This window comes from Alteribacillus sp. JSM 102045, from assembly GCF_041949975.1.
Lineage (GTDB): Bacteria > Bacillota > Bacilli > Bacillales > Marinococcaceae > Alteribacillus.
In genome coordinates, this window is sequence record NZ_JBHFQG010000010.1 from 56,320 (window position 1) to 110,467 (window position 54,148).

The 54,148-nt window shown below is 38.7% G+C and carries 50 protein-coding genes and 1 pseudogene (1 of these 51 cut by a window edge); 39 read left to right on the forward strand and 12 right to left on the reverse strand.

The features are described 5' to 3' along the window. From ACE1TI_RS09140 to ACE1TI_RS09170, 7 genes are all read left to right on the forward strand, one after another. Positions 1-215, forward strand: the end of a protein-coding gene (locus ACE1TI_RS09140; protein WP_375007272.1) for a GT-D fold domain-containing glycosyltransferase. It extends 481 nt beyond the left edge of the window; 215 of the gene's 696 nt are visible here — the last part of the coding sequence; its start codon lies off the left edge, out of view; it ends in the stop codon at positions 213-215. Positions 216-244: 29 nt separating this feature from the next. Next, positions 245-928: a glycosyltransferase family 2 protein gene (locus ACE1TI_RS09145; RefSeq protein WP_375007273.1), complete on the forward strand. Its 684-nt coding sequence runs from the start codon at positions 245-247 to the stop codon at positions 926-928. 65 nt (positions 929-993) lie between these two features. Continuing rightward, positions 994-1,710: an N-acetyltransferase gene (locus ACE1TI_RS09150; RefSeq protein ID WP_375007274.1), complete on the forward strand. Its 717-nt coding sequence runs from the start codon at positions 994-996 to the stop codon at positions 1,708-1,710. Further along, positions 1,694-2,806, forward strand: a complete 1,113-nt coding sequence (locus tag ACE1TI_RS09155) for a DegT/DnrJ/EryC1/StrS family aminotransferase (protein WP_375007275.1) — start codon at positions 1,694-1,696, stop codon at positions 2,804-2,806. The genes ACE1TI_RS09150 and ACE1TI_RS09155 overlap by 17 nt, the downstream gene beginning before the upstream one ends. After that, positions 2,793-3,746, forward strand: a complete 954-nt coding sequence (locus ACE1TI_RS09160; protein ID WP_375007276.1) for a Gfo/Idh/MocA family oxidoreductase — start codon at positions 2,793-2,795, stop codon at positions 3,744-3,746. The genes ACE1TI_RS09155 and ACE1TI_RS09160 overlap by 14 nt, the downstream gene beginning before the upstream one ends. Positions 3,747-3,931: 185 nt before the next feature. Next, a complete protein-coding gene (locus ACE1TI_RS09165) occupies positions 3,932-4,645 on the forward strand; it encodes a hypothetical protein (RefSeq protein ID WP_375007277.1) in 714 nt (237 codons plus the stop codon). Between the two features lie 20 nt (positions 4,646-4,665). Further along, positions 4,666-5,640, forward strand: a complete 975-nt coding sequence (locus ACE1TI_RS09170; RefSeq protein WP_375007278.1) for a glycosyltransferase — start codon at positions 4,666-4,668, stop codon at positions 5,638-5,640. Positions 5,641-5,717: 77 nt separating this feature from the next. Here the strand turns inward: ACE1TI_RS09170 and ACE1TI_RS09175 are convergent, their stop codons facing one another. Next, positions 5,718-6,794 carry a glycosyltransferase family protein gene (locus ACE1TI_RS09175; RefSeq protein ID WP_375007279.1) on the reverse strand — a complete coding sequence of 359 codons (1,077 nt, stop codon included), beginning with the start codon at positions 6,792-6,794 and terminating at the stop codon, positions 5,718-5,720. A 271-nt stretch (positions 6,795-7,065) separates the two neighbouring features. Between ACE1TI_RS09175 and ACE1TI_RS09180 the strand changes: the two genes are divergently transcribed. The 3 genes from ACE1TI_RS09180 to ACE1TI_RS09190 are packed head-to-tail and all read left to right on the forward strand — an operon-like array spanning position 7,066 to position 9,870. Further along, positions 7,066-8,040 (forward strand): NAD-dependent epimerase/dehydratase family protein, encoded by a 975-nt coding sequence (locus ACE1TI_RS09180; protein ID WP_375007280.1) that lies wholly within the window; start codon positions 7,066-7,068, stop codon positions 8,038-8,040. Then, a complete protein-coding gene (locus tag ACE1TI_RS09185; RefSeq protein ID WP_375007281.1) occupies positions 8,037-9,155 on the forward strand; it encodes a DegT/DnrJ/EryC1/StrS family aminotransferase in 1,119 nt (372 codons plus the stop codon). Before ACE1TI_RS09180 ends, ACE1TI_RS09185 begins: the two co-directional genes overlap by 4 nt. Before the next feature lie 49 nt (positions 9,156-9,204). After that, positions 9,205-9,870, forward strand: a complete 666-nt coding sequence (locus ACE1TI_RS09190; RefSeq protein WP_375007282.1) for an acetyltransferase — start codon at positions 9,205-9,207, stop codon at positions 9,868-9,870. 29 nt (positions 9,871-9,899) lie between these two features. Here ACE1TI_RS09190 and ACE1TI_RS09195 read toward each other — a convergent pair whose 3' ends face one another. Both ACE1TI_RS09195 and ACE1TI_RS09200 read right to left on the reverse strand, forming a co-directional pair. Further along, positions 9,900-10,781, reverse strand: a complete 882-nt coding sequence (locus tag ACE1TI_RS09195) for a glycosyltransferase family 2 protein (RefSeq protein WP_375007283.1) — start codon at positions 10,779-10,781, stop codon at positions 9,900-9,902. 282 nt (positions 10,782-11,063) lie between these two features. After that, a complete protein-coding gene (locus tag ACE1TI_RS09200) occupies positions 11,064-11,585 on the reverse strand; it encodes a hypothetical protein (RefSeq protein ID WP_375007284.1) in 522 nt (173 codons plus the stop codon). A gap of 356 nt (positions 11,586-11,941) precedes the next feature. On the opposite strand from ACE1TI_RS09200, the gene ACE1TI_RS09205 reads away from it, so the two are divergent. The 3 genes from ACE1TI_RS09205 to ACE1TI_RS09215 all read left to right on the forward strand — a co-directional run bounded on the left by ACE1TI_RS09205 (position 11,942) and on the right by ACE1TI_RS09215 (position 13,339). Next, on the forward strand, positions 11,942-12,544 hold the full coding sequence (locus tag ACE1TI_RS09205; protein WP_375007285.1) for an SIMPL domain-containing protein: 603 nt from the start codon (positions 11,942-11,944) through the stop codon (positions 12,542-12,544). An 8-nt stretch (positions 12,545-12,552) separates the two neighbouring features. Continuing rightward, entirely contained in the window at positions 12,553-12,675 is a 123-nt protein-coding gene (locus ACE1TI_RS09210) for a hypothetical protein (RefSeq protein WP_375007286.1), read from the forward strand. A gap of 169 nt (positions 12,676-12,844) precedes the next feature. Beyond that, positions 12,845-13,339 (forward strand): LysM peptidoglycan-binding domain-containing protein, encoded by a 495-nt coding sequence (locus ACE1TI_RS09215; protein ID WP_375007287.1) that lies wholly within the window; start codon positions 12,845-12,847, stop codon positions 13,337-13,339. 83 nt (positions 13,340-13,422) lie between these two features. Here ACE1TI_RS09215 and ACE1TI_RS09220 read toward each other — a convergent pair whose 3' ends face one another. The 7 genes from ACE1TI_RS09220 to trhO all read right to left on the reverse strand — a co-directional run bounded on the left by ACE1TI_RS09220 (position 13,423) and on the right by trhO (position 22,087). Then, on the reverse strand, positions 13,423-14,250 hold the full coding sequence (locus tag ACE1TI_RS09220) for a carbohydrate ABC transporter permease (RefSeq protein WP_375007288.1): 828 nt from the start codon (positions 14,248-14,250) through the stop codon (positions 13,423-13,425). A 17-nt stretch (positions 14,251-14,267) separates the two neighbouring features. Continuing rightward, on the reverse strand, positions 14,268-15,170 hold the full coding sequence (locus tag ACE1TI_RS09225; protein ID WP_375007289.1) for a carbohydrate ABC transporter permease: 903 nt from the start codon (positions 15,168-15,170) through the stop codon (positions 14,268-14,270). Between the two features lie 303 nt (positions 15,171-15,473). Further along, complete coding sequence (locus tag ACE1TI_RS09230) at positions 15,474-16,739, reverse strand: ABC transporter substrate-binding protein (RefSeq protein WP_375007290.1); 1,266 nt, start codon at positions 16,737-16,739, stop codon at positions 15,474-15,476. A 44-nt stretch (positions 16,740-16,783) separates the two neighbouring features. Next, positions 16,784-18,877: an amylo-alpha-1,6-glucosidase gene (locus ACE1TI_RS09235; RefSeq protein ID WP_375007291.1), complete on the reverse strand. Its 2,094-nt coding sequence runs from the start codon at positions 18,875-18,877 to the stop codon at positions 16,784-16,786. Between the two features lie 116 nt (positions 18,878-18,993). Continuing rightward, positions 18,994-20,025: a LacI family DNA-binding transcriptional regulator gene (locus ACE1TI_RS09240; protein ID WP_375007292.1), complete on the reverse strand. Its 1,032-nt coding sequence runs from the start codon at positions 20,023-20,025 to the stop codon at positions 18,994-18,996. A gap of 167 nt (positions 20,026-20,192) precedes the next feature. Beyond that, entirely contained in the window at positions 20,193-20,816 is a 624-nt protein-coding gene (locus tag ACE1TI_RS09245; protein WP_375007293.1) for a LysE family translocator, read from the reverse strand. 305 nt (positions 20,817-21,121) lie between these two features. Next, positions 21,122-22,087 carry an oxygen-dependent tRNA uridine(34) hydroxylase TrhO gene (trhO, locus tag ACE1TI_RS09250; RefSeq protein WP_375007294.1) on the reverse strand — a complete coding sequence of 322 codons (966 nt, stop codon included), beginning with the start codon at positions 22,085-22,087 and terminating at the stop codon, positions 21,122-21,124. Positions 22,088-22,446: 359 nt separating this feature from the next. Between trhO and ACE1TI_RS09255 the strand changes: the two genes are divergently transcribed. The 24 genes from ACE1TI_RS09255 (at position 22,447) to ACE1TI_RS09370 (ending at position 49,300) form a co-directional block, all read left to right on the forward strand. Then, the gene (locus ACE1TI_RS09255; protein WP_375007295.1) at positions 22,447-24,276 is read left to right on the forward strand and encodes a nitrilase-related carbon-nitrogen hydrolase; all 1,830 of its coding nucleotides are present in this window, start codon (positions 22,447-22,449) and stop codon (positions 24,274-24,276) included. A gap of 133 nt (positions 24,277-24,409) precedes the next feature. Next, positions 24,410-25,768 carry a sodium/glutamate symporter gene (locus ACE1TI_RS09260; RefSeq protein WP_375007296.1) on the forward strand — a complete coding sequence of 453 codons (1,359 nt, stop codon included), beginning with the start codon at positions 24,410-24,412 and terminating at the stop codon, positions 25,766-25,768. 24 nt (positions 25,769-25,792) lie between these two features. Then, entirely contained in the window at positions 25,793-26,500 is a 708-nt protein-coding gene (locus ACE1TI_RS09265; protein ID WP_375007297.1) for a FadR/GntR family transcriptional regulator, read from the forward strand. 16 nt (positions 26,501-26,516) lie between these two features. Beyond that, positions 26,517-27,425: an alpha/beta hydrolase gene (locus tag ACE1TI_RS09270; protein WP_375007298.1), complete on the forward strand. Its 909-nt coding sequence runs from the start codon at positions 26,517-26,519 to the stop codon at positions 27,423-27,425. A 20-nt stretch (positions 27,426-27,445) separates the two neighbouring features. After that, on the forward strand, positions 27,446-28,333 hold the full coding sequence (locus tag ACE1TI_RS09275; protein ID WP_375007299.1) for a DUF6282 family protein: 888 nt from the start codon (positions 27,446-27,448) through the stop codon (positions 28,331-28,333). A 25-nt stretch (positions 28,334-28,358) separates the two neighbouring features. Continuing rightward, positions 28,359-29,762 carry an FAD-binding oxidoreductase gene (locus ACE1TI_RS09280; protein ID WP_375007300.1) on the forward strand — a complete coding sequence of 468 codons (1,404 nt, stop codon included), beginning with the start codon at positions 28,359-28,361 and terminating at the stop codon, positions 29,760-29,762. Further along, the gene (locus tag ACE1TI_RS09285) at positions 29,755-31,059 is read left to right on the forward strand and encodes a (Fe-S)-binding protein (RefSeq protein WP_375007301.1); all 1,305 of its coding nucleotides are present in this window, start codon (positions 29,755-29,757) and stop codon (positions 31,057-31,059) included. Before ACE1TI_RS09280 ends, ACE1TI_RS09285 begins: the two co-directional genes overlap by 8 nt. Positions 31,060-31,304: 245 nt before the next feature. Next, on the forward strand, positions 31,305-32,147 hold the full coding sequence (locus tag ACE1TI_RS09290; RefSeq protein ID WP_375007302.1) for an MIP/aquaporin family protein: 843 nt from the start codon (positions 31,305-31,307) through the stop codon (positions 32,145-32,147). A gap of 38 nt (positions 32,148-32,185) precedes the next feature. Further along, entirely contained in the window at positions 32,186-33,676 is a 1,491-nt protein-coding gene (glpK, locus tag ACE1TI_RS09295) for a glycerol kinase GlpK (protein ID WP_375007303.1), read from the forward strand. 168 nt (positions 33,677-33,844) lie between these two features. Then, positions 33,845-35,530: a glycerol-3-phosphate dehydrogenase/oxidase gene (locus tag ACE1TI_RS09300; RefSeq protein WP_375007304.1), complete on the forward strand. Its 1,686-nt coding sequence runs from the start codon at positions 33,845-33,847 to the stop codon at positions 35,528-35,530. Positions 35,531-35,558: 28 nt separating this feature from the next. Next, on the forward strand, positions 35,559-36,119 hold the full coding sequence (locus tag ACE1TI_RS09305) for a glycerol-3-phosphate responsive antiterminator (RefSeq protein WP_375007305.1): 561 nt from the start codon (positions 35,559-35,561) through the stop codon (positions 36,117-36,119). A 395-nt stretch (positions 36,120-36,514) separates the two neighbouring features. After that, entirely contained in the window at positions 36,515-36,679 is a 165-nt protein-coding gene (locus ACE1TI_RS09310) for an alcohol dehydrogenase catalytic domain-containing protein (RefSeq protein WP_375007325.1), read from the forward strand. A 108-nt stretch (positions 36,680-36,787) separates the two neighbouring features. Then, positions 36,788-37,120, forward strand: a complete 333-nt coding sequence (locus ACE1TI_RS09315; RefSeq protein ID WP_375007306.1) for a hypothetical protein — start codon at positions 36,788-36,790, stop codon at positions 37,118-37,120. A 273-nt stretch (positions 37,121-37,393) separates the two neighbouring features. Beyond that, a complete protein-coding gene (locus ACE1TI_RS09320; RefSeq protein ID WP_375007307.1) occupies positions 37,394-38,515 on the forward strand; it encodes an oxidoreductase in 1,122 nt (373 codons plus the stop codon). 112 nt (positions 38,516-38,627) lie between these two features. Further along, entirely contained in the window at positions 38,628-39,401 is a 774-nt protein-coding gene (locus ACE1TI_RS09325; protein WP_375007308.1) for an IclR family transcriptional regulator, read from the forward strand. 138 nt (positions 39,402-39,539) lie between these two features. Beyond that, positions 39,540-41,720 carry a malate synthase G gene (locus ACE1TI_RS09330; RefSeq protein ID WP_375007309.1) on the forward strand — a complete coding sequence of 727 codons (2,181 nt, stop codon included), beginning with the start codon at positions 39,540-39,542 and terminating at the stop codon, positions 41,718-41,720. Between the two features lie 225 nt (positions 41,721-41,945). Next, complete coding sequence (locus tag ACE1TI_RS09335) at positions 41,946-42,383, forward strand: DinB family protein (protein ID WP_375007310.1); 438 nt, start codon at positions 41,946-41,948, stop codon at positions 42,381-42,383. A gap of 449 nt (positions 42,384-42,832) precedes the next feature. Then, positions 42,833-44,620 carry an L-lactate permease gene (locus ACE1TI_RS09340; protein ID WP_375007311.1) on the forward strand — a complete coding sequence of 596 codons (1,788 nt, stop codon included), beginning with the start codon at positions 42,833-42,835 and terminating at the stop codon, positions 44,618-44,620. A gap of 16 nt (positions 44,621-44,636) precedes the next feature. Further along, positions 44,637-45,359 carry a (Fe-S)-binding protein gene (locus ACE1TI_RS09345; protein ID WP_375007312.1) on the forward strand — a complete coding sequence of 241 codons (723 nt, stop codon included), beginning with the start codon at positions 44,637-44,639 and terminating at the stop codon, positions 45,357-45,359. Between the two features lie 15 nt (positions 45,360-45,374). Beyond that, complete coding sequence (locus ACE1TI_RS09350; RefSeq protein ID WP_375007313.1) at positions 45,375-46,799, forward strand: LutB/LldF family L-lactate oxidation iron-sulfur protein; 1,425 nt, start codon at positions 45,375-45,377, stop codon at positions 46,797-46,799. Further along, positions 46,799-47,506, forward strand: a complete 708-nt coding sequence (locus ACE1TI_RS09355) for a LutC/YkgG family protein (RefSeq protein WP_375007314.1) — start codon at positions 46,799-46,801, stop codon at positions 47,504-47,506. The genes ACE1TI_RS09350 and ACE1TI_RS09355 overlap by 1 nt, the downstream gene beginning before the upstream one ends. A 64-nt stretch (positions 47,507-47,570) precedes the next feature. Continuing rightward, the gene (locus ACE1TI_RS09360; RefSeq protein ID WP_375007315.1) at positions 47,571-48,284 is read left to right on the forward strand and encodes a FadR/GntR family transcriptional regulator; all 714 of its coding nucleotides are present in this window, start codon (positions 47,571-47,573) and stop codon (positions 48,282-48,284) included. A 99-nt stretch (positions 48,285-48,383) separates the two neighbouring features. Beyond that, on the forward strand, positions 48,384-48,821 hold the full coding sequence (locus tag ACE1TI_RS09365) for a GNAT family N-acetyltransferase (protein ID WP_375007316.1): 438 nt from the start codon (positions 48,384-48,386) through the stop codon (positions 48,819-48,821). A gap of 278 nt (positions 48,822-49,099) precedes the next feature. Beyond that, entirely contained in the window at positions 49,100-49,300 is a 201-nt protein-coding gene (locus tag ACE1TI_RS09370; protein WP_375007317.1) for a GNAT family N-acetyltransferase, read from the forward strand. A gap of 44 nt (positions 49,301-49,344) precedes the next feature. Here ACE1TI_RS09370 and ACE1TI_RS09375 read toward each other — a convergent pair whose 3' ends face one another. Then, entirely contained in the window at positions 49,345-50,268 is a 924-nt protein-coding gene (locus ACE1TI_RS09375; protein ID WP_375007318.1) for an LCP family glycopolymer transferase, read from the reverse strand. Positions 50,269-50,324: 56 nt separating this feature from the next. After that, positions 50,325-51,683 (reverse strand): glycosyltransferase family 2 protein, encoded by a 1,359-nt coding sequence (locus ACE1TI_RS09380; RefSeq protein ID WP_375007319.1) that lies wholly within the window; start codon positions 51,681-51,683, stop codon positions 50,325-50,327. A gap of 420 nt (positions 51,684-52,103) precedes the next feature. Here ACE1TI_RS09380 and ACE1TI_RS09385 point away from each other — a divergent pair, with 420 nt between their 5' ends. Together ACE1TI_RS09385 and ACE1TI_RS09390 are read left to right on the forward strand one after the other, a co-directional pair. Then, positions 52,104-53,729, forward strand: a complete 1,626-nt coding sequence (locus ACE1TI_RS09385; protein WP_375007320.1) for a gamma-glutamyltransferase family protein — start codon at positions 52,104-52,106, stop codon at positions 53,727-53,729. A 202-nt stretch (positions 53,730-53,931) separates the two neighbouring features. Then, positions 53,932-54,148 (forward strand): annotated as a pseudogene (locus tag ACE1TI_RS09390) (poly-gamma-glutamate synthase PgsB); the annotation flags it as partial.

The window sequence follows — 54,148 nt, forward strand, 5'->3', positions numbered from 1 at the left end:
ACGGAGTAAATGTCACCATGGCAATACCTTTTACTCATTATAAACAGATGAGCTCCTGTCTTGACATTATTCAAAAGTCTGCACACAAATTCGATGTAGTTTTATTAGCTTGTGGAGTGAATTCGGTTGTCTTAGCACATGAAATTGTAAAACGCACTGGCAAAATAGCGATTGATTTTGGAAAGCCTGCAAAATTTATGTCGTCGGTTAATTGATATTAATCGCCGCTTTAGAAGGTGAGGAAATGGTAACCATAATAACATGTACAATTAGGGATTCCTCTCTACAAAATATCTTTCGAAATTTTTTACAGCAAGTCATCCCAAATAAAGAACTTATTATTATTTTAAATAAAGATGAGATGGACATCAGGATATGGAAACGAGAAGCTAAAAAATATAAAAATATCCGTGTATATCAAATCCCTCAAGATGTTACGTTAGGAAACTGCCTCAATTTCGGAGTTAAAAAAAGTCGTTATAGTTATATTGCGAAGTTTGATGATGATGACTATTATGCTCCGAATTATTTAAATACAATGTTACCGGCACTTAAACACAACAAAGCCTTGGTTGTAGGAAAAACAAGTATTTTTGTATATTATGAGCACCTAAATGTTCTGAGTATCCATCTTCCCCGCCAAGAAAAGCGTTATTGCAAGCATGTAGCAGGAGCAACTTTAGTTTTTAACAAGAAAGTTTTACAGAAGGTTAAATTTCCAGATCTGAATAAAGGATCAGATCAAAAATTCTTAAATCAATGTGTTGAAAAAGGTATTAAGATTTATTCTACTGACAGGTTTAATTTTACTTGTATTAGAAAAGCCGATAAAAATAATCACACATGGAAATTAAGTGACAAGGAGTTACTTCGTTATGGAAAAAAAGTGAATTATACGAAAAATTATAAATATTATGTAAATAAATAATTTTTGTAATTCATAAAAATAAAAAACTCTGACTGCGAAGATACAATCTAGAAAGAGGAGATAATATGGATTCTACTACTCATATTCCTGATAGCACCATTATCGGTAAATTTGTAGTAATTGAAGACGGAGTTCAATTGGGAGAAAATGTTTCAATCGGCCACCACTCTGTTATATTGAAGAACACAAAAATCGGAGATAACGTCAAAATTGGCTCGCATTGTGTTCTTGGTATCAAACCTGGTGGGAACAAGAATATGCGTAAATATAAAAATCGTGACAAGAATTTAGTTATCGATGAAAATGCACAAATAGGAACGCATGTTTCTGTTTATGCTAGCACAAATATAGCTAAAGATGTGTTCATAGCTGATCATGCCAGTATTAGAGAAAATGTAATGGTTGGGGAAGGTTCCATTATTGGGAGAGGTTCTATGGTGGAGGTAAATACAAAAATTGGTAGTAATTGTACTATTCAAACATTAGGATATATAACAGCAGAAACCGTCTTAGAAAATGATGTTTTTATTGGGCCTTGTGTTTCTATGTCTAACGATAAATATATGGGAACACAAAACGAAAGTTTAAAGGGACCTTATATTCAACAGGGTGCAAAAATTGGTAATAATACATCTATGTTACCCGGAGTTATTATCGGAAACAGTTCTGTAGTAGGAGCTGGTTCAGTGGTTACACATGATGTTCCTTCGAAAAAAACTGTGGTAGGGGTACCAGCAAGAATAATGAAAAAAAAGGAGAGCAACGATGATACCTCTAGTTGATTTAAAATCTGAATATGAAAAGTTAAGATCAAATATTCAAAAAGAAATAAATAAAGTCATTGAAGATTCTTCTTTTATTTTAGGTAGTAATGGTAAAGAAATAGAGTCCAAGATTTCTAGATACACTAATACTAAATATGGTATTGGCGTAGGAAGTGGAACTGATGCACTTCTGATTGCATTAGAGTCACTCAAAATAGGTAAAAACGATGAAGTCATTACTACACCCTTTACTTTTTTTGCCACAGCAGAAGTTATTACCAGAGTCGGAGCAACCCCGGTCTTCGTGGATATTGATCCGAAGACATATAATATAAACCCAGAATTGATAGAAAAAGCAATAACCAAAAAGACAAAAGCAATTATTGTTGTACACTTATTTGGTCAACCAGCGGATATGGATCCAATTATGAAAATTGCCGAAAAGCATAATTTGAAAGTGATTGAAGATGCATGCCAATCTATTGGAGCTGTATATAAAGGACGTAAAACTGGCTCTATCGGCGATGCAGGCTGCTATTCCTTTTTTCCTTCCAAAAATCTAGGTGCGTATGGAGATGGCGGAATAATTGTTACCGACAATGAAGAAATATGTCAGAATGCAAAGCTGCTTCGAAATCATGGAAGTACGAAAAAATATGAACACAAAATGATAGGTATCAATAGTCGATTAGATGAACTTCAAGCTGCTATTTTAAAAGTAAAATTTAATATGTTAGAAGAATGGAATATTAAGAGACGAGAAATAGCAAAAAAATATACGGAAGAACTTAACGGAATCGTAAATACTCCTTTTGTCGAAAAGGAAAGTTTACATGTCTTTCATCAATACTGTATACAAACAAAGTGCCGTGACCAATTATCATCATTCCTGAAAAAGAAGAATATTGCAACAGCAGTATATTATCCTATTCCTCTCCATTTACAACCAGTGTACAAATATTTGCAATACAAACAAAATCAATTTCCTTTTGCAGAAAAAGTGTCAAAGAATATTTTAGCTCTTCCTATTTTTCCTATGATGACTGAAGAACAACAAAAATACATTGTTTCTTCAATTAAAGAGTTTTTAGGTGATAATTATGAAGGCGATTAAAATAGGAGTGGCTGGAGTTGGAACAATGGGGATGAACCATTGTAAAACTCTACAAACAATGGGAAACGGTATTGATTTTGTTGGTGTATATGATAAACACCTTCGACTTAGTAAGAAAGTGGGGAGTAGGTTTAATGTGAAATCTTTTTCTTCTTATGAAGAATTATTAAAAAATGTAGATGCAGTTATTATAGCCACCTCTACTACTCACCATTTCCCACTAATAAAACAGGCAATCAAGAAAAATAAGCATATATTGGTAGAAAAACCCTTCGTAATCTCTCTAGAAGAATCAAAAGCTATTAAATCCTTATTAAAAAATAAAGAATTAATTTTTCAAGTTGGACATATTGAAAGGTTTAATCCGGCTGTTCAACATCTTTTTAAAGTAGCTGAAAAAAATAAAATGGTATCAATTGAAGCAAGGCGGTCGGGGCAAGTACAAAGAAACGTTGATATTGACGTTATTCTTAATTTAATGATTCATGACATCGATGTTATTTTGGCTTTAGCTGCTAGTCCAATCAAAACAATTACAGCAGAAGGAGTTTCATTAGTAAATAAAGGACAATTGGATGTGGTGTATGCTGTTTTATCGTTTGAAAATGGAATAATTGCTAATATAACTGCAAACAGATTCTCTAAAGAAAAGAAACGTTTGTTGACAATTACTGAAAAAGAAAGAGTGTTAAAAACGAATTGTTTAACAAGAAATTTGTATATATATAAAGATGTGAAATCTGGTGTAGAAGAAGTGCCGTATAACAAAGAGAGTGTGATTGAAAAAGTGTGGGTGCCGCGGAACGAACCGCTTCATTCTGAGATAAATCATTTTGTTGAGTCGATACAACAACACTGCCCACCGATTATAGGGTTGAAAGAGGCTGCTCTTGCTTTAGAGGTTGCTTTGAAAATTAGAGAATCAGCCTTAAATGACTAAACCTTAACTCTAATTATTGGGTCCGTATACTGTCGAGTTAAAAGTAATGGAATACACTAAAAATGATAAGTAATAGAAGAATATAAGTTAAATTTCTAAGGTAATTTGAGACTTCCAAAGTTACGATAACGGTGCAAGTCGACTAATGCATTGTTAAAAACGATTAAAGGAGAAATTAATGTAATATGAAAAATAAAATTATTATCTTTAATATTTTGTTTAATAATTTAAGAAAGAAACATGTTCCTCCAAGACCACATCCAAAAATTGTGCTCACAAAAGAATGGATCCATAATAGAATGAAGATTTTTATGAACAACACTAGAAAAAGTTTGGAAAATCAAACGAATCAAGAATTTATTGCTTTAGTAAGATATGAAGATTCCACGGAAGATATTATTCAAACAGCATTAGACGAATATGAAAAACTTCCCAAAAATATTATTTTCATAAAAGAAAGTAAAGTAGATTCTTATATACATTCTATTATAAAAAATTATTATTATTTGTATTTAGTCAGGCTAGATTCAGATGATATGTACCATAAGGCTATTGTTAATCGATTGCACAAGTATTCTCCTAAATCAGATACTAAAGTATTAATTAATCAAAACGGTTTTATTTATAATACAACGAATAATATTATGGCGGCTTATAGAAAAGAGTCTCCTCCTTTTTTTACTTTAGTATACAACACTTCAGAATATTTAGAGGGGGTTAGGCATCCTATAACGAAGCATAAGGAAGCAATTAAATTACCACACGAGGTATTAAAGGGAAGAAATTTTATTGTTACTGTTCATTCAAGCAATACCTCGAGCAGATTTAAAACGAGTAATGATCTCAAATTGAGTTCAAAGGATACTAAAAGAATATTAAGAGATTTTAAGGTTGAGTAATTTGGAGGAGGTGATCATTGATGCCTAGAAAATTAAAAATATTATTTTTAGTTAAACAGTTTGGTGAAAGGCTGGCTAAACACAAAGCTAAGTTTGACTTTATAAAAGCAATAGAAAAGCAAGCAGAAGTGTATTACTGGGATAAAGATGGGAATATCCTAGATATCCTACAACAAATTAACTTTAATCCAGATTTCATTTATCATTATGATATCGCCTGGAATTATGCATTTGCCCCTAAAATTGCCGGGTTAGGATCTGTGAATATACCAAAGGGGTGTTTTATTTATGACGCTCACTATAACAAGAGTATCAGAACAGATTATATTAATCAAAATAAAATAGACTTAATATTTTCTGCAACAAAGTACGCTTTTCTAAGAACATTTCCAGAATATAAACGCAAGTTTAGATGGCTGCCATGGTCAATTAATCCTGACATTATTAAAGATTGGAATGTAAAAAAAGATATTGATTATCTGCTTATGGGAAAAGTATATCATGATACTTTAAATAGAACGGGTACTCCTAAAGGGCGTTACCCATTTAGAGATGCAGTTTTAAGTAAAATGGCTGCTGAAAAGGGGTTTATATACCACCCCCATCCGGGTAATAAAGTAGCACCATCAAAGAATTTATTAGTTGATAAAAATTATGCTAAAGAGCTTAATCGTTCTAAAATGTTCTTTACTTGTGGATCCGTAAGAAATTACGGCGTTTTAAAATTTTTTGAAGCCCCTGGTTGTAGAACCTTACTTTTAGCAGAGCCAAATAAAGATATATTAGAATTAGGCTTTAAGCATGGAGTTAACTTTATAGCATGTAATAATTCAGATTTCTATAAGAAAGCTAAATATTATTTAAAAAATGAAAAAGAAAGAAATCGCATTACTAATAATGGATACATGTTCATCCAAAGATATCATACAAATGAAGTTAGAGCGAAAGAATTTATCAATCATATCACAAAGTTTATAAAAACAAATAAACAATAAATAAAGTACAGGTATATATTAAAAATATGCCTGTATTTTATAGTGTGAAAGTTCTGATTAAATTTATAATTGGTTTATTATAAGTTATTATAGACTGAAACTAATTGTCTAGCTATTCTTTCAGGTAAGTGATATTTTTCAGCGTATTTACGACTTTTTATACCAGTCTCATAACGGAGTTTGGGATTTATCAAAAGTTTAGATAAAACTGACTCAATTGTATGAGGATTAGCAGAAATAATTGGCAAGTCTGTTGGATATTTAGATTTGAGGTCATCTCTTATATAAGTGATGACTGGTTTTCCAAAAAGCATATTTTCGATGGAAACAGTTCCATAGGAGCCCAATCGGAGCTGATCTACTATAATATCGGCTTTTTTGTAATTATTTAATGCTTCTTCATTCGTCATTCCTTCAATTAGGACAAAATCAAACTTTATTGACTTTTTAAGATTTTCGACGGCTTGTAAAATGAACTCTGTTCCTTTTACACCACGATGGGTTGGGGCATGTACGACGATTGGTCTTTTGTTATGAATATTAGGATAAGCAGGGCTGATTAAATTTTGGTTAACAGAAGCTTTCACCAAGTAAATTTTTCTGAAGTATCCATTAATGTATTCCAATAATTCATGATCTGCTACAATGGCTGAATCCACAAACTTTGAAACCGTATGAAGTCTTGACAAGATTAATTTTTCATTTGTTTGTTTCACTATCGCAAACGGATTATTTTTTTTTGCTACAGATAAACGCCTTATTTGTGTTCCCCAATAGTTCATCACCATTTTTTTTCCCATGGAGCGTAGTAAAGGCAAATCAGAATAAGAATATCCTGTAAAAGTTTGACCAAAATGGAAATGAAAAATATCATATTTAGATGCACAATTTTGGGCAAACTTTAACATTACTTTTTCTCTGTTGGCTTTTGGAATATTTCTTATTGGTGAAGGGATATCGGTTGGATATTTATATGCTGATTCATAATAATCACAAAAAGAAGCGTTTGCCCCAATTAGTTTAAGAGCATTTGCTTGTGTACTCATTTGTCCAGCTGCATTATATGGAAGGTGTAATATTTTACCAATCTTATTAGGGTTTATTCGCCCCATGGCAGGTTTAGGTTCCACCACAACACTTCTTATTTTAGCCATAAAAAAACCTCGCTTTTCAAAAAATCTATTCTCCTCCGCAACATATGCTAACACATATGTTTATATACGCTTTTTTTTGAAAGAAAGTTAATATGTGGTGTTTTTGCGAGAATTAACAGGCTAAACCCTTACCTACACAATTATTCCTTTTAAAACGTAGTATAAAAGAGTATTGATGAAAAAACGCATAGCAAATGTACCAAGTGCTCACAATGTATTTATATTATATTTATTAGCTAATGAAAACAAGATAAATTAAAGGGTGGTAGGGTTGGAAGAAATATTAAAACAATTAAAAAATGAAACAATTTTTATTACTGGTGGAGCCGGTTTTATTGGATCGACGTTAGCTGGACGGTTATTACCAAATAACAAAGTGATTATCTATGATAATTTAAAAAGAAATTCAATTAAAGATAAATCATTTGCCAAACATAAAAATTTGAAATTAATAAACGGAGATATTTTAGATTTAAAATATTTAAAAGAAAGTATAAAAGGATCGACTAATATAATACATTGTGCTGGAATAACAGGGGTTGACACGGTAATTAAGAGTCCAGTTTCAACAATGCAAGTCAATATTGTTGGCTCTTCAAATGTATTAGAAGCTGCCTCAAGCCTGAACCATTGTAAGCGAGTTATTTGTTTCAGTACTAGTGAAGTGTTTGGAAAGGTTGCATTTCAATCTGAAGAATCCAGCTCAGCAGTTTTAGGAGCTGTAGGTGAAGCGCGTTGGACATATGCAGTTAGTAAGTTATCTGTTGAGCACCTGGCATATGCTTACTTTAAAGAAAAAGGTTTGCCAACTGTTACAGTAAGGCCATTCAATGTATACGGTCCCGGACAGATTGGTGAAGGAGCATTACGTACTTTTATCATAAGGGCGTTAAATAATCAGGATCTTCTTATTCATGGAGATGGTACTCAAATAAGAGCATGGTGTTACGTTGATGATATGATTGAAGCTGTAATTCGTTGTATGGTGTCATCTAAAGCAATTGGAGAATCATTTAATATAGGCAATGCGAGAACTATTACAACTATATATGGGATGGCAAATATAGTAACAAGGGTCTTAAATTCAAACTCAAAAATAGTGCATATTCCAAAAACATCAGCTGATATAGAGCTTAGAATTCCAAAAATTGAAAAAGCTGATAAGCTTATTGGTTTTAAAGCAAAAATTGATTTAGAGGAAGGCATTAAGAGAACTGCTGAGTTCTTCCGGGGGGAAAACTTATGATTCAATTGTCCAAACCCATTGTTACCGATGAAGAAATAGAGATGGTTAATAAGGTATTACGGAGCGGAATGTTTGTTCAAAGTGAACACGTTCAACTTTTTGAAAAATCACTAGGAGAATTTATGGGTGTTAATAAAGTGCTTGCAGTATCAAGCGGTACAGCTGCATTACATTTAAGTTTGCAGGCATTAGGTATTAAGGAAGGAAATGCAGTTTTTCTCCCAGCTTTTACGTTTCCTGCAACAGCTAATGTTGTTGAATTACAAAGAGCAAGACCAATCCTAGTTGATGTGGAGGAGGAAACCTATAATATAGACCCAAAAAAGCTGGAAAAATCTATATTAGATTGGAAAGGGCCTGAAACGCCCAAGGCAATTATAATTGTACATCAATTTGGTGCACCATGTAATATGACAAAAATATCTTCTATAGCTAAAAAATATGGATTATTTCTGATTGAAGATGCTGCCTGCGCTTTAGGGACGAAATGGCAAGGAAAACACGCCGGAACTTTTGGTGATGTTGGTTGTTTTTCGTGGCATCCTAGAAAGTCTATTACCACGGGTGAAGGCGGAGCAGTGGTAGTAAAAGATGATAATCTAAATAAACAATTATTATTATTAAAAAACCATGGCTTGGATAAATCATCTGAAGGAAATGTAAATTTAATATTACCCGGGTTCAATTATAGATTAACAGAATTTCAAGCTGCCTTAGGAAATGAGCAATTAAAAAAATTTAATTATTGGATAGAAAAAAGAAAAACCTTAGTTGAATATTATAACGAGTTTTTTAAAAATGTTTCTAATATACAATTGCCCAAAAAAATTTCTGGGCACGCCTGGCAGACATTCATGATTGTAATAAAACGTCAAACGTCCCAAAGTAAACTTATTGCTGAAATGAGAAAGAAGAATGTAGAAATTAATATTGGGTCTCATGCTTTACACATGTTAGATTTTTATGAAAAAAAATATAAATATAATATAAATGATTTTCCAGTATCAAAACAGTTATACCGGCAAGGAATTGCTTTACCATTATATCCTGGTTTAGAAAAAAAAGATATTCATTATATTTGCTCCTCATTTAAAGAAATCTTAAATCGATCCTGAAGTTAAAGTAATATCTTCATTTATTTTTTTTGCGGGGAGAGATGAGTGTATGAAAAAGATAATTATCTTCGGTACTGGTGGAAATTGTATAGATATCTTAGATTCTATACAAGATATTAATAAAGAAAAACTAACCTATGAATGCGTAGGATTTTTAGATGATAATAAAGCTGTTTGGGGTAAGAGCCTTTATGGAGTAGAAGTCTTGGGTCCGCTATGCAAAGCTGAAGAATTTAAAAACACTTGTTATTTTGTCAACGGAATCGGAAGCGTAAGCAATTATTTTAAAAAAGAAAAGATTATTGCTAAATCAAAAGTTCCGTTAAGTCGTTTTGAAACTATTATTCATCCATCAGCTAATGTTTCTAACATGGCTTCTATTGGAAAAGGGACTGTAATATTACAGTCAGCCACCATAGCAGCAAATGCTTCTATAAGTAACCATGTCATAATTTTACCTAATTCAGTCGTTAGTCATGATAGTATTATTAATGACTTTTCTTGTATAACTGGAGGCGTTTGCATTTCTGGTGGGGTTGTAATAGGGGAATCTTGTTATTTGGGGACTAATAGTTCAATAATGAACAACGTAAAAATAGGTAGAAATTCATTAATTGGCATGGGTAGTGTAGTACTTGAGAATGTGAAAGAAAACAGCATTATGGTAGGTGATCCAGCAAGAATTTTAAGAAAATTAAATAATAAAAATGAATAATTACAGATACTAAATTAAGACTTAGGAAATTAAAAAGAGATATTGAATTTATTAAAATACCAAGAGTCATCGTGCTTTCTTTTTCTGAAATAAGCATTTCTTTGATTTAATATACCTGTTTTTATCACCATTTTTTCAATTTGTAATGAGTCACTATTTTTAATGAGTTTTTTACACTTTTTTATGCGGAATTGATTAAAGTGAGAATAAGCCATTCTCATTAAATTATAGTATATATGTTCATTGCTTAATTGATAGGGGTGGGATTTTCTAAATACATGTAACACTTTCACATTGGAAAGTACGCTGCATTTATAACCAAACAACCAAAGCTTTATAGACAGCTCTATATCTTCATATCCCCAAGTTTTAAATCCAGTTTCAAAACCTCCTACCTCATTAAAGGTAGAGGTTGAAATAATAAAGCATCCGCCTGGTATTACAGCCGTTTCTGTTAAATTTAAATGCTTTTTATTCCATTTTATTACAAGGTTTGATTTAAGGGTCTGTCCGTATCCGATAGATGATGGATTGTGTACATCTGCAATACCGGGACATATCACATCGGTTTTACCGGATTTTAAGGGTTCCAGTAACTTGTCGATCCATAAATTAGTAAAAAACAAATGAGCATCACAAAATGCCAGGTATTTTCCTCGTGCGTGTTTTGCTCCCAAATTTCGGGCGTTTGCCGCGCCGATTCCCTCTGTTCTTATAAGTTTAATTTTTTTACGTTTTGAATAGACCTTAATAAAATCACAGCATCCATCAATGGAGCCATCATCCACTACTATAACTTCATAATTGTAATTTGAATGGACAGAAAAGAGTGAATCAAGAGTATTTTTGACATTTTTTCCTTCATTTTTTACTGGAAAAATAATAGAGATTTCAGGTGAGAGTGTGCTCATTAAAGTACGCTCCTTTTTAGATATTCCTACACATCATATGTAAGCGAAACAGGATTGTGATATTAGGAAGACTTTAAGACAATAATGAATTTCAGCCAAATATAAAAAGAACGGATAAAAAATCCGTTCTTGAAAAAGTAACTTAACTATGAAATTCTCTTTTCAATAAAACCTCTTTTGGGAGCTCTGTTCCTGATGTTCCCCGCTCATCCGTTTTACCAGCCTCGGTTGGATAATAAATAATGAAGCTCTCCGGGTTGATATTAGCAAGCTTTCCAGGTATTATCTCCAGCTCTGGGTGCCAGGCAATGGTGCCTTTTCTGCACTTAATACAACGACCAGGTCATCATCTTTAAGGAAGTACAAGTAATCGGAATAAATAGTTCCCCAATCCGGAATATCTACGATCGTCATTGGGGGATTGGTTTTTACACCATTTAAATATTTTTCATATTTATCTCCAGTTTCATCAATGACAAGGCAGACAAGGTGAGCGCCAAGGTCATTGGCCATCATTTTAATGCGGCTCAGTGCTTCTTTGAAACCAACGGAATAATCAATACCTTTTGGAAGGATTAAGATTATTCGTTTGGTCGTATTCAAAGGGTGGCCGAGCTTTGATACTAATATTTGTTCGTTCGTTTGTTCTATAAAGTTATCAAGAACACTGCCAAAGGTTCGGTCCGGGTGAACTTCTTCCACATCCCAGCCGGCAATGACCATGGTGATCCTTTCTTCTGCCATGGCACGAATGATTCCGTTTGAGATATTGTGGTCAACCCTTGTTAATAATTTAATAGGCACTTCTGCTCCTGAGGCGTACATGACGGCATGCCCAAGCATTTTTTCTGCATTAGCAATCTCGCTTTCCGCAGTAGATATTTCTTTCTTGACGACGGTAAGCAGATATAATGGCTGCTCGGCAGAAGTATTTTTACGCAGAACAAACCCCAGATCTAAAGTTTTCTAAACAAAAAGTGACGGCAGATTTTGTAAAAAAAAGTCTTTTAAAAAGCTGTATTATGATTGATTTTGAAATAAGCTTGTAACATTATGTGAATATTTCACGACACCAATAATAGAAGAAACTTCATGAATTACCACTTCCTATCAAAGCAAAATAGGAGGCGTTTTTTATTATTAAAAAGAAAATAATTCAAGTGTGGAGTGTATTAATTGTATTGGCTGGCGCGGTTTTTCTTTATTTATCAGGCGCTGGTGGTGCAGCGGGTGAAACAGATTCAGTAAATGAAGAGGAAAAGATGGAGGAAGGAACAATAGTTGTCAGAGGAGAAGGCAGGGTGAGTGCAACCCCCGATCGAGCTCATATACGTTTGGGAGCGGAAGCTGTTGATGCTTCTGCTGATGAAGCTCAAAGTAAAGTGAGCGAGCAAATGAATGCAGTTCGGGATCAGCTTGATGCCTTTGTGGTGAAAGAAGACCATATCCAGACGGCCAATGTTGGTGTTTATCCTTATCATGAACCTGGACAGGACGGAGACGAACAATTCCGTGCCCAGCATATTTTGGAGATAGAATACAGTGACATTGATAACGTAGGGGAGTTGCTGGATGCTGCAGCTGAGGCAGGAGCTAATCGGATTGAACAAACCCGTTTTGCCTTGCAGGACGAAACAGAAGCTGAGCAAAAAGCGTTACAAAAAGCTGTTGAAAAAACAAAAGGGAAGGCTGCTGCCATAGCAGAGAGCGTTGGGAAAGAAAGCGGAGAAGTCCTGCAGATTACTGAAATGAAGCTGAGATGAACTTTCCAATGCAAGAACGCGCAGAAGAACAATCTGTTGCTGAAGATAGTCCGGAGGCAAATGGGACAGTAGTTGAAGCGGGAGAAATAGAAGTGATACAGCATGTGGATGTTGTTTATCAATTAAAATAGTAATTAAAATAGTGTCGAGCTCTCTAAATAGGTCAATGTCATCATCTGGCGTTGGCCTCTTAAACATGTGCTGAGGTCATGGGTGACGGCTGCTCTATTAAAAAATGGAACCGGTCATGCCTTTGTTGTTTATACTGGATTAGGCCTTTGTCAGCAAAGGAGGAAAAACATGACCGTTGTTCGAAGAGGAACTTATTTTGTATATACCGTGCAGCCGGGAGATACTCTGTACAGCATAGCCAGCAGGCTTGGCAGCAATGTTTCAGGTATTACGCTTATAAACGCATTATATCCGCCTTTTACGGATCCAGGGTTGATCTTTCCTGGACAATGGATCATCGTGCCTTATCCATACAATCCTCGCAGTCAAGTTGTTTATTTTTTGCAGCCAGTAGAGACAGTGCGTTCTGCTGCGGAAAGCTTTGGGCTTTCTGTTAATCAGTTGCTTGAAGCAAATCCCCAGATGGAAGATCAACATATAGTACAGCCCTTTGATATGGTTGAAGTGCCTGTAAGGGTATATGTTGTCGATACAGGGGATTCCTTGGCCGGTATAAGCAAGCAGCTTGGTGTTCCCCTGCATAAAATCATTCATATGAATCAAGGCAGACCGGGATTTTCACCTGAAGTCATTTATCCTGGATATGGCTTGTTGGTGCCCTGACAGGGGATATGTTTATCAGAAAGTAAGATCTTTAATTTGTGTTAATCAAACGTTTGATTAACACATTTGTTTGTATTAACTCCCTATTTATCTCCTCTAAAAGACAGGCCTTTCAAAAAGAAAGAATTAAAGAAGATATAGAGTACCAGGACTGGAAGTGTAAATACCATCGATGCGGCCATAATATAGTTCCAATACGTTACAAATTGGGATTGAAATTGATTAATGCCGACAGTTAACGTGTACATGGAATCGTCTGACATAACAATAAGAGGACGCATAAAGTCATTCCATAATGACATAAATACAAAAATTGCCTGTGCCCCCAGAGCAGCTTTTGCCATTGGCATCACAATGCGGAAAAAGGTGCCAATTTTACTTAGTCCGTCGATCGCGGCTGCTTCTTCTACTTCTCTCGGGAAATTAATGAAAAACTGCCTCATCATAAAGATAAACGTAGCGTTAACCATTCCAGGAACAATCATACCCTGATAACTGTTCAGCCATTCAAGTTCTCTTAAGATCAAGTAGTTCGGTATCATAGTGACCTGAAACGGAATCATCAGCACAGCTAGGACAATAATAAACAGCGGAGTACGCCCAGGAAAGCTGAGACGTGCTAAAGCATAACCGGCCATGGAGTTAAAAATTAAGTTTAACAGAGTTGCTCCAACGGCAATAACGAGGCTGTTCATCAGCCACCTTATAAAAAGAGCTTCTTCGGTGAAAATAGTTTTATAGTTTTCTAGCGTGAAGTTTTCCGGTATAAAATTTATCCCGCCCGTTAATATTTCATTTAAAGGTTTAAAGGATGACGTAAGCGCCCATAAAAAAGGAATAACCGTAATGATCGCATAGGCGCTCAGTATGCCGTACATTATCACACGTTTTATAGAAACTTTCTTTGTCATTTAAAGGTACCTCCTTATCAATATACTTGTTCCTCTTTCTGCAGCTTTCGCTGAATTAAAGTAGCTGCGAGAATAATCAGTGCCAGAACAAAGGCAAGCGCAGCAGCATAGCCCATTTGATCATAGGAGTTAAAAGCATATTGATAAATAAGCAGCACTACGGTAAGCGTTGAGTTATTAGGTCCGCCTGATCCGCCTGAAAATATGTACGTTTGGTCGAAAAGCTGGAAGGTTCCAATCAGGCTCATAATAATGGTAAATCCAGTAACAGGACGAAGCATCGGTACGGTTACATTCCAAAATTTTTGAATCGGACCGGCACCATCCAGTTCGGCTGCTTCATATAAAGAGTCCGGAATATCTTGAAGAGCGGCTAAATAAATGACCATAAAAAACGGAGCTGTTGCCCAAATGTTCATAATCATAATAGAGATGAGAGCTACATTCGGATCTTCAAGCCAGTTATAAGTCGGCAAACCAACAGAATGTAAAATCGTATTTATAAAACCATCAGGCTGATACATCCACATAAAAATCATGGCTAATACGGCCGAAGAGGTTAAAGTGGGAAGAAAAAAGACGACACGAAAGAACCTCTCTCCTTTTAATCCTGCATTTAAGGAAGCGGCCAGAACCAATGCCAGAATGGTTTGTGCCGGGACAACGACCGCAACGTAAAAAGCAGTGTTCCATAATGAAATATGGGCTCGTTCGTCATTAGCAATTCTTGAAAAATTATCAAATCCTACGAAATCAAAACGGGTATTTCCTAACAATTGGACTTCATGAAAGGAAAGATAAATTGCAAAAAGGATAGGAGCAAGGGTAAACAGCCCAATGGTAAAAATAGTAGGGGACATGAAAAAATACCCTTGGCCGGCTTCTTTTAATTTCTTTGATGTCCATTTTCGCTTCGCCATATAGAAAGAACTCCTTTCCAGACAGGGATATTTTTGAAAGGAGCTGTCCCATAAGTTAGTTCTCGGCAGACGCAGCTGGAAAATTACTCGCTTTCACCCTCAGGGCACAAGTGCGACATCTACTCCAACTCTCTTTGGCTCGTTCTCGTAGTGTCTTCTTTGCCGCAGGCGGCGGCTCAGCCCCTCGTGGAGCAAAAACCGCTCATTGCGGTGTCTTCACACTGCCGCTTGTCTCGCATCTTCCAGTTGCTAGATGACCAACTAACCTTTTGAGACAGCCCCTTAAACATTCATGAAGCCGATTTATTCATCCGAGATTTCGTTGTTAGCCGATTCTTCCGCTTTTTCCATAGCTTCTTCTAAAGATTGTTCGCCAATAAAGGCACTGTTAAATTGGTTTTCAAAGTTTGAGTTGATAATAGGAAGATTCGTATCATCTACCCAGACCGTTGCATATTCACTGCCTGCGAGAAAGGGCTCATAAATTTCCGGTTCGTTATATTCCATTTCTTCAACAACAGATTCCCTTGTTGGCAGGGTTAGTCCGCTTGATGTCCAGTTTTCCATCCCTTCTTCTCCAGCCAGGTATTCGATCAGTTTCCAGGCAGCGTCTTTATTTTCAGAGGCTGCATTCATCGCATAACCAACTGTGAAGGCCATTGTTCCATTTTCACCATTGATGGTAGGTACTTCAGCAGTCCCATAATTGACATCAGGAAATGTATCTTCAAGAAAAGGAATCGTCCAGTTTCCTTCAATTATCATAGCAGCATCTTCTTTACCAAACATTTCTCCGCCATTGTTTGCACCAACGTCTCCTGGTGAAGCAGCTGTATCTTCTTCATTTCTCATTTCAATAAGCGGTTCATATGCATCAATAACCGCTGGATCCGTAAAGTTTGCACGGTTGTCTTCTACGACACTTCCTCCATGTGCTTCCGGCATGAACATCAGCCGAGCTAAATCTGTTACTATACCAAATCCAACGGTATCTTCTGTCGTCAGCTCTTCAGCCATATCTTCAAGCTCTTCCCATGTTTCAGGGGGACCATCAAACCCTGCTTCTTCAAGTAAATCTTTATTATAAAAAAGAGCCAGGTTGGACGTATCTTTTGGGATGCCCCATAGTTGGTCATCACGCTCAAATGCTTGAATCATAGGTTCTTGAAAATCATCGAGGTTAAAATCTTCTTCCACGTAGTCATCAAGTGGTTCTACTGCTCCTGTCTCTATCAACCCGGGAGCTTCAAAAGAATCTAAGAAAAATACATCGGCTGCTTCTCCACCAACAAGACGTGTCCGCAATACATCCATGTATTGATCTGCGATCGTGTCAATTTCAACATTTATATCCGGATTTTCTTCTTCAAAGTCTGCCAGTACTTCTTCAAATAAGCGCTGCTCGGTAGGTGAAGACTGCCATCCTGTTAAAGTAACGGTTGTTTCTCCATCTTCACCGCCGGCTTCTGTGTTACCCGTACCATCGTCACCACTGCAGCCGGCAAGTAAACTTCCGAACACAATAGACGCTGCAAAACCTGCTTTGACCCAACTTTTTTTCTTCAACATTATATTGAATCTCCTTTCAATAAATATTTTCAAAGAATGGGAAGCTATTTTCTAAGCAGTGCTTTTTCAATAACTTCACATCCAGTGGAATTGTGAATAACTGTAACACTATTTTGTTTCACCTGAAGGTGTATGACTCCTTGACCAATCTTCATATTGGCAATTTCAAGTTCCTCTACACCTTCAGGGAGTACCGGATCTACAAATATCTGTTCGTTTAAAACATCAGGAAAAATGCCAGCCATGGCTTGGACAAACAGTAAAGGTGTGCCGGCTGCCCATGCCTGCGGCGAACAAGCAACCGGGTATTTAATGGCTTTTCCATTATTAGATGAATAACCGCAAAATAGTTCTGGAAGGCGGTCATACTCAAAAGAGGAAGCGGATTTAATCATCCCTGTCATCGCTTTAGCAGCTTCTATTTTTTGATTTGTTTTGCTGAGTCCAAGTACAATCAAGCTATTGTCATGAGGCCAAATAGTTCCATTATGATAGCTGATCGGATTATAGCCGGCTTCTTTTTCTCCCATCGTACGAATGCCATAACCAGAAAACATTTTCTCTGAAATCAGCATGGAGCCTATTTGGTTCGCTCTTTCTGGTGACAGCATATCGGCATACAGTACATGACCTGGATTAGAAGTAATAGTACCTACTTGGTTTTTGTTTTTATCGAGAGCGAGAGCATAAAAGGATACATCTTCCATCCAATATGCTTGTTCAAATTTTTCTGCTAGTTCCATCGCTTCTTTTGAAAGCTGCTTTGCTTTTTCGAGGTTCCCTGTTTTTTTATAAACAGTGGAAAGCCCTTGCTTTGCTTGATACACATATCCCTGGACTTCAGCTAGAGCGATAGGAGTTTCGGCAAAAGTCCCGTCTCGGTGGACGATGGAATCTCCTGAATCTTTCCAGCCTTGATTTGCTATGCCTTTTGAAGATTCCTGGTGGTATTCTATAAACAGATCCCCATCCTGATCTCCGTAATGGTTAATCCAATATAATGCATTCTCTACACTTTCTTTTAATTCTTCAAAGAGATGAAGATCACCGGTCCAGTTAATATATTCCGTAAAAAGAACGAGATAGAGTGGAGTAGCGTCGATTGTTCCGTAATACGGAGTGAAAGGGATTTGATTGGTATTGGCAAGCTCTCCTGATCTTAATTCATGCATAATCTTTCCTGGTTGTTCGTCCCGCCACGGATCTTCTTTTGTCCCTTGAAAAGCAGCCATTGTACGGAGGGTTCCTTTAGCGACTTCTGGATTAAATGGCAGGAGCTGTTGTGCTGCGATCAAGCTGTCTCTGCCAAATGGCACCCCAAACCACGGAAGGCCTGCGACCGGAAAAAGACCGTATCCGACGTCGGTGAGGAGAGAACGCAAATCGCCGATTCCACGATCAACAAGGCGCTGTAAACCTTTATGATTGGTATTCACGTTTGTCGTATTTTTTGTCCATTCTTTATATGACGTTTCAAGAGCATGCAGTGCTTGATCAGCCGGTTTTATATCTTTGGCTTCTTGTTCAACGAGGGGTTGGATGGTAACCGCAATTTGCTTTTCTTCTTCGTGCTGCAAAGAAAGGGAAAACGAAATAGCTCCAACTTTCACCTCTTCGGCTTCAGTGTCCCAGGAAATGTGACTGCTTCGCTGTATTTCATCGGAGCCGGTATAATGATATGTAAAACTATTATTTGTTTTTTCTATGTTTGTCCCTCTGCCTGTTTTTCCGTTTTGAAAACCACGTACGATGAACATGTCTTTAAAATCTGCATCAAACTCGTATCCCATTCGAAAATCCAGTGCGGAAGGGGAGTAGCTCTTTATAGTTAAGATTTCGTAGAATACATTATCGTATATAAAGCGTTTTCTTTTTATTTCTACAGATTCTCTCCAAAGTTCAACCGTCCCGTTTTTCTCAATATGCGGGTTTGTAAGAAGAATTTCTGATTTGTAATTTTTCTCTGCCTCTGAGGACAATAATACGGGTTTATGACCGTTTATCGTTAAATGCCATTTGCTTAAAAAGCGTGTATCTTTCGTGTACAAGCCGGCACCGTATGTATGCCCCTCTGGAATATCCCCCATTTCATCGGTTAATAAAAACAGATCATTTTCCTTGATCACTCTGTAATTCATTATGTACCCCTCCAGATGTTTTTTAAATGATTTACCGAATCGTTTCGGTAACATTTGTCAAATTACCGCTTTGGAAAATCCAAAACGTTTTGGGAAAATTTTATAATAAAAGGTCCTTAATTGAATGGGACCTTTTGATTGTTTGCAGTTGTTGTATTTCTTATAACTAAATGATTATCAAGTATGGTGACACGTTTAGTAGGATCTCCGTTAAGTATATGAAGAAGAAGCTTTCCTGCTTCATATCCCATCTTATACTTATCCTGAGCTACCGTAGTCAGAGGAGGGTGTGCATAGGAAGCAAGGACAATATCATCAAATCCTGCAATCGATAACGACTCCGGAATGTTTCTTCCTAGTTTTTTGGCCGACCGCATAGCTCCAAGGGCCATAAGGTCACTTGCACAAAAGAGGGCGCTTATTTCCGGGTACTCTTGCAGCAGCTTTTCTGCTTCCTTTTCCGCCGTTTCTTCCTGAAATTGACCATCAACGACCCAGTGTTGTCGAAACGTGATACCCGCTTCCTGCAACTCTTTCTTATAACCCTTTAAACGATGCTGACTGACAAGGGCCTGGTCATGGCCATTGACCATAGCAATATTTCTATGCCCAAGATTAATGAGGTGTTTCACAGCAGTTTGAGCCCCAAACTCGTTATCCGTTGTAACGTAGCCTACATTTTCACCGCTCATTTCAATGTCTATGAGCACGCACGGGATATTACTTTCAATAACTTCTGTTAAATAAGGGTCATCTTTTTTCATGCCTAACATAATAGCCCCTTCCACCTGACGTTCCCGGCATAATTGACTGTAACTTTTCAGGCGCTGTTTTGCAGAATCTGTGCTGAATAATATTAAGTCATATCCAGCTTCACCTGCGTAGGCGTTAAGGCCGCCCATAATTTCTACCATGAAGCTGTCTTTTAAAGCGGAACGGCTCAGTTCTGAAACGAGGAGGCCGATCGTTTTTGTTTTGCTGGTTACCAAACTGCGAGCTACGGAGTTTGGGCTGTAGTTCAGCTCAGCTGCGATTTGCTGAATTTTTTTTCTGGTGTTTTCATTTACATCATAATACCCGTTTAAGGCCCGTGAGACGGTAGTTACCGAAACCCCAGCTTCTTTTGCTATGTCTTTTATTGTTGTCACGATGAACCTCCAAAACGTTTCGGATTTATCTTTAGGTAATACTCTATATGATTTTTAAAGCGTTTACAATGGTTTTTTAGAAAAAATAACAGTCCTTCACATTAAGGAAAAATGAACACAGCTTCAAAAAAAATAAAAAACGCATCGCTGTGCGGTGCGTGCGTTTATCATTTTTCACTCAACAATATTTGTAATCCGATAATGGTGAAAATTCCTCCTTGAATAACGTTCATACGTCTTGAAAACCTCGGATTATGCAGTACAAAACGGCTTGCCTGATTTGCAGCTGTACTGACAATAAAAAATATTACCAAAGCCTGAAGTAGAAAAAGGAAGCCCAGTATTAGCATTTGTACAGTTACAGAGCCGGATGACGGGTTCGTGAACTGAGGGAGCAGGGCAAGGAAAAAAAGAGATACTTTTGGATTAAGCAAGTTCATAATAATGCCTTTTTTATACAGCATTAGATATTGATGAGGATTCGTTTCCTTAGAAATACTCGCTTTTGATTTATCTCGAAAAGCTTGCCACGCTAAGTAAAGAAGGTAAGTGGCTCCTGCGTATTTAATCGCAGAAAAAGCAACGGAAGACTGATAGATGACAGCGGAAATACCAGCAGCTGCTGCGGAAATATGTACTAGTAAACCAGAGCAGAGGCCAAGTGCCGTAGCGAACCCGGCTTTTTTATTTTGTGATATGCTTTGGGCGATAACAAATAAAATATCCGGTCCTGGAGCAAGAGTCAATATGATAGCTGTGCCGAAGAAAGCTAAGATAACAATTGGGTCCATTTGGATAACCCCTAACTAGTATTTGGTTTAATCATAGTATACAAGATAAGCCAGTGCTGGACGAGAATTTTTAATATATGTGTAAGTTAGTCTGAACTGCAAAAAAAGTTGCACAATTGCACTTGATCAACTACAAGGCCGAGCAGACCAAGTGCAGTGGCTTTTTATTCATTAGCAGAATGGTCTGCCAAATAAAAAGGATAACCAGGATCTAACGAAGATCTGGTTATCCTTATAATACGAAAGCGATATTCTTAATAAGTCAATAAAATTTAACGGAACTCATTTAAATACAGTACTATCTTTTACATTTGCTTCGTATATTCTTCTCCAAGCTGATTCAGGCGTTCTTCGATCTCTTCTTGAGTCATCTCATGCTCTTCGACATAACGGTTTCTTGGATGAACCCGGCACTCAGGCGTGCAGCCCCGCATGTATTTATGCTCATTTTCTTCGGAACAAAGAATTTGTTTGTTACATTCAGGGTTGGAACAATTCACATAACGCTCACATGGTTCGCCGTCAAAATGATCGCGGCCGACGACGACATGCTCTTCACGATTGATTGGGACGCTGATGCGCTCATCAAATACATAACATTTACCATCCCATAATTTTCCTTTCACTTCTTCATCTTTACCGTACGTGATAATGCCTCCGTGCAGCTGGCGGACATTATCAAATCCTTCTTCTTTCAGCCAGCCCGAGAATTTTTCACAGCGGATGCCGCCTGTGCAGTACGTTAGTATTTGTTTTCCTTCCAACTGATCTTTATTTTCTTTTACCCATTCAGGAAGTTCACGGAAGCTGTTGATGTCAGGCCTGATCGCACCACGGAAGTGTCCCAGGTCATATTCATAGTCATTACGGGCATCCAGGATAACGGTATCTTCTTCCTGCATAGCTTCATAAAAATCTTTTGGCTCTAAATATTCGCCTGTTTGCTCGTTTGGATTAATATCCTCATTAAGACGCAGTGTAACAATTTCATCACGATGGCGTACGTGCATTTTTTTAAAGGCATGGCCATCGGCTTCATCTATTTTAAATTCTGTATCCACAAAGCGGGGATCTTTTTTTAAGTCTTCCATATATTTATTCGTCTGCTCCACGGTTCCAGAGACTGTTCCATTAATACCTTCAGAGGCAATAAGAATTCGCCCTTTTAAACCGAGGTTTTTACAGTACTCTAAGTGTTCTGCTGTAAAGCCTTCCGGATCTTCAATGGGCACATAGTTATAATAAAGTAATACACGATATTTTTTTTCCATTTTTATCACCTATTGTTTAATATTTGCAAGATATCAACCGTATAGGCGCATACGACTCTTTCTTACAATGTACTATTGTAAACGATTCGTTAAAAATAAGAAAGGGACAATCTATTTGTTGGAAGAGTGAGAATCTTGGAACATAATAAACAAACGCCTATTAGAAATACAGGGAGCTGTGGGTGTCCATGGCTCTCATTAAAAAATAACTCATTAAGGCTGTCTTTCTAGATAGGAAAGGCAGTCTTATTTTTTTAGAAAAGAAAGTTAGAAAGAATATTGTATGATAAGTATACAATATGATAAATTATCAAAAGTAAAAAAATTCAGTTATTTAATGAAGAAAGAGAGGGATTTTAATGGTTAAAGTAAGAAACTGTTGGATCATTATTTTTAGTGTCATGTTATTCATAGTGACCGGATGCCAAGGGGAAGAAACTCAAACTGCAGCTAAAGAAGAGCCTGAGGATCAAGAGGATTCTTTTACAGCAGCAACCATACAATTTAATCCGAAGTTGAATGAAAAAGAAGAAAATGTGGACGAGTTATATGAAGCAGCGGAAGAGGCATTTAAGAATGGAGCGAAAGTAGCAGTGGCTCCTGAAATGGCAACTACTGGGTATATGTACGACAGCAGGTCTGAAATTGAGCCGTTTGTTGAATCTATCCCAGGTGATACTACGGATAAATTTTCTGACTTGACCGAAAAATATGATAGCTATATTGTATTTGGAATGCCGGAAGTAGACGAAGAAACAGATCTCTACTACAATTCTGCAGTGTTTATAGGGCCTGACGGCTACATAGGTAAATATCGAAAAACACAAATGTGGGAGACAGAAATGCATTGGGCAGCCTGGGGAGATATGGGAATACCTGTTTTTGACACAGACATAGGAAAAATAGCTATTAATATTTGTATGGACTCTGCTTATTTTGAACCGGCAAGATTAGCAGGAATAAAAGGTGCTGACATTTTAGCTTTTCCCACTAACTCTTCGGCACAGACTATTTCTGCACTTCCAGCTAGAGCACAGCAAAATGGAATGCATGTGATTAGTGCTAACCGTTCAAATACAGAAGAAGGGTTTCATATGATAGGCGGAAGTGCTATTTGGTCTGCCGCAGGGGAAAAGCTGGCCGAAGCCCCGATTGCTATGGACGAAGAGGAAGCAATAGAAGAAACGAAGATAGAATATGCGGAAATAGACCCTAAAGAGTATGAAAACGAAAATAAAAAACGGCTTGAAAACAGGCGTCCTGAGCTATATAAAGAACTATCTCACTATATTCATCCTTGGGACGAAACGAAAAGTACGGAATCACAGGATATTGATGCGGCAGCTCTACAATATGAGCCTATTATCGGGGATAAAGAAAAAAATAAAAAGAAAATTTCCAAACTGGTAGGTCAAGCGGCAAGTGAAGATGACATAGATTTAATCGTTCTGCCTGAAATGTCATTGACTGGGCCTGTAGATGAAAAGCAAAATTATAATCTTAGGAAAATAGCAGAAAAAGAACAAGGAGAAACACAAGAATATATGGCTTCATTAGCTGAAAAATATAATACAGCTATCGTCTATGGGTTTCTTGAAAAAGAAAAAGGTTCCTTATACAATGGTGCTGTTTTGCTGGATGAAAAGGGAGAACAGGCTGGTAAATACCGTAAAACACATTTAAGTGAAGAAGAGCAGGATTGGGTGGAAGAAGGAGGAGAACTGCCCGTCTTTGAAACAGACAACTTAGGAAAAATCGGTATTCTTATAGGAGAAGATGCTCTATTTCCAGAGGCTTCTGGTGTCATGGCTGTTAACCGGGCAGACATTATAGCGATCCCTTCATCGTGGCACGGACAATACGGCGGAGAAATGGAGATTAATAGGGAATTGGCAGAACATACGTATCCAAAGCATGCGATGGTAACATGGGATTCTGTGGCAATTGGAGCGCAAGCTTACACTGTGGTTGGAAACTTTGTTGGTACGGAAAAAGAGTATCAAGGAGGTTCAGGAGTGTATGGAATAGATCCTTTATACGGGCTCGATAAGGTGGAAATAGCTTCAAAGGATAAAGAAGAAGTTCAAATGGCTTCATTTAAAACAGTTCCTCAAGATTGGTGGTTCAATCAAGAAAAATTACTAGCTTCCCGTCAACCAGAATATTACACACCTCTTATCGAGCATTAATAAGGAGTTGGAAAAAGAACGCAGGGGGAATTTTTAGGCATTTTTAAAAATTTCCCCTTTTCAATAAAAGTTATATTATTGTATACTTATCATACAAATTTTTGATAACGCTTTCTTAAGGAGGGTATGTAAATTGTCTATTTTTGATTTAACAATTGATGTTGGCTTGATTTCCATCCTTTTATTGGCTGGAGTAATATTAAGAGCAAAAATTAAAGCGCTTCAAAAGTTTTTTATTCCAGCAAGTATTATTGCAGGATTTGCTGGATTGTTCTTGGGACCGAACGGAACGGGATGGCTTCCGTTCTCAGAAGCAATAGCTGATTATCCGACTGTTTTAATTGCTGTCATTTTCGGAGCAATTCCGATCGGGGCTGCAAAATTAAATTGGAAGAAAATGTTTGGGCGCGTAAGAAATATGTGGGTTTATTCTATGTGTCTTACCCTCTTAATGTGGGGTGGAGGTGCGATGATTACATATCTCGTGTTCAGCCATATTTGGAATGTCCCGGCAGGTTACGGACTTGTTCTTGGAGCCGGATTTCTCGGTGGTCATGGAACGGCAGCCGCTGTTGGTGAAGCATTTAGCGGCATGGGATGGGAAGAAGCAACAGCTCTTGGATATACCTCAGCGACAGTAGGATTGCTTTGTGCCATTATTGGAGGGCTCCTTATTGTTAAAAAATATGCTCGAGCCAACAAAACTAATTTTATTTCTGATTTTAAAGATTTGCCTGCAGATTTGCGGACAGGTCTTGTCAAAAAAGGTTCCAGGGAAACAGCAGGAGAAGAAACTCTTTCTAGTAACACAGCAGATCCGTTATTTTTTCACTTGGCGATAATAGCAACTGTTGTGGTTATTAGTTACTATTTTCAGGAAACGCTTAACTCCATATTCCCTAATATAAGTGTTCCGCTTCTAAGTTTGGCGTTTATCGTTGGTTTGTTGATTCAGTTATTTCTTCGATATACAAAAGCAGATTATTATGTCGATAAAAAAGTAATGAATCGTTTGAGTGGAACGGCAACAGATTTGACTGTAGCATTTGGGATAACATCTATCAACTTAACTGTTGTAGCTGATTACGCTCTTCCACTCATTGCATTATTTATATTTGGTTTGATATGGGCTTATGGAATTTTTCACTTCATTGCCCCAAGGGTATTTCATCAGCACTGGTTTGAAAATGGAATCTTTGGCTGGGGATGGAGTACAGGCACGGTGGCAATGGGAATTGCCCTCCTGCGTATTGTAGATCCAAAAACGAAGAGTACGACATTGGATGATTATGCTTTAGGGTATATAGGAATGGTACCTGTAGAAGTAATCATCATTACCTTTGGACCTATTATGATGATGTCAGGACTTGGCGGGGTGTATGCCTTCACTCTATTGGGAGTGTGTACGGTCCTCTTGATTGTTGCTGGAAAAGTAGGATGGCTTGTTTCAAAAGAAGAAGTCTCAGGGAGGCATAAAAAAGAAGCTGTTTAGGTATAAAGGAGAGGATAACTCACTATGAAAATAGAACGAAAAAAAGTTTCCATGCAAGTATTTGACCGTATTAAAGAAATGATTAAAGAAGAAAAAATGCAGCCAGGAGATAAACTGCCAACAGAAAGCAAACTCACTGAAATGTTTGGAGTGAGCAGAACACCGGTCCGTGAGGCTTTAAGTGTTTTAGAAGCAAGTGGTTTAATCGCTTCAAAACAGGGAGGAGGCAGTGTGGTTCAGGCAACTTCCATTAGTAGTTTAATGGAAGAAACTCATTTTGAGTTTGTAGATCCTGAAGAAATACTGAACCTTTTGGAAACACGTTTGATTTTAGAAACTGGAGCAGCATATCTAGCTGGCGAGAGAAGAACAGTGGACGACCTTGATGAGATGAAACAAGCATTAGATGAAATTCGGTATTCGCAGGACAAAAGCAAAATTGGGCACAAAGAGGACATTGCTTTTCATAAAGTCATAGCTAAAGCATCGCATAATCCAATACTGATAGGAACAATGGAAAACATTTCTGAATTACATGAAAAAGCTATTAAATTTTCTTTAATGAAAAATATGGGGATAACAGGGAAACGACAGCGAGTGTTAAATGAACATGAGCATATATATAAGGCCGTCGAGCTAGGGGATCCAAAGAAAGCCGAACAAGCAATGTTTGAGCATTTAACCAATGCAAAGAAGAAATTTGAAAAAGAGCTAGACCAGTTAGCCAATTAAATAAGGAGTGTTAAAAATGAATGAAAAACCAATACATTTTTTTAGTGAAGGATATAAATTACAAGGTACATTATATTTTCCTGATGATTATGTGCCGGGGGAGAAACGTCCAGCTATTATTCCAAATTCAGGGTATCAAGGGGTTAATGCATTTTATCCAAAGATGTTTGCGCAAGCTTTAACCGAACATGGTTTTATTTGTTTAGGTTTTGACTACAGAGGATTCGCTGATAGTGAAGGGGAAAAAGGAAGAGTTTTGCTTGAAGAGCAAGTGGAAGATATAAAAAATGCTATTACTTTTTTGCAGCTGCAGGAAGAAGTAGATCACGAACGTATCGGATTAATTGGATGGGGAATGGGGGCTTCTAATGTCATCCAAGTAACCGCTGCCAATGAAAATATATCGGCAGTTGCTGCTTTAAATGGTTTCTATAACGGAGAAAGATGGCTGAAGACGATACACTCTTACAATGATTGGCTTAAACTGTTAGAAACGGTAGAAGAAGACCGTATCAAGAGGGTGGTAGAAGGAGAATCAACGCTTGCTGATCCGTTTCTTCATTATCCTTTAGATCCTGCTACAGCTGGCTATGTAGAAAAAGAACTTTCTTCTTATCACGGTTTTGGCGAACAGACGAGGATTCAATTTACTGAATCAATTATTGGCATGAATGCTGAAAAAGCTGCTGAAGAACTTTCATCTGTCCCTTTATTCGTTGGTCATGGAACGGGGAATGTTTTGCATCCTTTTGAAGAAGCTCTTCAATTGTTTGAAAAGGCGGCTGAACCAAAACAATTTTATCAAGTAAATGGAAAACATAATGATTTTATGTATAGTGACCACCCAGAATTTAAACGATTGATCGAAGCACTGGTGAGCTTTTTCAATAATTCTTTAAAAGAAAGCCTGCAGAACATTTCTTAATACAGGGGGAAGAGACACAGATGAATAACACAGAAACCTATCATCCTCTTTTAAAGGGAGGATATGAGTTACATGTACATAGTTCACCTAGTATTTTTCCAAGAAAACAAACAGACTGGGAACTAGTAGAAGAAGCAAGACGTGCAGGCATGAATGGTTTGGTTTTGAAGGCTCATGAAGGCTCTTCCTATGACCGGGCCTATTTAATCCGCGAAAAATATCCGGAAATGGACGTGTATGGGGGTCTTGTTTGTAATATTTTTACCGGCGGATTGTCTCCGCATGCAGTCGATATGGCTCTGCAAATGGGAGCTAAAGTCGTTTGGATGCCAACTATATCAGCTGCTCAGCATCAAAAGTATTTTGCACATCACCAAAAAGATCGTTTCTTTAACAGTAAGAAGTCATTAGATTATTCGGAATCTGTTTTGCGTGTGATGGACGATAGTAATAACATTAAAGAAGAGGTAAAAAAGATTGTTTCCTTAATAGCGGAATATGACGCAGTACTCGCTACTGGTCATCTAGCACCTAATGAAGTAGGGCCGCTCGTGGCTGAAGCGAAAAAAGCAGGGGTAACTCGTATTCTTATTCAGCATGCAGACCTTGGTATTGCTCAAATACCGCTTGAGATGCAGCTGGAGCTCGTACGCGAAGGTTGTATCATTGAAAAATGTTATCTAGCATGCAGCGAAGATTTTAATAATCTATCAGCAAAAGAAATGGCGAACTCTATTAAATATCTAGGAAGCTCAAATTGTGTGTTAGTCACAGATTATGGACAAGAACATAACGTTACACCAATAAAAGGGCTGAGCAGATTTATTACAGAACTGGTTTCATATGGTGTGACAGAACAAGAAATCACAAGCATGATTAAGGATAATCCAAAATCCTTATTAAAATAGGCCCTTTTTAGAAAGAAGGTTTATGATGAAGGAATGGATAAATGAACTCAAGAGTTTTTTTTCTGCCAATCAAGTGCTCACAGAACTAGCAGATCGATACAGCTACAGTTTTGATGGCTCATTTGGAGAATATCTTCCCGAAGCTGTAGTGCAGGTCAAGACAAAAGAAGAGGTTGTCCACGTCATGAAAATAGCTAACCAGTATAAAGTACCGGTCACTCCCAGGGGGCAGGGAACATGTTTAAGCGGCGGACCTCTTCCGGTTAAGGGCGGTATAGTGCTGGATACTTCACAATGGCCGGCAAGGATTGACGTAACTCCGGATGACTTGATTGCAGTGGTGTCTCCAGGGGTGTTAACGGCATCTATTAATCAAGAAATAGAAAAGTACGGACTTATGTACCCGCCTGATCCAAGCAGCGCTCATGTCTCAACGATCGGAGGCAATCTCGCTGAAAATTCAGGCGGCCCGCGCGGCCTGAAATATGGAGTAACAAAAGATTATGTTATTGGCTTAGAGCTGGTTACACCAGAAGGAGAAATGATAAAAACTGGCGGAAGGACAATTAAAAACGTAACAGGTTTTGACCTGACCAAGCTTGTGATTGGATCAGAAGGGACGCTTGGGATTATTACCGAAGCTACATTAAAGCTCGTTCCAAAGCCGCCAGCCGTTCAAACGTTAATGGCGGTTTTTGATGAAGTAGAGCTTTCTGGAAGAGCGATTTCGAAGACCCTAACCTCTGGTATTCTTCCTTCTAAAATGGAATTTATGGATCAAGCCTCAGTACAAGCAGTGGAAAATTACAAGCCGTCTGGTCTTCCTGTTGAAGCTGCAGCTTTATTAATGATTGAACTTGACGGACACCCAGAAGCGATAAAAGCAGAAGCCAATCAGGTGGAGAAAATAATGAAAGAACTTGGGGCAAAAGATATTGTGGTGCCAAAAAATGAAGAGGAATCAGCAAAAATATGGCAGGCAAGAAAACAGGTTTCACCAGCTATTGCTAAAATAAAACCAACAAAAGTTTCGGAAGATGCCACCGTCCCGCGCAGCAAAATTGCAGAAATGATGGAAAGACTACAGGCAATAAAAGAAAAATATGACATAGAGCTCGTAGTATTCGGCCATGCCGGAGACGGGAATTTACATCCCAACATCATGTGTGATAAACGTGATGAAGACGAAATGATAAGAGTCGAACAAGCTGTTGGAGAGATTTTTCAGGCAGCGGTTGAACTTGGCGGTACTTTGTCTGGGGAGCATGGTATTGGCACAATGAAAGCTCCTTTTATGGAACAAGAACTTGGCTCAGCAGGACTTGATATGATGAAGAGAATTAAAGACAGCTGGGACCCAAAAGGCATTATGAACCCAGGAAAAATGTTCCCGGAGCGTGACCAGAAGTTGGTGTTGCGACATGAATGATTTAAAAACTCTTCAAGAAAAATTGCAATACGATAAAACCTTCGATTGTGTACAATGTGGCTATTGTCTGCCTGCTTGTCCAACCTATGAAACGATGGAAAAAGAAACCCATTCACCTAGAGGGCGGATTAATCTGGTAAAAATGGCAGCTGAAGGAAAAGCTTCTCTAGAAGATTTAGAAGAACCAATTGAAAAGTGTTTAGGATGTATGGCTTGCACCACTGTTTGTCCAACAAATGTGCAGTACGGAGCTATTTTAGAAGGTGCAAAAGAAACGTTGGAGGACAATAAAGAAAAGTCACAGGGGAGAAAGAAAACAGAGGAGTTTTTGTTTGGTTCTTTTTTTCCTTCTTCTAAATGGATGAATCGGCTCGGAAATGCCACCTGGCTTTACCAGGCTACAGGAATGCAAAAAGTCGCCCGTTCTTTGCGTTTGACTGCGATGGCTCCCTTGCATCTGGGGGAATTTGAAAAAGTTCTGCCAGCACAGCCGTCTCCTTCACAAAGAAAAAAGCGGCTGAAACGTATACATCCAGAAGGAGCACCTGCCGCAAAGATTGCCTTTTTTACTGGGTGTGTCATGGACAGCATCTTTTTTGATATCAATCAACAAACGATAGAGTTAATGAGGCTTTCAGGGGCGGAAGTCATTTTGCCAGAGAATCAAACGTGCTGCGGTGCCTTGCATGCTCATTCGGGCAAAGTCGGATTATCGAAAGAGCTTGCAATGGAAAACATTGCCGCCTTTGAAGAAGAAAAAGTGGACTATATTGTGAACAACGCTGGCGGATGCGGAGCACGTTTAATAGAATATGACCACTTATTTGAGAAAGGAACAGAGTGGCACCAGCGGGCAAAAGCTTTTACTGAAAAAATAAAAGACATATCTGAAGTCCTTGTTGAGCTGGATGGGTTAGAGTTTTCTGCCCCTGTAGAAAAATTAGTAACCTATCAACCATCCTGTCATATGACAAACGTGCAGCGAGTGACCAGGCAGCCTCGTCAATTAATAGAACAGGTGCCGGGGGTTAAGCTGCGTGAAATGAACAATCCGGATTTCTGCTGCGGGTCGGCTGGTATCTATAATATTATAAATTACGAAGATTCAATGGATATTTTAGATAAAAAAATGGAAGATGTGAATAATGTAAATCCTCAAGTAATTGTTACTACAAACCCTGGTTGTTTGCTGCAGATGAAAGCCGGGGTGGAGCGGGAAGGAAAACACAGCAAAGCAGAGGCTGTTCACCTGGTTGAGGTGTTAATGGAGGCTTCACCAAAACCAAAGAAATTATAACCGATACACAGTAAAATTTGAAAACGGTTTGACAACGCTTACAAAATCTAGTAATCTATTACCAGGTTAATAAATCGTGATGGAGATTAGGAGATCCACGCCAGATTTTAGGCTGTGCTCAATGGACGCATTGAGGGACATGTGCCTAGAAGGAACTGGCGTGGTTTTTTTTTACATTTCAGGCCTCAAGTTGTCTGTCGATCTAACTGTTTTAATCAAAAAACTATTCATGAGGAGGGCTCTTTATGTCGCCGTTTATTGGTGAATTGATTGGAACCATGATTCTAATCATCTTCGGAGGCGGAGTGGTTGCTGGCGTTGTGTTAAAAGGTTCCAAAGCTGAAGATGCCGGATGGGGAGTTATAACAATAGGCTGGGGTCTTGCCGTTACAATGGGAGTATATGCTGTTGGGAACTTTAGCGGGGCGCACATTAATCCAGCCGTTACCCTTGGTTTAGCAGCCTCTGGTGATTTTCCTTGGGCCGATGTGCCTTATTACATTACCGCTCAAATGATAGGAGCTTTTATCGGTGCATGTATTGTCTTTTTCCATTACCTGGCTCAATGGAGAAAAACAGAAGATCCAGGTGCAAAATTAGCAGTATTCTCCACAGATCCAGCTGTGAGAAGTTATTCAGCCAATCTTGTTAGTGAAATTATTGGTACATTTATTTTAGTCCTTGGATTAGCTTTTATAGGAGCCAATGAATTTACAGAAGGGCTGAATCCGCTAATTGTCGGCCTGCTGATTGTAGCAATTGGTATGTCTCTTGGAGGCACCACTGGATATGCAATTAATCCGGCCCGGGATTTTGGGCCGAGAATTGCTCATTTTTGTCTGCCTATTCCCGGAAAAGGTACGTCAGATTGGAAATATGCCTGGGTTCCAATTGTCGGCCCGGTTATAGGCGGAATATATGGGGGTATATTTCATAAAGCCGTCTTTTTAGGAGAGGTGGCTCCATTGTTCTGGCCAATGACTGTCATTATTTGTCTTATCTTCATTTATGCTCAAATTCAAAACGCACGAGAGTATAATGAAGCTAATACATTAAACGAGGACATCAAGGGCGAGAGGTCTGTGTAAATATTTAGTTTCTAAAACGTTAGGTGAGGTGGTTGAAGGTGGAAAAGTATATTATGGCTTTAGATCAAGGGACGACAAGCTCTCGGGCTATTTTGTTTAATAAGAATGGTGAAATTGTGAAAACGGCCCAAAAGGAATTTACACAGCATTTTCCTAAACCAGGCTGGGTAGAGCACGATGCCGGTGAGATTTGGGGAAGTATTTTAGCAGTTGTTGCAACAGCTCTTGCGGAAGCGGATATTAAACCGGAACAAATTGCAGGAATCGGGATCACCAATCAGCGCGAAACCACTGTAGTTTGGGACAAAAATACAGGAAAACCGGTATATAACGCGATTGTCTGGCAGTCAAGGCAGACTGCTGAGATTTGCGAGGAGTTAAAAAAACAAGGAAACAATAAAACGTTTAGAGAGAAAACGGGGCTTCTTATTGATGCTTATTTCTCTGGAACGAAAGTGAAATGGATTTTAGATAATGTGGAGGGTGCCCGTGAAAAAGCAGAGCGTGGAGAACTGCTCTTTGGCACTATAGATACATGGCTAATATGGAAGCTGTCTGGAGGAGAAGTCCACGTTACTGATTATTCTAATGCCTCTAGAACGTTGATGTATAACATACATGAATTGAAATGGGACGAAGAGCTATTAGACATTTTAGATGTCCCAAAAGCAATGCTTCCTGAAGTTCATCCTTCTTCTGCGGTTTATGCGAATACAGCGGGATATCACTTTTTTGGTGAAAACATTCCTATTGCAGGCGCAGCTGGTGATCAGCAGTCTGCATTATTCGGGCAGGCTTGTTTTGAAAAAGGAATGGCTAAAAACACCTACGGCACAGGCTGTTTCATGCTGATGAATACAGGCCAGGAAGCCATTGAATCAGAGCATGGACTGCTTACTACATTAGCCTGGGGCGTTGATGGAAAAGTTGAATATGCTCTTGAGGGCAGTATATTTGTGGCTGGATCAGCTATCCAATGGCTGCGCGACGGCCTAAGGCTGTTTCATGATGCCGCTGATTCTGAAAAATATGCAAAGCGGGTTTCTTCTACAGATGGAGCATATGTGGTCCCTGCGTTTGTAGGACTAGGGACGCCTTATTGGGATTCTGACGTGCGCGGTGCTGTCTTTGGGATTACCCGCGGTACAGAGAAAGAGCATTTTGTAAGGGCAACGCTTGAGTCATTAGCATACCAGACAAAAGATGTGCTGGATGCGATGATTGCTGATTCAAACATCGATTTAAAGACGCTTCGTGTCGATGGTGGCGCTGTCAAAAATAATTTTCTCATGCAATTTCAAGGAGATTTATTAAATGTGCCGGTTGAAAGGCCGGTAGTAAATGAAACGACTGCTCTGGGAGCTGCATATTTGGCCGGCCTGGCCGTTGGATACTGGAAGGATCGAGCGGAAATCGAAGCTCAGTGGAAAGTGGAAAAAACATTCACTCCAAAAATGGATGACGAACAGCGAAATGAATTGTATAATGGATGGAAGAAGGCAGTAAAAGCGGCTATGGCATTTAAGTAAGAGATCAAACAAGTTAATAGATGGTTGGAGACAAGGAGAAACCAGAAAACCCTTTCTGATTTGAGAAAGGGGTTTTCTGGTTTCTTTTTTTACATTTTACTATGCCTTTTACCGTAAAGGTTTGGCCAGCAAGCTACGCTTTTCAATATTAAGGGAGGAATATGAGAGATGAATAATTTTTCTAATAAACATCGGCAAAAGTTAACAGAACAATTAACATGTGAGGAATTTGACGTATTAGTAATCGGTGGAGGAATTACTGGGAGCGGAATTGCACTGGATGCTGCTACAAGAGGTATGAAAACAGCACTTGTTGAAATGCAGGACTTTGCAGCCGGCACTTCAAGTCGTTCCACTAAGCTCGTTCACGGAGGACTGAGATATTTAAAACAATTGGAAGTGAAAATGGTTGCTGAGGTAGGAAAAGAACGGGCGGTTGTTTATGAAAATGCTCCTCATGTAACCGTGCCGGAATGGATGATGCTTCCTTTCCATAAAAATGGTAATTTTGGTCCTCTTTCTACTTCAGTCGGACTTCGGGTATATGACTTTCTGGCAGGAGTAAAGCGAAGTGAACGTAGAAAAATGCTAAACAGAGAAGAAACATTAAATAGAGCGCCTTTGCTTAAAAAAGACGGTTTGCTTGGAAGCGGGTATTATGTCGAATACAGAACCGATGATGCTAGATTAACTATCGAAGCTGCAAAAGAAGCAGCCCGCAACGGCGCCGTGTTAATCAACTACACAAAAGTTACTGATTTTATATATGAAGGCAGTAAAGCTGTCGGTGTTACAGCCGAGGATCAATGGACCGGTAAGACTTATCAGATTAAAGCACGTAAAATCATTAATGCAGCGGGACCATGGGTGGATACTTTGCGTTCGAAAGATGGATCAAAACACGGAAAACACCTCCGATTAACAAAAGGAATCCATTTAGTATTTGATCAAAGCGTCTTCCCTCTCGACCAGGCAGTTTACTTTGATACACCGGACGACCGCATGGTATTTGCGATTCCAAGAGACGGAAAGACTTATGCAGGCACAACCGATACAGTATATGAAGGCGACCCTGCCCAGCCTAATATGACAGTAGAGGATAGACAATATGTATTAGATGCCGTTAATTATATGTTTCCGGATGTTAATATTTCATCAGGGGATGTAGAATCAAGCTGGGCAGGACTGCGGCCGCTGATTTATGAAGAAGGAAAGGATCCCTCAGAAATATCAAGAAAAGATGAAGTCTGGGAGCACAAGTCCGGTATCTTGACTATTGCTGGTGGAAAACTAACAGGCTATCGTAAAATGGCAGAAATAGTAGTCGATAAAGTATCTAAAAAGCTAAAAGAAGAACACAACATTATGTATCAGCCTTGCCAGACAAAACAATGGCCGCTTTCTGGAGGGGACGTAGGTGGATCGGAAAGCTTTAATCAATTTGTAAATGAAAAGGTACAAACAGGCATTCAGATTGGGCTTTCTGAGCAGGAAGCCGAAACATTAGCAAAAAGATATGGTTCTAATGTAGATGTCTTATTTGAATATGTGGAAAAAAGAAAACAAGAAGCTGATCATTCTTCTCTTCCCCCTTCTATTTATGCCCAAGTTATGTATGCTGTTGAAGAAGAAATGACCGGCACATTGACAGATTTTTTTATTAGAAGAACTGGAGCTTTGTTTTTTAATATTAATTGGGTGCACCAATGGAAAGAAGAAGTTCAAAAGTTAATGGGGGAGGAATTAGAATGGAGTGAAGAACAACACGAAAGGTATCGTACAGAATTGGAAGATGCTTTACTTGATGCAGTAAAACCAGTTAATGAAGAGAGGAAGGAGAATTTGACTTCATAGCGAAAATGAAAGAGAGGAGGAAATAGACATGCATTTTGGAGGCCAATCCATCCTTCCTGCAGCTCGTTCCATAAAGGAAGTAGAACGGCTTATGGAAAGTGAGTTCGAATACATTGTTTTGCTGCATACTCACATTGGCCAGCTTAACAGCCTGGTTAAAGAATTGAAACGCAATAATAAAAAAGTACTCTTGCATGCTGATATGGTGCAAGGGCTGAGAACTGATGAGTATGCTGCACAGTTTCTATCCCAATCGATCCGGCCGGCTGGTTTAATTTCCACTCGAAATAATGTTGTGGCAGCAGCAAAACAAGCTGGATTGTTAGCGATTCAACGTTTATTTTTGTTAGATTCTATGGCACTTGAAACAAGCTATCGGCTGATTCAAAAAAATAAACCAGATTATATTGAAGTTCTCCCTGGCATTTTACCAGCTCGTATTATAAATGAAGTGCAAAATGAAACAGGAGTCCCTCTGATCGCAGGCGGGCTTATACGGGATGAAGAAGATGTGAAAACAGCTTTTGAAGGAGGAGTAGTCAGTATTACAACCTCTCGCAGTGAATTGTGGAATGAAGGAAAACAATGAAAATCATAAGGTTGAATAGCGTAAGCTCCTGTTACGCTTTACAGAGAGCTTGCGTTTTTCTTTTTACTTTAAGAAAGTTAAACTAAAGTATAAGAAAAGCTAAGGATTCCAACGTACAGGACGTTCTATTGCCGCCATTGCTACAGGATGTGTGCGAATGTAGCAGAAGTTCAGTAACATTATCCGAACGTCATTTAAAACAGGACGCTTGCGCTTTTCTTATTGTTTGAAGAGGCAGGGCGGGAGGTATAAAAATAAAGAGAAGGAGGTTAGGATAACATGGAGTGCCGATAGATCATTTAAAAGTACTGGATATCCCCAAACCAGAACTATTACCTGGTCAAGTACTAGTGAAAGTTCATGCTGTAGGCCTTAACCCGGTTGATTATAAGTAAATCGAGAACTCTTTCCCTGAATGGGAATACCCTCACATTTCGGGGCTTGACGCAGCAGGAATAATTGAGGAGACAGGAGCTGGAGTATCGAATTGGAAGCCGGGAGATAAGGTATTTTTCACGGCAGACTTGCCCATTAGGGAGGATTTGCTGAATACACATTAGCATCTGAGAATGTGTTAGCACCTATGCCTGAAGGATGGAGCTTTACAGAAGCAGCTGCTTTACCAACCCCAGCATTACGCGTATCAAGCCCTGCACCGAAAGCTGACTATGAAAAAAGGACAGACAATTTTGATCAAAGCTGGCGCTGGTGCAGTTGGCGGGTTTGCTATTCAATTTGAAAGGCTTGCAGACTTTCATATTATAACGACCTGCTCACCGGGGAATAATGAACATGTTAAACAACTAGGTGCTCACAAAGTGATCGATTATAACACTCAGAATGTGGTGGAGGAAGTACACCGGTTACGAATGGCCGTGGCGTGGATATCGCAATGGATATGGTTGGTAAGAAAACTGCAACAGACGCGTTTGATTACCTTGCTTTCAATGGTCATTTGCTATGTGCAGTGGAGCTTACCGATTTTTCTTACTATGATCTAAAACACTAGTACCAATCATCCACGAAATTGCACTTGGATTCGTTTATCGTTCTGATGACAAAGAGCAGATTGCAGATTTAGGGTATATGGCTAAAGAAATTGGAAAACTGGCTGCTGCCAAAAAGATAAGCCCGATGGTAGAAGAAAAAAATTCCTTTAGAAAATGTACCTGAAGCATTGCACCGAATAAAAGAAGGTCATGTACGTGGAAATATTGTGGCTCACATTTATAGAAAAAATGTAAGCAAAAAAACTTAAACAATAAGGTGATACTATGACAAGGTATGATGAAACATTGTTTGAACAAGGCCATATTAGCAGCCATATTTTAAAAAATCGTTATATTGTGGCGCCCATGACCAGAGTAAGTTCAGAAGCAGATGGGACTCCAAATGACCGGGTACGTAAATACTATGAAAGGTTTGCTATTGGTGGTTTTTCAGCTGTTATAACGGAAGGGATCTACCCAGATACAGCCTACAGCCAGGGGTATGAATATCAAGCAGGACTAGCAACAGAAGAGCATAAAGAGGCATGGAAGCCGATTGTGGCAGACGTTCAAAAACATGGCGCTAAAATTATTGCTCAATTAATGCATGCTGGCGCTCAGTCTCAAGGTAATGATTATACCGATAAAACTGTAGGCCCTTCTCCGTTTCAGCCGCCTATAGACATGATTCCGGTTTACGGAGGAAAAGGCCCTTTCCCAGTGTCAGAAGAACTTTCTAAAGAAGGAATAGAAGAAATAAAAAAAGGGTTTGTACAGTCAGCAGTTTATGCAAAAGAGGCTGGATTTGACGGAGTAGAACTTCATGGAGCAAATGGATACCTTCTTGATCAGTTTTTATCAGAAACCATCAATGTTCGTAATGATGAGTACGGTGGCTCTGTTGAAAATAGGCTTCGCTTTTTATTAGAGCTGATTCGGGACGTTCGAAAAGCAGTAGGGGACAATATGATTTTAGGGATTCGTATTTCTCAGTTAAAAGCCACAAACCCAGATTTCCGGTGGTCAGGAGGAGAAAAAGACGCCGAAACTATTTTTACGGCGCTGGGGAATTCAAACATTGATTATATTCACTTATCTGATGATGACGCTACTACTCCTGGGTTTGGGGAAGGAACCATGACAATGAGTGAGGCAGCCAAAAAATTCACAGATGTGCCCGTGATTGCATGTGGAAGTCTCAGCAATCCAGAAAAGGCAGCCTCTGTACTGGAGAAAAAATCTGCTGATTTTGTCGCTGTTGCCAGACAGGCTCTAGCTAATCCAGACACTCCTAACCGAGTACGTAAAGGCATGGATTTAGATGATTTTGACAAAGAAAAAATAATGCTCCCCAAAGCCTATATTAAAGACTTTGAATTACAACAAGAGCTGGAAAGAGAAGATTAAAATGAAAAGCTTTGTCCATTGCGGACAAAGTTTTTTCTTGCCTAAATAATGTTATAATGGACAAACATTATAAAAAATGCTGCGTGAATCGGGAAATAAGTGAGGGGTCGGCATGGTTAAATCAGTAGATAGAGCATTGACGATTATCAAACTGGTCAGCACAAAAAAAGACGGGTACGGTGTTACGGAATTAGCCAGCCAGCTAGCATTAAATAAAAGCTCCATATTTCGTTTACTGTCTACATTAATGGAGCACGGATTTATTGAGCAGGATCCAGAAACAAAAAAGTATCGCTTAGGATATCAATATTTGGAGCTGAGCTCAAAGCTGCTTGATTCCATTGATATCCGTAAAGAAGCAGCACCTTATCTGAAGGAGCTTGAAGAATTAACGAATGAAGTCATTCATCTGGTTATTTATTCACAGAAAGAAGCCGTCTATATTGAAAAACTGGAAGGGAATGAAACCCTTCGTATGCATTCACAGGTTGGGAAAAGGGCACCGATGCACTGCACAAGCGCTGGTAAAACAATTTTAGCTTATTTACCAGAAGGCGAAGCTAGAGAAATTATTAAACAGAAAGGACTTCCTCCCCATACAGAGAATACAATAACGGAACCAGATAGATTAATGGACAACATAAAAGATATTAGATACAGGGGATATGGAATAGAAAGAGAAGAAAACGAAGTAGGTATTACATGTATTGCTGTTCCTATCTTTAATTTCCGGGGAGAAATTGCAGGAGCTATTAGTATTTCAGGCCCTTCCATTCGAATGGGCGAAGAAAGAATTAATGAATTAAAAGATAAATTTATGGAAATCGGAAATCGCGTTTCACGTCGGCTTGGTTTCGGCGGAACAAGCAGTGGAGAAGAAGTTTAACAGGACTTTTTTCTCCTTTTTTTATTGTTTTAAAAATGTCAGAACAATTGAAAAAGTAATAAGTCCATGATAAAATATAATAAATAGAAACGATGTTTCATAATAAGCAACATAAAGCAAAGAGAGAGGAGAATGAAAATGAGCAGTTATGTGACAACAGGCAACTTACAAGTAGCTTCCGAACTTTATGAATTTATTAATGAGGAAGCCATACCAGGCATAGGAGTATCAAGTGAAGATTTCTGGAAGGGTCTGGATCATATTATTCATGAATTGTCACCTGAAAATAAAGAATTGTTAAAAACACGAGAAGAAATTCAAGAAAAAATTCATAACTGGCATACAGAGAACAAAAATTCTTTTGATTTCAACAAGTACAAGAATTTTCTAAAGGAAATTAATTACTTGGAGCCAAAAGTTGAGGAATTTAAAGTGACCACCGAGAACGTAGATGATGAAATTGCAAGCCAGGCTGGTCCGCAGCTCGTGGTGCCGATGAGCAATGCAAGATATGCCTTGAACGCGGCAAATGCCAGATGGGGAAGCTTGTATGATGCTTTATACGGGACAGACGTAATTAGTCAAGAAGGCGGAGCAGAAAAGACAAGCGACTATAACCCGACTCGGGGTCAAAAAGTAATCGAATATGCGAAGAATTTTTTAGATGAGATTGTGCCTTTAGAGAAAGGGTCTCATAAAGAAGCAGTAAGTTATTCCGTAGACAATCGGACACTTCAAGTGACTTTAGAAAGCGGTACAGCTGCAGGGCTGAAAGAACCATCTAAATTTGCAGGTTATCAAGGAAGCACTGAAAAGCCTTCAGCCATTCTGATCAGAAATAATGACTTGCATTTTGAAATACAAATCGATCCGGATCATGCGATTGGAAAAACAGATCCGGCGGGCATAAAAGATATCTTATTTGAATCCGCTGTCACGTCGATTATGGATTGTGAGGATTCCGTGGCAGCAGTTGATGCAGAAGACAAGGTGCTCGTTTATCGAAACTGGCTCGGATTAATGAAAGGTGATCTCACAGAAACTTTCCAAAAAGGGACCAAAACTGTTACACGCTCTCTTAATCCGGATCGTACGTATGAATCGTCCAATGGAGAAGAACTGATTCTGCCTGGAAGAGCACATATGCTAATTCGAAATGTCGGTCATTTAATGACAATAGATGCTGTGTTAGATAAAAATGGAGAAGAAGTGCCAGAAGGTATTTTAGATGGAGTAATTACCAGCTTGATCGCAAAACATGACATTTTAGGAAATGGCAAATATAAAAACTCTGAGAAAGGCTCCGTTTATATTGTGAAACCGAAAATGCACGGTTCTAAAGAAGTAGCCTTTTCTAATAAATTATTTAATAAAATCGAAGACTTGCTAGGTCTTCAGCGCAACACATTAAAGATTGGTGTGATGGATGAGGAACGCAGAACTTCCTTGAACCTAAAAGCGTGTATTCGAGAAGTAAAAGAGAGAATTATATTCATTAACACCGGCTTCTTGGATCGTACGGGAGATGAAATTCACACTTCCATGGAAGCCGGCCCAATGATAAGGAAAGGTGAAATGAAAACATCAAAATGGCTGCAGTCCTATGAAAAATCAAATGTGTTTAAAGGTTTGGAATCCGGATTGCAAGGTCATGCACAAATTGGGAAAGGTATGTGGGCTATGCCTGATCTAATGGCAGATATGCTCGCACAAAAAGCAGGCCAACTAAAAGCCGGTGCCAATACTGCCTGGGTTCCTTCACCTACTGCGGCTACCTTGCATGCTCTTCATTATCACCAAGTAGATGTAAAAGATGTTCAAAAGCAATTGCTCGAAAGATCAGAAAATCTCGAAGATGAGATCCTGCAGATTCCAGTGGCTGAACAGCCAAATTGGAGTGCTGAAGAAATTCAGCAGGAACTGGATAATAATGCTCAAGGTATTTTAGGGTATGTTGTACGATGGGTAGAAATGGGCATCGGTTGTTCGAAAGTGCCGGACATTAATAACATTGGATTGATGGAAGACCGCGCAACTCTTCGTATTTCCAGCCAGCATATGGCAAACTGGCTCCATCAGGACATTTGCACAAAAGATCAAATCCTTGAAACGATGAAGCGGATGGCAAAAGTGGTAGATGAACAAAACAAGGGAGTGCCAGAATATAAACCAATGGCAGAGAATTACGATGAGTCTGTTGCCTTCCAGGCAGCGTGCGACTTAGTCTTTAAAGGTTATGACCAGCCGAGTGGCTACACAGAACCAATTCTTCATAAACGCCGTATTGAAGCAAAAAAGAAAATACCGGCACAGAAATAATGTTGTATTGAAAAAGCTGTCCCTCTTTTTTGAAGGGACAGTTTTTTTATACTCTTAGGGAAGTAAAAATTATTTTGGTGAACAGTATAAGTAAAACTACGGCTTTCGACGTACAGGACGTGGCGTTTATAAAAAGACGATAAAACGAGTTTTGCTAATCATTATAGTGATTTGCTAGCAGGAAAATTTATTTTAATGAAGAAAAAATATCTTTAAAAGGGTGTGGTGATAATTAATACCAATGGTTTCATATATGCTGCTGATATGACAAACCAATTGGCCGAAGAATTACCTGAAAAATTATGGGATAAGCCGTTAATTGCCGAGCTGGGTACAATTAGAAAATGGTTTATACACATGATTCGAGCCAGAGGCGTCTACACTAGTTCTCTTGTGACAGGTGAAGTAGAATTTCCCGGACATTTAGTGCCAGAAGATGCATCCATCATTCTTGAATTAAAACGAAGCACCGAAGAATTGTCTTGGGCATTTGCAGAAACAAAAAAACACCAAATTCTTATGTATCAGGAATATATAACACCGGAAGAATTGCTTCACATAGCCATTCAGCATGAAGGCATTCATCAGGGTCAATACTATATAGCGTTTCAACAAGCTGGGATTACTCTACCTGAAAAGTGGCGAAGAGATTGGAACATGTGAAAGTCTCGTTAAAAATAGTATCATTTTAAGTTATAGGGAAAGTCAAAGTCTATGCTTCATAAAGAAAAATGAATATTAATTTCTAAGTTTCTTATAGATGTTTCTACATTAATATTAAGAAGCTTTTTTTACATTGTAAAAAGATATAAACTATATCGGTAAACGTATATGATGTGCTAATGCCGCCGTTGCCGCAGGATTTTCAGCATATCCTTTAAAAGGCAAAAGGCCAATTTTTTTATACTTTAAGAAGTTTAACTTTTTTAAAGGAGTAAAGTATAAGTAAAACTAAGGCTTCTGCCATTTGGACTTGGTGGTAAGCCAAGTTTTTCTAAAATTACCGGTTGAAAACGATATCAAACATTGATACCATGAAAACACTTACATATTAGACATCAGATGACCTAATGACATTATGTGTTGTATAGTAAAGAAGGAGTGAGAAAAAATTGAGTACCGGAGTCTTGTCTTTATTAGCCATAATACCTATTTTAACAGTACTTTTTTTCCTTGTATTTCTGCGCTGGCCTGCAAAAAAGGCAATGCCGATTGCTTTTGTGGTCACCGTGATGGTTGCCTATTTTGTTTGGGGGGTGCCTGTAAATCAAATTGCCGGTGCTAGTATGCAAGGCATTACGACAGCGTTGGAAGTTCTCTTTATTGTGTTCGGAGCGATATTAATGCTGAACACATTGAAAGAAAGCGGTGCGATACAAACGATTCGTCAAGGCTTTACTGACATCAGCCCGGACCGAAGGATTCAAGCCATTATTATTTGCTGGTTATTCGGCTCTTTTATAGAAGGAGCTTCTGGATGGGGGACACCAGCCGCTATTATAGCTCCTTTGTTAGTAGCAGTTGGTTTTCCAGCGATGGGTGCTGTAATGGTAGCTTTAATAATTCAGTCGGCACCTGTCTCATACGGAGCGGTTGGAACACCGATATTAATTGGAGTACAGTCTGGTCTTGCAGGCTCTTCGGCCGTAGAAGAGACGGCAGTGTCGATGGGAATGACACTAGATCAATATGTTCGTATGATTGGCGGCGAAGTTGCCATTTTCCATGGGATTGTCGGTTTGTTAATTCCACTATTTATGGTAACCATGCTGACGTTTTTCTTTGGAGAAAATCGGTCCATTAAAGAAGGGCTGGCAGTTTGGAAGTTTGCTTTATTTGCAGGGCTTTCATTTACGATTCCTTTCGCCTTGGTTGCTAATTTACTAGGACCTGAGTTTCCAGCGATGTTCGGAGGATTGATAGGACTTGCAATTGTCGTACCTGCAGCCAAAAAAGGTTTGTTTATGCCTAAGAAAGAGTGGGATTTTGCCGCACCTTCGACGTGGGACCCTGCCTGGACTGGAAACCTCAATATTGAACCGGTGCAAACTTTGCAGCCTGTATCTCCAGTAAAAGCTTGGATTCCATATATCATTGTAGGTGTTCTGCTCGTTATCACACGTTTGAATTCGCTTCCATTTGGAGGGTGGCTCAAAGCGTTTGTCATAAAAGCGGAAAATGTATTTGGCAGCTCGATTTCTATTGAAAGTACCCCTTTATTTTTACCCGGGTTTATATTGTTAATAGTTTCTGTGCTGTCTGCGTTTTTATATAAAATGAATCGTTCGACATACGGAAATGCTTGGAAAGAGTCAGGGAAAACCATTTTAGCCGCGTCGCCGGCATTGCTTTTTTCCGTGCCGATGGTCCAAGTATTTATAAATTCAGACATCAATAGTTCCGGGGTTGAAAGCATGCCTCTTGTACTTGCAGAAAGTGTTTCGGGGATTGCAGGAAGTAATTGGCCTGCAGTAGCACCGGCAATTGGAGCATTAGGTGCTTTTGTAGCAGGAAGTAATACGATCAGTAATATGATGTTTTCTCTCTTTCAATTTGGAACAGCTCAAAATGTAGGAATTAACCCATCCATTGTCGTTGCCCTCCAAGCTGTTGGAGGTGCAGCGGGAAATATGATATGCGTTCATAATGTGGTTGCAGCTTCTGCTGCTGCAGGCCTAATCGGAAAAGAAGGAGAACTTATTAGAAAGACATTAATACCAACCGCTTATTATGTGTTCTTCGCAGGAGGAGCAGGCTATATTTTTATTCATGGTTTCGGATTAAATATAGGAACAGTTATGGTAGCCGTCATCGCTGGATTGTTTCTATACGCTTGTTATCAAGGACAGCTTCAAAGCAAAGCAGAACAACAGTTTTATAAATGGAACCGCAGTGCCTAAGGAGGCGAATGAATAAATGAAAGTGTCACTATTTATCACGTGTCTTGGTGATGTATTTTATCCAGGAGTTGGAAAAGATGTGGTAGAGCTTTTAGAAAGGCATGGTTGTGAAATAGATTTTCCGGAAAACCAAACTTGCTGCGGACAGCCGGCATACAACAGCGGCTATCACAAAGATACAAAAAAAGCCGCAAAGCATATGATTAAAACGTTTGAACACGCCAATGCAGTTGTTACTCCATCTGGTTCATGCGCAGCTATGTTTAAGGAATATCCAGAATTGCTGAAGGATGAACCAAAATGGAAGGAAAGAGCAGTTGCCCTCTCAGAAAAAACGTACGAATTGACTCAGTTTTTATACAGAGTGCTTCATGTCACGGATACAGGAGCGGTTTTAGAAGCAAAAGCTACTTATCACACATCTTGTCACATGACGCGGCTGCTAGGAGAAAAAGAAGCGCCTTTTCAACTTCTTTCAAATGTTAAAGGACTTCAATTAAAAGATCTTCCAAACAAACAAAACTGCTGTGGTTTTGGCGGAACATTTGCGGTCAAAATGACATCGATCTCCGAGCAGATGGTAGATGAAAAAGTAGACCATATTGAAGAAACGGAAGCTGACATTTTAATAGGGGCAGACAGCGGCTGCTTAATGAATATTGGCGGACGTATCAACCGAAAAAATAAACCAATTAAAGTGATGCACATTGCACAGGTGCTAAACAGCAGGAAAGCCTAGAAGGAGGAATCGGCTATGCCTATGAAAATTGGGGAACGCTCGTTTGAAAGCCGAGTGAATAAAGGACTTGGCGATTCTCACATGAGAGAAACCGTCCGAGAAGCTCAAGGCAGGCTTCATACAAATAAAGCAAAAGCAGAGGAAGACCTGGGACAGTGGGAAGAATGGAGAACTCTTTCAGAAGAAATTCGTTCACATACCCTCGAAAATCTTGATTTTTATTTAGAACAGCTAAGTGAGAATGTATTAAAAAATGGCGGTAATGTATTCTTTGCTCAAACAGCAGAAGAAGCCAATGAATATGTGAAAGAAGTGGCGGCAAAAAAAGAAGCAAAGAAAATTATTAAGTCTAAATCCATGGTTACAGAAGAAATAAGTATGAACGAAGCATTAGAAAATGCGGGATGCGAAGTAATTGAATCGGACTTAGGAGAATATATACTTCAAATTGATGATCATGACCCGCCTTCTCACATCGTCGCCCCAGCTCTTCATAAAAATAAAGAACAAATACGTGAAACGTTTGAACGGTTAAAAGGATACGATAAAACATCCAAGCCTGAGGAGTTGACGCAGTTTGCCCGCGAACAGCTCCGCCAGGAATTTCTAGAGGCAGATATTGGTATAACCGGCTGCAACTTTGCAGTTGCTGAATCTGGAAGTATATCTCTTGTAACGAATGAAGGAAATGCTCGTCTTGCTACAACAATACCAAAAACTCAAATAAGCGTAATGGGAATGGAGCGCATTGTCCCAACTTGGGAAGAGCTTGATATCTTGGTTAGCATGCTTTGCAGAAGCGCTGTCGGCCAGAAGCTGACAAGCTATGTAACTGGTCTTACCGGACCCAGGGAACAAGGCGACTTGGATGGGCCGGAAGAATTTCACCTCGTTATTGTAGATAACGGACGTTCCAATATACTCGGCACTGCTTTTCAATCAGCGCTCCATTGCATACGCTGTGCAGCATGTATCAATGTGTGCCCGGTATATCGTCATGTTGGCGGTCATTCTTACGGGTCCATTTATCCGGGACCAATCGGTGCTGTACTGTCTCCATTACTAGAAGGCTATGAAGATCATAAAGATTTACCATATGCCTCAAGCCTTTGTGCTGCCTGTACGGATGCTTGTCCGGTAAAAATACCTCTTCATGAACTGCTGATCGAACACCGAAAAGTAATTTCTGAAGAAGAAAAGAAAACATCACTTGGTGAAAATTATGCAATGAAAGGGTTTGGTTTAGCCGCAAGCTCTCCAGGTCTTTTTCAAATAGCTGCAAAAACGGCTCCTTTCATGCTATCACCATTTACCAAAGATGGAGTCATCAATAAAGGACCAGGACCGCTGGGTGGGTGGACCGAGGTACGAAGCTTTCCAGCCCCGGAAAAAGAGCGTTTCCGTGATTGGGTTAAAAACAGAAAGAAAGGGGATTCTTGATGAAGCAGGGAACTATTCAAAATAGAGAGTCCTTTTTAAATAATATTGCAGAAAAACTTGGAAGAGAACGGAGAACCTCAGGAGTAGAGCGGCCAGCATATCAAAAACAGCCTCAATGGGAAGTAATGGCTGATTATACAACTGACCAGCTTGTAGATGTGCTGAAAGAGCAATGTACTGCGATTTACACGGACGTAAGGGAAACAAATATGAATGATCTGCCTGCTGTAATTGATAGTGTCATGAAAGAGTACGGAGCTGAAAAAGCGTCGATATGGGACGATCCCCGCTTTGTAGAATTTGGACTGACCTCCTTTACAGAAAGACCGGATGTGAGCATATGGGGCTCGGCGCCGGATGAAGATGATATAAAAATCACCGAGCAGGCGGATGTTGGCATAACTTTTTCAGACTATACTTTGGCCGAGTCAGGGACTGTAGTTTTGATGAATGGTGGAGGTAAAGGGCAATCTGTCAGTTTACTTCCAACCCATTATATTGCTTTAATTCCACTTAGTACGATTGTGCCGCGGATGACTCAGGTGAGTAAAAAAATTCACCAAGAAGCTCAAGCCGGTAATCGAGTCCCATCTTGTATTAATTTTATTTCTGGACCAAGTAACAGTGCAGACATTGAACTGAATCTAGTCGTGGGAGTTCACGGCCCAGTAAGAGCTTGTTATATTTTAATAGATGACAGGTATTAGCGGAAATCAAAACCGATACTGTGATATAATGAAAGCTCAAAAGGTAATTGAAGGAGTACTCTGTATGAGCTTTAAACAAATCGAGTCAAAAAAAATCTCGGAAATTGTTCGGGAACAAATAGAAGAAATGATTAAACGAGGCGATGTGCAGCCTGGCGAAAAACTTGATTCTGTTGTACATCTTTCTGAGCAGTTTCAAGTGAGCAGATCAGCTGTACGTGAAGCATTAAGCGCTCTAAGAGCTGTTGGAATTGTAACAATAAAGCAAGGGGAAGGCACCTTTGTAAATAATTATGATTTCTCCGGAGTACTTGACCCAATGAAACCGGAAAGAATAATTTCGAAAAAAGAGATGCTAGAACTGTTTGAAATAAGAAAAATCATGGAAGTGGGAGCGGCAGAGCTTGCAGCAAAAAAAAGAACAGAAGAACATCTGTTAAGGATGGAGAATGCTTTGCAAGACATGCTGCATGCATCAGGAGAAGACAACGTCGGGGAAGCGTCAGATGTTGCTTTTCATTTAGCTATTGCTGAAGCCTCTGAAAATAATTTAATGCTCGATATGATGAATCAACTGTCAGATACTTTACGAAAAACGATGTTTGAAAGCAGGCGCGTCTGGCTATTTTCAGAAAAACAAACACTTGAACGTCTTTATAAAGAGCATGAACATATCTATACAGCTATCAAAGGAAAAGTTGCTGATCAGGCTAGAAAAGCAATGCTCACACATTTAACTAATGTGGAACAAACATTGATAAAAGGATTAGAAAGCTAAAAGGTGCTCGATAGAAGAGCATCTTTTTTACAATTTTAAGACAGTATTAAATGACTTGACGGCAAGCCAAGTTTGTCTGTCTATAGGGAGGAAGAATTAGTGGATATACAAATAATGGATGAAAAAGATTTAACAGCATGTGCGATTTTGTTTATGGATGTATTTAACCAGGCACCATGGAATGAAGATTGGACGCTCGGTAAGGCTGTCGAAAGGCTCACAGATCTTTTTTTTACACCAAAATTTTTCGGAATAGTCTGTTATTATGATTATAAGCTAATCGGATTTGCAGCCGGTAATCGCAAAGTGTCTTCTCAAGAAGAAATGTATTATTTAGCCGAATTTTGTGTAAGAAAAAAGAATCAAGGTACAGGAAATGGAACGATCCTGCTTAAAGCCCTTGAGGAGGAACTGATTACTAGAAAAATTAACAACTTGTATTTATTAACAGCTGCCAAAAGCGAGGCAGAAGTATTTTACCAAAGGAACGGGTATACAGTGAACAACAAAAGAGTGATCCTTAAGAAGAATTTATAAAAATGGTAGAACTCTTGGAAAAAAGGAAATAAAGGAGGATATGGAAGAGTTGGAAGTCGTTCGTATCGAATCAATGTAAGAATAGTGAATGGGAAAGAGTAGTAAAACACAGCCGTACAGAAGGGGTTTCGTTCTTTTAAAAGACTGGACTTAGAATACCGAAGTGGAAAAAATCATTTTGGCAGACAAGGAGAAGCTTTGTTTGGTGTGTATGACTCTGATGGCGCGCTGATTGGTCTTGGTGGTTTAAATAATGATCCGTATATGAAGAAACTAATGTGGGAAGGGTAAGAAGATTTTTTGTATCACCTACCTATCGAAGAAACGGGGTTGGTAGTCAGCTTCTTGCTGAAATTATCACTTTGCAAAAAAATATTATGATTGCTTTGTCGTTTTTGAAGATAGTCAAAGAGCAGAGCGTTTTTACGTATCGAAAGGATTTAGCGAAACAGAGCATTACCCATATTCTACTCATTTGATTAAGATATGAGAATAAGGGGCAATTGATAAAGTATTAAAGCCCCTAATTCTCATCTTCCTTTACTTTTGACAAATTTAAATGCTCTTGTAATTCCTGAGAGATAGATGTAAGTTTATCTTCGTTAGGTTTAAAATAATACGTTTTGTCGATTTCCGTTTCCTTACCCTCTATTGCAAGTTGTTTAATATGATGGCGGGCATTTTTATAGTTAGACTGCATATCCCATACTTCGCTAAATTGAATGTTCGTTTTAACATTTTTCTCTACAATTTCAAACACATCATCTATTTTAGTAATAGAGGAGAGGCTTGCGCCTTTTTCAATGACTGCTTCTAGAACTTGCTGTTGTCTTTCTTGACGGCCAAAGTCACCTCGAGGATCCTTATGGCGCATTCTGGCATATCCTAGTGCTTCTTCCCCGTTTAATTGCAGCGTGCCCTCAGGATAATGATGGTCTCTGAACGTAAAATCTAAATCGTTTTCTACTTCTACTCCTCCTAAGGCGTCTACGACGTTTGTAAAACTTTCCATGTTCACTTTCAACACATAATCTACAGGCACATCGAGTAAGTTTTCAACGGTACGTATTGTTGTTTCCGAACCTCCAAAGGAATAAGCATGGTTGATTTTATCTTTTTCTCCTTTACCTGCTATGTTTGTAAGGGTGTCACGAGGAATACTAATCATATTTATAGATTCGACTCTAGGGTTAACAGTCAATAAAATAAGGGAGTCTGTACGTCCTCCTCCATCATCAACCCCCATTAATAAAACGGAAATAGGATCTCCTGCTTTTAGGTCAACGGCAGCCGGGCGTTTATCTGATTGTTCCCAGTCAACATCATCGTTTATGTTGGCCAAGGTCGCTGATGTCATGTGTAAGAAGTAATTACCTATCCCTAAAATTATAACTGCTGCTAAGGTGAAGATAATAAGAAAAACTCTCTTTATCTTTACTGTATTCAATCTTTCTCACCTAAAATTTTTATTATTGGTATTAAGATTTAATGAAAAAAACATAACTATGCTGCCGGACCAATGTTATCTTGATAATTTCGTCCAGTACGATCTACTTTATTCCAATCTTTATTAAAAAAGTAAGCAACGCTTCCATATAGGACGAAGTACATTGTTACAAATCGGTAGACGAAAATGTCAAAGAAAATAGTTAATAGTAAGTAAATTTTTTCCTTCTTATAAAAAGTAAACCCATAATATTTTCCCATTCTTACTGCCATTAAGTTGTAAGCTAAACTAAAGAAAAAAATGTAACTTGCATAAAACAATATAAAAAAAGCATAAGAGGAAGGAGGGTTTATTACAGCATTGATAATTACAATAAAAGAAGTAATATAAGCAGCCATTGTACCTGCTAAAAAAGATTCAACCACGTAGAAAAAAGAAACAGCTTTAGAGATTAACGTTTTTCCAAAAAATGAACGGAAATGAAAAAGGCAGTCTATGAAGGCTTTTTGCCAGCGTACTCGTTGTTTGAATAGATCCTTCCAGGTTTCAGGAAGCTCCGTATAACCCACTGCTTCTGGCAAAAAGATTATTTTTTTGTTTTTTTGTTTAGATATGTATCGATGGATACTCAGCGTTATATCTATATCCTCTCCAATGGTTTTCCGATACCCGCCAGCATTTAATAAAGCTTCTTTTCGAAAGATTCCAAACGCTCCAGAAATAACGGCAAGAGAACGAAAGCGAGCCAGAGACACTTTATTAATGTAAAAAGCTTTTAAAAAGTCTAGTGTCTGCACACGGACAAGCATATTTGTACGCAATAGGGACAAATAATGTAAAGGTTTAGAGGTTTTGGTTTGAAGAACATGAACCATTCCCCCCGCAGCCACTATATCCTTATCTTCAAAAGTGTCATTCACTACAGATAAGGCTTCATCCGTTAAAATGGTATCTGCGTCCAAAGTGACGATTAAGTCTTTATTAGAGAATTCAATCCCAGCATTTAAGGCATCTGCTTTACCACCATTTTCTTTATCTAAGACAAAAATATGGGGATAAAGTTTGGATCGGTATAAACTATTTACTTTTTTATGAGATAGTTTTTTGAGTGGAGAAGTAGAATAGGGCTGCAAATCTAATAATTGATGCAATGAAGATAATGTTTGATCGGTTGAGCCGTCATTAACATAAATAACCTCAAATTCCGAATATGATAATGATTTCATACTGTTGATCGAAGTTTCAACGATATCCTGTTCATTGTAGCAGGGGACTAGAATACTAATTCCTTTTTTCTTTTCTAATCGTGTTCTTTTTCCTTCGTCCTGATCGCGAAACCAGGGCAGACAGTGCAGTAAATGAAGGGAAGGAAAAAAGATACACAGACAAAACAAAATAACCAAAAGGATTGTCACGCTGCTCCACTCCTTCCTCAACTTTTTTATCCAGCGAAAACATTTTTAACACACAAATGAAATGATTACATGAAAATGATTTTTTTGAAAGGGAAAGTGCCGAAAAACATGCCTAATACCCATACAACATGGAAAATAATGGGTATGAATAATGAGGTTGTACTACTAAAAACCGAATAATGCCTGCAAAAACACTGATAAGATTTTATTACCATAGTTTAAAAGATAGAAAATCAATGTCTGTATTGGCGGAGGGTGAAGGTTTTTTAGATAGCTTGTTGTTTCCAAAGGGCTTTCTGTAGTAGAGATTTATTACAAACATGACTTTTGGTTAATTTTTTGTAAATGACGTTCAATTGTATTTTTTTTGTGATAGGATGACAAGCGTTCAAAAAAATCTGTACGTGGTGGTGAGTAGATTTGCTGAAAATAATGATGTCATTAAGTTTATTATTGAACCTTCTTTCTTCAGGGGGAGCAATGCAGCCAGGGGAAGAAGATAACGACTCAGAGGTAGCATCCGAGAATTCCGAAGAAAATTACGGGGTAACTGCTTCTCACCCTCTTGCTGTTGAAGCGGGCATGGAAGTCCTTGAAAACGGGGGGAACGCAGCAGATGCAGCGGTGGCTGTTTCATATGCTCTTAATGTTGTTGAGCCATTCGGTTCTGGAATTGGGGGAGGAGGACAAGCATTACTTTTGCCGCCTGATGAAGAAGAGCCTATCGTTTATGACTATAAGGTATCAGCACCTTCAAAAGAGGATTGGAATGGGGATGTTACAGGAGTGCCAGGCTTTGTGAAGGGGATGGATACCATACATAAGGAACATGGTTCAGAATCTTTCGATGAATTAATATCCCCAGCTATTGAGCTGGCTGAAGATGGTTTTGAAGTGGATCCCGTTTTAGCTGAGCGCCTGGATGGAGCTAAGTCCAGACTCTCTGTTGATAAACTATCCCATTTATACCCGGATGGAGAGCCTATTGAATCAGGAGAAATCTTAAAACAATCAGATTTAGCTGAGACATTAAAGAAAATTCAAGCAGAAGGACCAAGCGCTTTTTATGAAGGGGAAATTGGTGAAAATTTTGCAGAAAAAGTTTCCAATGTCAAGGAGTCAGATTTAGAAGACTATGAGGTTACAGAACCAGCTCCGGTGAAGGGCGAACTGGACGAGGGAATGATTTATTCTGCAAGTCCTCCTCTCTCAGGAGTACCTTTTGTTCAATCGTTAAAATTAGCTGAATATATGAATATTGAAGAAACCAAAGACAATGTTAGTGAATTTGCTCATGTAATGTCAGAAATATCCAGGGTTACAAATAATGACAAAATAAATAAAGTGGGTGATCCTTCAAGCAATGATGATATGGATCAAGAAGAACTAGTAAGTGATGAACACATTGAAGATCTAGCTGAAAAAATTTCTGCTTTTGAGCCATCTGATGAAACGGCATCCGATGATGAAACGGCAGATGACGACCATACGGATACGACTCACTTTGTGGTTGTAGATAAAGATGGAATGATGGTATCAGCCACAAACACATTAAGTAACTTTTTCGGATCAGGTGATTATGTAGATGGCTACTTTATAAATAACGCTGACAAATATTTTAGTAAACTAAGTAATTCACCAAACAGCTACAAACCAGGTAAACGCTCCAGAAGCTCTACTGCACCAAGTATTTTTATGAATGAGGATAGAACCATTGGTATAGGAACCCCAGGTGGCGGAAGAATTCCAAGTGTGATGGCTCAAGTCTTGTCCAGACATTTTTATTTTGATGAGTCACTAGAAGAAGCAGTGGAGGCCTTGCGTTTTTATGGACGAGATGGAACTTTCTATGCAGAACCAGGTTTTTCTGAAGAAGTGCTTGATGATATGAAAGAGCGTGGCTATGGAATTAGAGTCAATCATCATACGATGTTCTTTGGTGGCATCCAGGCATTAGAAGTAAATCAAGAGGATGGCACTATAAACGGGATTGCAGATGAACGTCGCGGCGGTTCATGGGACTCAAGTAATAAAGAGGAAGAGTAAATAATTTTATGATGTATGAAATTGGTTGGGGTTGCATTTTTGCACCCCTTTCTTTCGCGATTAATAGGATAGTAGTAATTTTCATTTATAAGCTTGTAATTTACAATGAGGTCATTTATATTTTAAAACGTAATAATAACGATTAATATTAATCCGCAAATTATTGAGGATCAAAATCGAAAGGAGAATCGGCTTGCTTTACTTGATCCCGTTTTTTATTATTCTTTTACTCTCTTTTGGCATTTTAGAGTACCGTTTACATAACAAAAATATTAATGCAATTCCAGTACGTATTAATATCAACGGAATCCGCGGCAAATCCACAGTAACTAGATTAGTTACCGGGGTTCTCACGCAGGCGGGATACAAAACCGTCGGGAAAACGACCGGCACCCAGGCACGGATGCTCTATTGGTATG

Excerpts from the sequence above, each read along its gene's own strand:
- ACE1TI_RS09235 (WP_375007291.1), bottom strand. The coding sequence starts at position 18,877 with ATGAATTACAGAGTGATCAAGGAAAATGATCTGTTTTTATTAACCGAT.
- ACE1TI_RS09150 (WP_375007274.1), top strand. The coding sequence starts at position 994 with ATGGATTCTACTACTCATATTCCTGATAGCACCATTATCGGTAAATTT.
- ACE1TI_RS09185 (WP_375007281.1), top strand. The coding sequence starts at position 8,037 with ATGATTCAATTGTCCAAACCCATTGTTACCGATGAAGAAATAGAGATG.
- ACE1TI_RS09190 (WP_375007282.1), top strand. The coding sequence starts at position 9,205 with ATGAAAAAGATAATTATCTTCGGTACTGGTGGAAATTGTATAGATATC.
- ACE1TI_RS09300 (WP_375007304.1), top strand. The coding sequence starts at position 33,845 with ATGAATAATTTTTCTAATAAACATCGGCAAAAGTTAACAGAACAATTA.
- ACE1TI_RS09265 (WP_375007297.1), top strand. The coding sequence starts at position 25,793 with ATGAAAATAGAACGAAAAAAAGTTTCCATGCAAGTATTTGACCGTATT.
- ACE1TI_RS09320 (WP_375007307.1), top strand. The coding sequence starts at position 37,394 with ATGACAAGGTATGATGAAACATTGTTTGAACAAGGCCATATTAGCAGC.
- ACE1TI_RS09355 (WP_375007314.1), top strand. The coding sequence starts at position 46,799 with ATGAAGCAGGGAACTATTCAAAATAGAGAGTCCTTTTTAAATAATATT.
- ACE1TI_RS09280 (WP_375007300.1), top strand. The coding sequence starts at position 28,359 with ATGAAGGAATGGATAAATGAACTCAAGAGTTTTTTTTCTGCCAATCAA.
- ACE1TI_RS09195 (WP_375007283.1), bottom strand. The coding sequence starts at position 10,781 with ATGAGCACACTCTCACCTGAAATCTCTATTATTTTTCCAGTAAAAAAT.
- ACE1TI_RS09285 (WP_375007301.1), top strand. The coding sequence starts at position 29,755 with ATGAATGATTTAAAAACTCTTCAAGAAAAATTGCAATACGATAAAACC.
- ACE1TI_RS09325 (WP_375007308.1), top strand. The coding sequence starts at position 38,628 with ATGGTTAAATCAGTAGATAGAGCATTGACGATTATCAAACTGGTCAGC.
- ACE1TI_RS09230 (WP_375007290.1), bottom strand. The coding sequence starts at position 16,739 with ATGTTGAAGAAAAAAAGTTGGGTCAAAGCAGGTTTTGCAGCGTCTATT.
- ACE1TI_RS09215 (WP_375007287.1), top strand. The coding sequence starts at position 12,845 with ATGACCGTTGTTCGAAGAGGAACTTATTTTGTATATACCGTGCAGCCG.
- ACE1TI_RS09330 (WP_375007309.1), top strand. The coding sequence starts at position 39,540 with ATGAGCAGTTATGTGACAACAGGCAACTTACAAGTAGCTTCCGAACTT.
- ACE1TI_RS09210 (WP_375007286.1), top strand. The coding sequence starts at position 12,553 with ATGCAAGAACGCGCAGAAGAACAATCTGTTGCTGAAGATAGTCCGGAG.
- ACE1TI_RS09345 (WP_375007312.1), top strand. The coding sequence starts at position 44,637 with ATGAAAGTGTCACTATTTATCACGTGTCTTGGTGATGTATTTTATCCA.
- ACE1TI_RS09225 (WP_375007289.1), bottom strand. The coding sequence starts at position 15,170 with ATGGCGAAGCGAAAATGGACATCAAAGAAATTAAAAGAAGCCGGCCAA.
- ACE1TI_RS09155 (WP_375007275.1), top strand. The coding sequence starts at position 1,694 with ATGATACCTCTAGTTGATTTAAAATCTGAATATGAAAAGTTAAGATCA.
- ACE1TI_RS09220 (WP_375007288.1), bottom strand. The coding sequence starts at position 14,250 with ATGACAAAGAAAGTTTCTATAAAACGTGTGATAATGTACGGCATACTG.
- ACE1TI_RS09160 (WP_375007276.1), top strand. The coding sequence starts at position 2,793 with ATGAAGGCGATTAAAATAGGAGTGGCTGGAGTTGGAACAATGGGGATG.
- ACE1TI_RS09170 (WP_375007278.1), top strand. The coding sequence starts at position 4,666 with ATGCCTAGAAAATTAAAAATATTATTTTTAGTTAAACAGTTTGGTGAA.
- ACE1TI_RS09350 (WP_375007313.1), top strand. The coding sequence starts at position 45,375 with ATGCCTATGAAAATTGGGGAACGCTCGTTTGAAAGCCGAGTGAATAAA.
- ACE1TI_RS09360 (WP_375007315.1), top strand. The coding sequence starts at position 47,571 with ATGAGCTTTAAACAAATCGAGTCAAAAAAAATCTCGGAAATTGTTCGG.
- ACE1TI_RS09145 (WP_375007273.1), top strand. The coding sequence starts at position 245 with ATGGTAACCATAATAACATGTACAATTAGGGATTCCTCTCTACAAAAT.
- ACE1TI_RS09255 (WP_375007295.1), top strand. The coding sequence starts at position 22,447 with ATGGTTAAAGTAAGAAACTGTTGGATCATTATTTTTAGTGTCATGTTA.
- ACE1TI_RS09175 (WP_375007279.1), bottom strand. The coding sequence starts at position 6,794 with ATGGCTAAAATAAGAAGTGTTGTGGTGGAACCTAAACCTGCCATGGGG.
- ACE1TI_RS09305 (WP_375007305.1), top strand. The coding sequence starts at position 35,559 with ATGCATTTTGGAGGCCAATCCATCCTTCCTGCAGCTCGTTCCATAAAG.
- ACE1TI_RS09270 (WP_375007298.1), top strand. The coding sequence starts at position 26,517 with ATGAATGAAAAACCAATACATTTTTTTAGTGAAGGATATAAATTACAA.
- ACE1TI_RS09290 (WP_375007302.1), top strand. The coding sequence starts at position 31,305 with ATGTCGCCGTTTATTGGTGAATTGATTGGAACCATGATTCTAATCATC.
- ACE1TI_RS09245 (WP_375007293.1), bottom strand. The coding sequence starts at position 20,816 with ATGGACCCAATTGTTATCTTAGCTTTCTTCGGCACAGCTATCATATTG.
- ACE1TI_RS09315 (WP_375007306.1), top strand. The coding sequence starts at position 36,788 with ATGAAAAAAGGACAGACAATTTTGATCAAAGCTGGCGCTGGTGCAGTT.
- ACE1TI_RS09165 (WP_375007277.1), top strand. The coding sequence starts at position 3,932 with ATGAAAAATAAAATTATTATCTTTAATATTTTGTTTAATAATTTAAGA.
- trhO (WP_375007294.1), bottom strand. The coding sequence starts at position 22,087 with ATGGAAAAAAAATATCGTGTATTACTTTATTATAACTATGTGCCCATT.
- ACE1TI_RS09275 (WP_375007299.1), top strand. The coding sequence starts at position 27,446 with ATGAATAACACAGAAACCTATCATCCTCTTTTAAAGGGAGGATATGAG.